51 protein-coding genes are annotated in these 45,393 nt (G+C 67.5%); 14 read left to right on the top strand and 37 right to left on the bottom strand.

All coding sequences use genetic code 11. The annotated features are described in order from the left end of the window. Window positions 1-328 precede the first annotated feature (328 nt). The 13 genes from ACFOWB_RS25755 to ACFOWB_RS25695 all read right to left on the bottom strand — a co-directional run bounded on the left by ACFOWB_RS25755 (window position 329) and on the right by ACFOWB_RS25695 (window position 11,064). Window positions 329-1,561: an acyl-CoA dehydrogenase family protein gene (locus tag ACFOWB_RS25755; RefSeq protein WP_261401829.1), complete on the bottom strand. Its 1,233-nt coding sequence runs from the start codon at window positions 1,559-1,561 to the stop codon at window positions 329-331. 25 nt (window positions 1,562-1,586) lie between these two features. Beyond that, a complete protein-coding gene (locus ACFOWB_RS25750; protein WP_378150206.1) occupies window positions 1,587-2,975 on the bottom strand; it encodes an LLM class flavin-dependent oxidoreductase in 1,389 nt (462 codons plus the stop codon). A 10-nt stretch (window positions 2,976-2,985) separates the two neighbouring features. Further along, window positions 2,986-3,639, bottom strand: coding sequence for a methionine ABC transporter permease (locus ACFOWB_RS25745; RefSeq protein ID WP_378150204.1), 654 nt, complete (start codon window positions 3,637-3,639; stop codon window positions 2,986-2,988). Continuing rightward, the gene (locus ACFOWB_RS25740) at window positions 3,620-4,729 is read right to left on the bottom strand and encodes a methionine ABC transporter ATP-binding protein (protein ID WP_261401830.1); all 1,110 of its coding nucleotides are present in this window, start codon (window positions 4,727-4,729) and stop codon (window positions 3,620-3,622) included. The genes ACFOWB_RS25745 and ACFOWB_RS25740 overlap by 20 nt, the downstream gene beginning before the upstream one ends. Further along, window positions 4,722-5,528, bottom strand: a complete 807-nt coding sequence (locus ACFOWB_RS25735; RefSeq protein WP_378150202.1) for a MetQ/NlpA family ABC transporter substrate-binding protein — start codon at window positions 5,526-5,528, stop codon at window positions 4,722-4,724. The genes ACFOWB_RS25740 and ACFOWB_RS25735 overlap by 8 nt, the downstream gene beginning before the upstream one ends. An 11-nt stretch (window positions 5,529-5,539) precedes the next feature. Beyond that, window positions 5,540-6,535: an ABC transporter substrate-binding protein gene (locus ACFOWB_RS25730; protein WP_261401831.1), complete on the bottom strand. Its 996-nt coding sequence runs from the start codon at window positions 6,533-6,535 to the stop codon at window positions 5,540-5,542. Window positions 6,536-6,544: 9 nt separating this feature from the next. Continuing rightward, the gene (locus tag ACFOWB_RS25725) at window positions 6,545-7,288 is read right to left on the bottom strand and encodes an ABC transporter ATP-binding protein (protein WP_378150199.1); all 744 of its coding nucleotides are present in this window, start codon (window positions 7,286-7,288) and stop codon (window positions 6,545-6,547) included. Next, complete coding sequence (locus ACFOWB_RS25720; protein ID WP_261401832.1) at window positions 7,285-8,160, bottom strand: ABC transporter permease subunit; 876 nt, start codon at window positions 8,158-8,160, stop codon at window positions 7,285-7,287. The genes ACFOWB_RS25725 and ACFOWB_RS25720 overlap by 4 nt, the downstream gene beginning before the upstream one ends. Next, a complete protein-coding gene (locus ACFOWB_RS25715) occupies window positions 8,157-9,236 on the bottom strand; it encodes an LLM class flavin-dependent oxidoreductase (protein ID WP_261401833.1) in 1,080 nt (359 codons plus the stop codon). Before ACFOWB_RS25715 ends, ACFOWB_RS25720 begins: the two co-directional genes overlap by 4 nt. Before the next feature lie 505 nt (window positions 9,237-9,741). Then, a complete protein-coding gene (locus tag ACFOWB_RS25710; protein ID WP_378150196.1) occupies window positions 9,742-9,996 on the bottom strand; it encodes a hypothetical protein in 255 nt (84 codons plus the stop codon). 231 nt (window positions 9,997-10,227) lie between these two features. Next, window positions 10,228-10,497 carry a hypothetical protein gene (locus ACFOWB_RS25705; protein ID WP_261401835.1) on the bottom strand — a complete coding sequence of 90 codons (270 nt, stop codon included), beginning with the start codon at window positions 10,495-10,497 and terminating at the stop codon, window positions 10,228-10,230. An 11-nt stretch (window positions 10,498-10,508) separates the two neighbouring features. Then, window positions 10,509-10,646, bottom strand: coding sequence for a hypothetical protein (locus ACFOWB_RS25700; RefSeq protein ID WP_261401836.1), 138 nt, complete (start codon window positions 10,644-10,646; stop codon window positions 10,509-10,511). A gap of 205 nt (window positions 10,647-10,851) precedes the next feature. Next, window positions 10,852-11,064 (bottom strand): cold-shock protein, encoded by a 213-nt coding sequence (locus ACFOWB_RS25695; RefSeq protein ID WP_378150193.1) that lies wholly within the window; start codon window positions 11,062-11,064, stop codon window positions 10,852-10,854. 316 nt (window positions 11,065-11,380) lie between these two features. On the opposite strand from ACFOWB_RS25695, the gene ACFOWB_RS25690 reads away from it, so the two are divergent. Next, a complete protein-coding gene (locus tag ACFOWB_RS25690; protein WP_378150191.1) occupies window positions 11,381-11,629 on the top strand; it encodes a hypothetical protein in 249 nt (82 codons plus the stop codon). A 93-nt stretch (window positions 11,630-11,722) separates the two neighbouring features. Here the strand turns inward: ACFOWB_RS25690 and ACFOWB_RS25685 are convergent, their stop codons facing one another. Continuing rightward, window positions 11,723-11,911 (bottom strand): hypothetical protein, encoded by a 189-nt coding sequence (locus ACFOWB_RS25685; protein WP_378150189.1) that lies wholly within the window; start codon window positions 11,909-11,911, stop codon window positions 11,723-11,725. 535 nt (window positions 11,912-12,446) lie between these two features. On the opposite strand from ACFOWB_RS25685, the gene ACFOWB_RS25680 reads away from it, so the two are divergent. Further along, window positions 12,447-12,866, top strand: coding sequence for a VOC family protein (locus ACFOWB_RS25680; RefSeq protein ID WP_261401838.1), 420 nt, complete (start codon window positions 12,447-12,449; stop codon window positions 12,864-12,866). Between the two features lie 72 nt (window positions 12,867-12,938). Here the strand turns inward: ACFOWB_RS25680 and ACFOWB_RS25675 are convergent, their stop codons facing one another. Continuing rightward, a complete protein-coding gene (locus ACFOWB_RS25675) occupies window positions 12,939-14,438 on the bottom strand; it encodes an HWE histidine kinase domain-containing protein (protein WP_378150211.1) in 1,500 nt (499 codons plus the stop codon). On the opposite strand from ACFOWB_RS25675, the gene ACFOWB_RS25670 reads away from it, so the two are divergent. Next, window positions 14,367-14,534: a hypothetical protein gene (locus ACFOWB_RS25670; protein WP_378150187.1), complete on the top strand. Its 168-nt coding sequence runs from the start codon at window positions 14,367-14,369 to the stop codon at window positions 14,532-14,534. The genes ACFOWB_RS25675 and ACFOWB_RS25670 overlap by 72 nt on opposite strands. Before the next feature lie 517 nt (window positions 14,535-15,051). Here ACFOWB_RS25670 and ACFOWB_RS25665 read toward each other — a convergent pair. Genes ACFOWB_RS25665 through ACFOWB_RS25655 form a run of 3 tightly spaced genes read right to left on the bottom strand, consistent with a single transcriptional unit; the run spans window position 15,052 to window position 17,352 of the window. Next, window positions 15,052-16,347 carry an MFS transporter gene (locus tag ACFOWB_RS25665; RefSeq protein WP_378150185.1) on the bottom strand — a complete coding sequence of 432 codons (1,296 nt, stop codon included), beginning with the start codon at window positions 16,345-16,347 and terminating at the stop codon, window positions 15,052-15,054. Window positions 16,348-16,360: 13 nt separating this feature from the next. After that, window positions 16,361-16,702, bottom strand: a complete 342-nt coding sequence (locus ACFOWB_RS25660; protein ID WP_378150209.1) for a helix-turn-helix domain-containing protein — start codon at window positions 16,700-16,702, stop codon at window positions 16,361-16,363. A 41-nt stretch (window positions 16,703-16,743) separates the two neighbouring features. Then, window positions 16,744-17,352, bottom strand: coding sequence for an AraC-like ligand-binding domain-containing protein (locus ACFOWB_RS25655; protein ID WP_261405789.1), 609 nt, complete (start codon window positions 17,350-17,352; stop codon window positions 16,744-16,746). 247 nt (window positions 17,353-17,599) lie between these two features. Between ACFOWB_RS25655 and msrB the strand changes: the two genes are divergently transcribed. Both msrB and msrA read left to right on the top strand, forming a co-directional pair. Beyond that, window positions 17,600-18,091: a peptide-methionine (R)-S-oxide reductase MsrB gene (msrB, locus tag ACFOWB_RS25650; protein WP_378150183.1), complete on the top strand. Its 492-nt coding sequence runs from the start codon at window positions 17,600-17,602 to the stop codon at window positions 18,089-18,091. A 279-nt stretch (window positions 18,092-18,370) separates the two neighbouring features. Continuing rightward, window positions 18,371-19,078, top strand: coding sequence for a peptide-methionine (S)-S-oxide reductase MsrA (msrA, locus tag ACFOWB_RS25645; protein WP_378150181.1), 708 nt, complete (start codon window positions 18,371-18,373; stop codon window positions 19,076-19,078). A gap of 6 nt (window positions 19,079-19,084) precedes the next feature. Here the strand turns inward: msrA and ACFOWB_RS25640 are convergent, their stop codons facing one another. The 11 genes from ACFOWB_RS25640 to ACFOWB_RS25590 all read right to left on the bottom strand — a co-directional run bounded on the left by ACFOWB_RS25640 (window position 19,085) and on the right by ACFOWB_RS25590 (window position 28,398). Continuing rightward, the gene (locus ACFOWB_RS25640) at window positions 19,085-19,732 is read right to left on the bottom strand and encodes an NAD(P)H-binding protein (protein ID WP_261401843.1); all 648 of its coding nucleotides are present in this window, start codon (window positions 19,730-19,732) and stop codon (window positions 19,085-19,087) included. 67 nt (window positions 19,733-19,799) lie between these two features. Further along, the gene (locus ACFOWB_RS25635) at window positions 19,800-20,480 is read right to left on the bottom strand and encodes a type 1 glutamine amidotransferase domain-containing protein (protein ID WP_261401844.1); all 681 of its coding nucleotides are present in this window, start codon (window positions 20,478-20,480) and stop codon (window positions 19,800-19,802) included. 103 nt (window positions 20,481-20,583) lie between these two features. Then, entirely contained in the window at window positions 20,584-21,186 is a 603-nt protein-coding gene (locus tag ACFOWB_RS25630) for a TetR/AcrR family transcriptional regulator (RefSeq protein ID WP_261401845.1), read from the bottom strand. A 189-nt stretch (window positions 21,187-21,375) separates the two neighbouring features. Then, the gene (locus tag ACFOWB_RS25625) at window positions 21,376-21,909 is read right to left on the bottom strand and encodes a molybdopterin-dependent oxidoreductase (protein WP_261401846.1); all 534 of its coding nucleotides are present in this window, start codon (window positions 21,907-21,909) and stop codon (window positions 21,376-21,378) included. 235 nt (window positions 21,910-22,144) lie between these two features. Further along, window positions 22,145-22,342, bottom strand: coding sequence for a hypothetical protein (locus ACFOWB_RS25620; RefSeq protein ID WP_261401847.1), 198 nt, complete (start codon window positions 22,340-22,342; stop codon window positions 22,145-22,147). 65 nt (window positions 22,343-22,407) lie between these two features. Beyond that, window positions 22,408-23,184 (bottom strand): COG4705 family protein, encoded by a 777-nt coding sequence (locus ACFOWB_RS25615; protein WP_261401848.1) that lies wholly within the window; start codon window positions 23,182-23,184, stop codon window positions 22,408-22,410. Window positions 23,185-23,378: 194 nt separating this feature from the next. After that, on the bottom strand, window positions 23,379-26,069 hold the full coding sequence (locus ACFOWB_RS25610) for a sugar-transfer associated ATP-grasp domain-containing protein (protein ID WP_261401849.1): 2,691 nt from the start codon (window positions 26,067-26,069) through the stop codon (window positions 23,379-23,381). Then, the gene (locus ACFOWB_RS25605; protein ID WP_378150177.1) at window positions 26,066-26,908 is read right to left on the bottom strand and encodes a 2OG-Fe(II) oxygenase family protein; all 843 of its coding nucleotides are present in this window, start codon (window positions 26,906-26,908) and stop codon (window positions 26,066-26,068) included. Before ACFOWB_RS25605 ends, ACFOWB_RS25610 begins: the two co-directional genes overlap by 4 nt. Continuing rightward, window positions 26,905-27,084 (bottom strand): hypothetical protein, encoded by a 180-nt coding sequence (locus tag ACFOWB_RS25600; protein WP_261401852.1) that lies wholly within the window; start codon window positions 27,082-27,084, stop codon window positions 26,905-26,907. The genes ACFOWB_RS25605 and ACFOWB_RS25600 overlap by 4 nt, the downstream gene beginning before the upstream one ends. A gap of 223 nt (window positions 27,085-27,307) precedes the next feature. Next, window positions 27,308-28,102, bottom strand: a complete 795-nt coding sequence (locus ACFOWB_RS25595; RefSeq protein WP_261401853.1) for a COG4705 family protein — start codon at window positions 28,100-28,102, stop codon at window positions 27,308-27,310. A 35-nt stretch (window positions 28,103-28,137) separates the two neighbouring features. After that, entirely contained in the window at window positions 28,138-28,398 is a 261-nt protein-coding gene (locus ACFOWB_RS25590; protein ID WP_261401854.1) for a hypothetical protein, read from the bottom strand. Between the two features lie 204 nt (window positions 28,399-28,602). Between ACFOWB_RS25590 and ACFOWB_RS25585 the strand changes: the two genes are divergently transcribed. After that, window positions 28,603-29,280 (top strand): response regulator, encoded by a 678-nt coding sequence (locus ACFOWB_RS25585; RefSeq protein WP_378150174.1) that lies wholly within the window; start codon window positions 28,603-28,605, stop codon window positions 29,278-29,280. After that, on the top strand, window positions 29,277-30,590 hold the full coding sequence (locus tag ACFOWB_RS25580) for an ATP-binding protein (RefSeq protein ID WP_261401855.1): 1,314 nt from the start codon (window positions 29,277-29,279) through the stop codon (window positions 30,588-30,590). The genes ACFOWB_RS25585 and ACFOWB_RS25580 overlap by 4 nt, the downstream gene beginning before the upstream one ends. A gap of 360 nt (window positions 30,591-30,950) precedes the next feature. Here the strand turns inward: ACFOWB_RS25580 and ACFOWB_RS25575 are convergent, their stop codons facing one another. After that, complete coding sequence (locus ACFOWB_RS25575) at window positions 30,951-31,907, bottom strand: GlxA family transcriptional regulator (protein ID WP_261401856.1); 957 nt, start codon at window positions 31,905-31,907, stop codon at window positions 30,951-30,953. A 122-nt stretch (window positions 31,908-32,029) separates the two neighbouring features. Between ACFOWB_RS25575 and ACFOWB_RS25570 the strand changes: the two genes are divergently transcribed. The 3 genes from ACFOWB_RS25570 to ACFOWB_RS25560 all read left to right on the top strand — a co-directional run bounded on the left by ACFOWB_RS25570 (window position 32,030) and on the right by ACFOWB_RS25560 (window position 33,802). Continuing rightward, on the top strand, window positions 32,030-32,827 hold the full coding sequence (locus tag ACFOWB_RS25570) for an SDR family NAD(P)-dependent oxidoreductase (protein ID WP_378150171.1): 798 nt from the start codon (window positions 32,030-32,032) through the stop codon (window positions 32,825-32,827). Between the two features lie 104 nt (window positions 32,828-32,931). Continuing rightward, on the top strand, window positions 32,932-33,258 hold the full coding sequence (locus tag ACFOWB_RS25565; protein WP_261401857.1) for a tautomerase: 327 nt from the start codon (window positions 32,932-32,934) through the stop codon (window positions 33,256-33,258). Between the two features lie 85 nt (window positions 33,259-33,343). Then, window positions 33,344-33,802, top strand: coding sequence for a tautomerase family protein (locus ACFOWB_RS25560; RefSeq protein WP_261401858.1), 459 nt, complete (start codon window positions 33,344-33,346; stop codon window positions 33,800-33,802). A gap of 371 nt (window positions 33,803-34,173) precedes the next feature. Here ACFOWB_RS25560 and ACFOWB_RS25555 read toward each other — a convergent pair whose 3' ends face one another. The 6 genes from ACFOWB_RS25555 to ACFOWB_RS25530 form a co-directional block, all read right to left on the bottom strand. Next, entirely contained in the window at window positions 34,174-35,154 is a 981-nt protein-coding gene (locus ACFOWB_RS25555) for a tripartite tricarboxylate transporter substrate binding protein (protein WP_261401859.1), read from the bottom strand. A 51-nt stretch (window positions 35,155-35,205) separates the two neighbouring features. Then, a complete protein-coding gene (locus tag ACFOWB_RS25550) occupies window positions 35,206-36,570 on the bottom strand; it encodes an FAD-dependent oxidoreductase (RefSeq protein ID WP_378150168.1) in 1,365 nt (454 codons plus the stop codon). 39 nt (window positions 36,571-36,609) lie between these two features. Then, a complete protein-coding gene (locus ACFOWB_RS25545) occupies window positions 36,610-37,377 on the bottom strand; it encodes a GntR family transcriptional regulator (RefSeq protein WP_378150166.1) in 768 nt (255 codons plus the stop codon). A gap of 63 nt (window positions 37,378-37,440) precedes the next feature. Then, window positions 37,441-38,568, bottom strand: coding sequence for an NAD(P)/FAD-dependent oxidoreductase (locus ACFOWB_RS25540; RefSeq protein ID WP_378150164.1), 1,128 nt, complete (start codon window positions 38,566-38,568; stop codon window positions 37,441-37,443). After that, entirely contained in the window at window positions 38,565-39,290 is a 726-nt protein-coding gene (locus tag ACFOWB_RS25535) for a methyltransferase domain-containing protein (protein WP_261401863.1), read from the bottom strand. Before ACFOWB_RS25535 ends, ACFOWB_RS25540 begins: the two co-directional genes overlap by 4 nt. Next, the gene (locus ACFOWB_RS25530) at window positions 39,287-40,357 is read right to left on the bottom strand and encodes a type III polyketide synthase (RefSeq protein WP_261401864.1); all 1,071 of its coding nucleotides are present in this window, start codon (window positions 40,355-40,357) and stop codon (window positions 39,287-39,289) included. The genes ACFOWB_RS25535 and ACFOWB_RS25530 overlap by 4 nt, the downstream gene beginning before the upstream one ends. 473 nt (window positions 40,358-40,830) lie before the next feature. Here ACFOWB_RS25530 and ACFOWB_RS25525 point away from each other — a divergent pair, with 473 nt between their 5' ends. The 3 genes from ACFOWB_RS25525 to ACFOWB_RS25515 all read left to right on the top strand — a co-directional run bounded on the left by ACFOWB_RS25525 (window position 40,831) and on the right by ACFOWB_RS25515 (window position 44,158). Beyond that, a complete protein-coding gene (locus ACFOWB_RS25525; protein WP_378150162.1) occupies window positions 40,831-41,487 on the top strand; it encodes a response regulator transcription factor in 657 nt (218 codons plus the stop codon). A gap of 5 nt (window positions 41,488-41,492) precedes the next feature. Beyond that, on the top strand, window positions 41,493-42,953 hold the full coding sequence (locus ACFOWB_RS25520) for a sensor histidine kinase (RefSeq protein ID WP_378150160.1): 1,461 nt from the start codon (window positions 41,493-41,495) through the stop codon (window positions 42,951-42,953). A gap of 269 nt (window positions 42,954-43,222) precedes the next feature. Then, window positions 43,223-44,158, top strand: a complete 936-nt coding sequence (locus tag ACFOWB_RS25515) for a collagen-like protein (protein ID WP_261401865.1) — start codon at window positions 43,223-43,225, stop codon at window positions 44,156-44,158. A gap of 187 nt (window positions 44,159-44,345) precedes the next feature. Here the strand turns inward: ACFOWB_RS25515 and ACFOWB_RS25510 are convergent, their stop codons facing one another. Beyond that, window positions 44,346-44,477 (bottom strand): hypothetical protein, encoded by a 132-nt coding sequence (locus ACFOWB_RS25510; protein WP_261401866.1) that lies wholly within the window; start codon window positions 44,475-44,477, stop codon window positions 44,346-44,348. Window positions 44,478-44,539: 62 nt separating this feature from the next. Between ACFOWB_RS25510 and ACFOWB_RS25505 the strand changes: the two genes are divergently transcribed. Continuing rightward, complete coding sequence (locus tag ACFOWB_RS25505; RefSeq protein WP_261401867.1) at window positions 44,540-44,734, top strand: hypothetical protein; 195 nt, start codon at window positions 44,540-44,542, stop codon at window positions 44,732-44,734. Window positions 44,735-45,393 lie beyond the last annotated feature (659 nt).

Below are 45,393 nucleotides of genomic sequence, written 5' to 3'. Positions count from 1 at the left end.
CTCCGTCGCCGCCGCCGATGGCCGCTGTATAGGCCCCACAAACTCCAACTGTCAACGCCTATCCGTGACGATGAAGCGACATGACGTCGATCTGTGGGAAAGAGTCGGTGAAGCCTCGGAAATCTCAGCGGAATTTTCTGTCGCCGGCCGCGCGGCCGGCGGCGCTTGAGCAGGGAAGGGCGGTCCAAGGCGCCGGATCGGCGCAAGCGCAGATCGGCGTCAGCTCGGGGTGACATGCACGAGCGCTGTCGGTGCGTCGCCGGCTTTGGCCTCAGGTCGCTGGGCTTGTCTTCGAGGCGCGCCGCGCTGACCTGGGTCCGCCAAATCTTCAGAAAAATCCGGTCAGCGGCGCTCGCTCGCCCGTAACAAGATGTTGCCCGACGCCGCGCGCCTTGTAGGACGCGGGGTTGTGGGTCGCGAGCGTTCGGGCGTTGCGCCAGTGGCGGTCGAGGTTCGCGCTCGCCTTTGTCGAGGTCGCTCCGCCGACGTCGAAGATCTTCGAGCCCGACCGGATCGCGAGTTCGTCGACCACCACCTTGGCTTTGGCGGCGGCGAGCGCGCCCTCATGCGCCGCGTCGAGATCCGGCGATCCGTCCATCCGGCTCTCGACCGCGCGTTCGAGCGCGTCGGCGGCGGCCAGCACGGCGGCTTCCGCGGCGAAGGCCGCGGAAGAAATCTCGCCGACGGCCTGCTGCAGGATCGGATCGTCGGCCGGCTTTTCGGCCGGCGCGAAGGAGAAGGAGCGCGCGCGACGCTTCACGAGCGCCGCGGCGTCGGTCGCGGCGGAGCGGATGATCCCGGTGACGATCGCGGTCAGGAACAGCTGCTGGAACGACCCGTGATAGGGCCGATCATAGCCCTGGCCCTTCGTGTCGTCGTCGAAAACGACCTCGTCGCCTCGCACGGGCGCGTCCTCGAACCGCGTCGTGCCGGTGCCGGTGAGGCGCTGCCCGAAGCCGTCCCAGTCGTCGATGAGCGTCACGCCCGCGCGCTTGGCCGGAACCACCACGGTGACGAAGCGGTCGGCGAGATCCTGGGCGCGCACCATCACGTAGTCGGCGAAGAGGCTGCCGGTCGAAAAATACTTCACGCCGTTCAGCACGTAGCCGTCGCCCTTCGGCGAGAGCTTGGTGTCGAAGCCCGTGCCGCCGACGTTGCGGTCGTTGAGTTCGGTCATCGCCAGGCCGACGATCTCGCCGCCCGATATCAGCCGGGCCCATGGCCGGTGCGCGTCGTTCGGGGCCGGCTGGCAGAAGCGCTCGGAAAAGCCGAAATGGTTGCGCAAAATCTGCGCGACGTTGGGGTCGGCTTCGCCGAGCGCGACGACGGTGGCGAACAGTTCGCGCAAGCCGACGCCTGCGCCGCCGTCCTCCTTGCGCAGGCGAAGCGCGCCGATCCGCGCGCGGCGCAGCAGCTCGACCTGCTCGAAGGGCAGGATGCGCTTGGCGTCGCGCTCCGAGGCGCCGGCCGCGATCTCCTGCAGCAGGGTCCTGAACTCGGGCGAGCCCAGTCGAGGGATCTCGGGAGTCGCGAAGCTGGCGGCCCGGGCGATGACGTTCATGGCAGGCGTCTCCTCGATCGGGGGATTATTCGGCCGCCTGCGCATGCGCGCGGGGCGAGCGGAAGCCGGATGCGGGATGGCTTGAGGGCAGCCTCGGCCCGGCGCCGCCGAGTTTCTCGCGCAGCGTTCCGGGCGCGTAGGCGCGCTTGTAGCGGCCGCGTCGCTGAAGCTCGGGCACGACGTGTTCGACCACGTCCTCGAAGCTCTCGGGCGCGACCACGTAAGCGAGGTTGAAGCCGTCGACGCCGGTTTCGGCGATCCACGCCTCCATCAGGTCCGCGACCGTGCGTCCGGAGCCTACGAACACCGGGCCGATGCCGCCGATCCCGACATGCTGCGCGACCTCACGCACGGTCCAGACGCGCGAGGGGTCGGCGCGGGTGATGTTCTCCATCGCAGTGCGTCCGGCGTCGGTCTCGACATGGCGGACCTCGTCGTCGAGCCGGAAGGTCGACAGGTCGACGCCGGTCCAGCCGGACATCAGCGTCAGCGCGCCCTCGGGACTGACGTAGCGCCGATAGTCCGCAAGCTTGGCTTCCGCGGCGGCGTCGGTCGGGCCTGTCACCACGGTCGCCATGGCGAAGATCTTGATCGCTGCGGGATCACGACCGGCCTCGGCGGCGAGCCGCCGGATATCGGCGACGCGAGGCTTCAGCGCCGTCACGCTTGGTCCCGACATGAACACGCATTCGGCGTGGCGGGCCGCGAAGGCCCGGCCGGCCGGCGATGTGCCCGCCTGGTAGATCACCGGCGTGCGCTGGAGCGAGGGCTCGGAAAGATGCACCGCGTCGAGCGAAAAGTGCCGGCCGCGATACACTGCGGGACGCACGCGATCTGGATCGGTGAAGACGCCGCGCGCGACGTCGCGCACCGCCGCGTCGTCGTCCCAGCTGCCTTCCCAGAGGCTGTAGACGACGTCCATGTATTCTTCGGCCACCGCATAGCGGTCGTCATGGGCGCGCTGCTTGTTCAGTCCCGCGGCCCTCGCGGCGCTGTCGAGATAGCCGGTGACGACGTTCCAGCCGATGCGCCCTTCGCTCAGGTGGTCGAGCGTCGACATCCGCCGCGCGAACGGGAAGGCGTTTTCGTAGGACAGGTTCGAGGTGACGCCGAAGCCGAGGTTTTTCGTCACCGCCGCCATGGCCGGAACGAGCAGCGACGGATCGTTGGCCGGCACCTGCGTCCCGTGGCGGAGCGCGGCGTCGGGCGAAGCGCCGTAGACGTCGTAGATCCCGAGCACGTCGGCTAGAAACAGCCCGTCGAACAGGCCCGCCTCCAGCGTCCTGGCGAGCTCCGTCCAGAACGGGAGGCGATTGAACTCGCCCGATCGGTCGCGCGGGTGCCGCCACAGCCCCGGCGACTGGTGCCCGACGGCGTTCATCGAAAAGGCGTTGAGCAGGATCTCGTTCGGCATGACGGCCACCTCAGCGCGCCTTCAAACGGCGCACCGCGAGGTCGCCGGCGACCTGCACGAGCGTCACGAGCGCGATCAGGATCACGATCACGGCCGCCATCACGGTGGTGTCGAAGCGCTGATAGCCGTAGCGCATCGCGACGTCGCCCAAGCCCCCCGCGCCCACGGCGCCCGCCATGGCGGATGCGCCGATCATGGTGACGACCGTGATGGTGAAGCCGCCGATGAGCCCCGGCAGCGCCTCGGGCAGCAGCACATGGGTCACGATGTGCCGGCGCCGGCAGCCCATCGCTTGCGCGGCCTCGATCAGCCCCTTGTCGACCTCGCGCAGCGAGACTTCCGCGATCCGCGCGAAGAAGGGCGTGGCCGAGATCGCGAGCGGCACGATCGCCGCCCAGACGCCGATCGTCGTGCCGGTGAGGAAGCGCGTCACCGGCAGCAGCGCGACCAGCAGCACGATGAAGGGAATGGCGCGGAAGCCGTTGATGACGGAGCCAAGCGCGCGGTGGAGTTTCGGCGCGGGCGTCAGCCCTCCGGGCTGCGACATCACCAGCAGCACTGCGAGCGGCACGCCGACGAGAAGCGCGATCAGCGCCGAGAGTCCGACCATCTGCACGGTGTCGAACAAGGCGCGCCAGAGGCGCTCAATCATTTGAGGCGACATAGCCGATCACCCTCGCGTTTTCGGGAAGGTCGGGGCCGGCGCCGGCCCTTACGGGAAGCGCGGCCAGCAGGCGGCCCTGGGTGTGGCCGCCGATGCGGTCGAGATTTGCGGAAAGCACCCGCGCGGAAAGTCCGAGCGACGCCGTGATCGCGCCGAGATCAGGATCGCGCTCGCCGCGAAACGACAGTTCGACCAGCGCCTCTCCGACGTCGCGCGGCGGCGTCGATTGAACCCGGCCGGCCAGATCGTCCGGCAGGCCGTGGGAGAGCGGGGCGAGCATCGCCTTGGTTGCGGGATGTCGCGGATCGCCGAAGACGCGCCAGACGAGGCCGGCTTCGGCGACCTCGCCCTTCTCCAGCACGAGCACCTCGTCGCAGACCTCGCGGATCACGCTCATCTCGTGGGTGATGAGCATGATGGTGATGCCGAGCCGGCGGTTGATGTCCCTGAGCAGCGCGAGGATCGACTGCGTGGTCTCTGGGTCGAGCGCGGATGTCGCTTCGTCGCACAGCAGGATTTTGGGCCGTCCGGCGAGCGCGCGCGCGATGCCGACGCGCTGTTTCTGGCCGCCCGAGAGCCGCCCTGGATAGGCGTCGCGCTTGTCCGAGAGCCCAACGAGATCGAGCATCTCGGTGACGCGCTTTTCGGTGTCTTCGCGGCTCCAGCCCGCGACCCTCAGAGGCAGCGCCACATTCTCGTAGACGGTCTTGGCCGACAGCAGGTTGAAGTGCTGGAAGATCATGCCGACGCGGCGGCGAAGCGCGATCAGCGCCTCGCCGTCGAGCGCGCCGACGTCTTCGCCGTCGACGATCACCTGTCCGGTCGTCGCGCTTTCGAGCCGGTTCACAAGACGCAGCAGGCTCGACTTGCCTGCGCCGGAGCGGCCGATGACGCCGAAGACGCGTCCCTCGGGAACCTCGACGTCGATGTTCTTCAACGCCCCGATCTCGCCGCGCGGCGAGACATAGGTCTTGGCGACGCCGCGGAACGAGATCGCAGCCTTGGCGGGCTCCGGCCGAATGTCGACGACCTCCGCGCTCCGTCTGCCCGTGGAGGCCGGGTTCCGGGCGAGCGCGAACGCCTCAGTCATCGACCCACGCCAGCGCGTAGAGTTTTGGATCGTCGGCGAACGCCTTCGAGAGCACCGCCCGGACCTTTGGGGAGGTCTGGTAGACCTTCACGAACTTGGCGATGTCCGGATCGGCCGCGCGGTCTTTTCTCACCACGAAGCGGATCGCGAACTGCTTGTCCTCAATGCCTGAGAAGATCAGCCCGCTGCGCGCGTCGAAGGCCTTGGAGGCGACGATGAAATGCGGGTAGCCGAGCGCAAGGTCGACGTCGCCGGTGACGCGCACCAGCTGCGGCCCCTCCACCTCGGTGAAGCTCAGGTTCTTCGGGTTCTCGACGATGTCGTCGAGCGAGCCGAGATAGCCCACGCCGTCTTTCAGCTTCACGAGGCCGGCCTTCTGCAGAAGCAGGAGGCCGCGTCCCTGGTTCACCGGGTCGTTGGCGATCGCCACCTTCCCGTCCTGAGGGATGTCGGCGAAGCTTTTGTGCTTCAGCGAGTAGAGACCGACATTGGCCAGCGCCCCGACGCCGACGTCGGTGAAGTCATAGCCGCGCTGCTCGATCGCCTTGTTCAGGAACGGGCGGTGCTGGAAGTAGTTGATGTCGATGTCGCCCGACTGAAGCGCGACGTTGGGCGTCGTCCAGTCGGTGAACTCGACGACCTCGACGTCGAGGCCTTGCGTCTTGGCGTCTTCCGCGGCCGCGGCGATCGAGTCGCCGTAGCCGCCCGGCACCGTGCCGATCTTGAGTTTGCCGGCCATGGCCGGGGCGGCCGTCAGCGTCGCGAGGGCGGCGACCGCGGCGAGGAGAAGCTTTCGCATATGTCGCCTCCTCAGACCTGCGCCAGCAGGTCCGTGATCGCGACGGGCTCGGGCAGCACCTTGCGCTCGACAAGCCAGTCAGCGGCCTTCTGCAGGCGCTCGACGAAGGCCTTGTCGGTGACGGGGTAGATTTCATAGGTGCGCTTCAGCGTCAGGAAGCGCTCGCGCACCGCGTCGACGTAGCGGGGCGGCGACCCTTGCGCGATCTTCTCCGACTCTTGCGGGTTGGCCGTCGCCCAGTCGGCTTCGTCCTTGAGCGCCTTGTTCACGAGGCGCACGAGGTCGGCGTTCTCGGCCGCGAACTTTTTCGAGGTCAGCCAGGTCGTGAAGTCGATCTGGAAGTCGAGATCGGTCTCCTCGAAGAACACGTTGTGGGCCTTGTATTCATGGCGCGCGATGTCGACGCCGGGGCTCCACATCGACCAGGCGTCGACCTTGCCGGAAGCGAGCGCGGGCGCGGCGTCCGGCGGGTTGAGATAGACGACGTTGACCTTGGAGCGGTCGATCCCGTGCTTCTCGAGCGCCGCGACCAGCAGGAACTCGCCGAGCCCAGAGCGGTTCACCGCCACCGACTTGCCGACGAGATCCTCGACCTTGTCGATGCCGGAGCCGTCCTTGGCGATGATCGAGGTGGTGCGCGGGCGGTAGATCAGGAACTGCGTGAAGACGAGCGGCGAGCCGGCGGCGATCGCCGCAAGCGCCGGCGTGGTCGAGCCGCCGAACGAGAAGTCGGCGCTGCCGCCGGTGACCGCCTGCAATGTCGGGGCGTGGTTCGGGAAGGGGCCGATCCACTCGACCTTCACGCCCTGGTCGTTGAGCGTCTTCTCGAGCGCGCCGCGGTCTTTGGCGATCTGGGTCAGCTGGCCCGAGGGACCGAAGGTCAGACGGACCTTGTCGGTGTTGCGGGAAAGCGCGGCGCCGGGCTTCAGGCCGAGCGCGAGAGCGCCGGCCCCGACGGTCGAGGTCGCAAGCAGCGCGCGGCGCGAGAGTTTGGGCAGGGACGACATTTTAAGGCCTCAGACGACCGGGTGGGAAGGGGAGGGGCGGGCGGCGACGCGGCGCGCGGACGATGGGACGCCCAGCTGTTCGAGAAGCTCTTCGCGGATCGCCGCGGACGCGCTCCCGCCGGTCATCCGGCGTTCGAACGCGATCGCGCCGCCGCGCATCAGCAGCACGCGGTCGGCGAGCGCGATCGCCTCGTCGACGTCGTGGGTGACGAGCAGGACGCCCGGCCGGTGGCGCGCCACGAGCTCTTTCACGAGCGCCTGCATCTTGAGCCGCGTCAGCGCGTCGAGCGCCGCGAAGGGCTCGTCGAGCAGCAGCAGCTCCGGCTCCTGCACCAGCGCGCGGGCGAGCGCCACGCGCTGCGCCTGTCCGCCGGACAGGTTGCGCGGCCAGTCGTCGAGGCGCTCGCCGAGCCCGACCTCCGCGAGAGCACCGGCGGCCCGCTCGCGCGCGCCGTTCTCCGGCTGCCCAAGCGAGACGTTGCGCCAGAGGCTGTCCCAAGGCAGCAGGCGGTGCTCCTGGAACACGACCGCGGGCCGACGGGGCGCGTCGACCGCGCCGCCGTCGATCGGATCGAGGCCGGAGAGAGCGCGAAGCAGGGTGGTCTTGCCGCAGCCGCTTTCGCCGAGCAGGGCCACGAACTCGCCGCGCTCGATCGTCAGGTCGAGGCCGGCGATCACTGTGCGCGCGCCATAGCGGCGGACAAGCCCCCGGACCGCGACCGCGGGGCGGGAGGCGACGACCGAGAGGCTCATCGGGCGCCCTCCGCGTAGTTCGGGTGCCAGCGCAGGAGGCGGCGTTCGAGCAGCCGCGCGATCGCGTCGGAGCCCGCGCCGATGGCCGCGTAGATCACGATCGTCAGCACGATGACGTCGGTGCGCAGGAACTCGCGCGCGTCCATCGCCAGGAAGCCGAGCCCCGCCTGCGCGCCGACCGTCTCGGCGACCACAAGCGCGAGCCAGGCGACCGCGAGCGCATAGCGCACGCCTGTCAGCACGGAGGGCAGCGCGCCGGGCAGGATCACGCGGGCAATGGTGGTCCAGGCCGAGAGCCCTTGCACACGGGCGAGCTCGAGAAGCTTCGGGTCGACCTGCCTGATGCCCAGAACCGTGTTGACGTAGATCGGGAACAGCACGCCGAGGGAGACGAGGAAGATCTTCTGGGTCTCGCCCACCCCGAACCAGATGATGGTGAGCGGCAGCGCAGCCAGGAACGGCACCGCGCGCACCATCTGGACGCTGCGGTCGATCGCGGCTTCGGCGACCCGCGAGAAGCCGACCGCGACCCCGAGCGCGAAGCCGAGCGCGCCGCCGATCGTAAAGCCCGTCGCGGCGCGCAACAGGCTGACGCCGAGGTCGTGAAAGAGGCTTCCTGTGGTCGCGAGTTTCCAGGCGGTCAGCGCGACCTTGCTCGGGGCGGGAAGGATCTGCGGCGCGACATAGCCCGAGCGGCAGAGCGTCTCCCACACGATGAGGAACGCGACAGGCGCGGCCCAGGAAAGCGCGGCCAGCGCCTGGCGCGAGGCCCGCTTGGACGGGCCGCCTGCGGGCGCCTTCGCCGGACGTCTGCGCGGCGCGGCGGACGACCCCGCGACCGGGACCGAGGCGCGATCTTCGGCGAGGCTCATCGCGCCGTCTCCGAATAGCGCGGCGCGGGCGCGGCCACGGCCTTGCCGAAGCGCGGAAAGATCTCTTCGGCGAAGCGCCGCATTTCCGAGCGCAGCGGCTGGAACTGCAGCATGAACAGCTCGACGCCGGCCTTGGCGAATGCGTCGACGCGCTCGGCCACCTGATCGTAGGAGCCGACGAGCCCGGCGGCCGTGCCGCCATTGGTGCCGACGAAGCTGCGCTTCGCCATCGTCTGGAACATCACGACCTTCGCGTCGGTGTTCGACTCCTGGATCGCCTTGGCGGGCTTGTCCTTTTCCTTGAGCTCAACGAGGCGGCTGAGTTCGGCCTTCGCCTCGGCTTCGGTCTCGCGCGCGATGACGAAGGCCGAGAGGCCGAAGCCCAGCGGCGGACCCTTGCGCGGACGCGCTTTCAGGTCCGAAATCAGAGCCTCGACGGTTTCGATCGGCTGGCCGTTGATGAACCAGACGTCGCTCAATCCGGCCGCAAGCGCCCGCGCCGGCTCGGACTCGCCGCCGAGGTAGATCTTGGGCCGCGCGCGGTGGCGGCTCGCCGGGCGAAGCGTGTAGGCGTCGAGCGAGAAGTTCTCGCCCTTGTGCGTGACGGTCTCGCCGCGGATGAGGCGTTCGACCACTGAAAGCCATTCGGATCCATAGGCGTAGCGCGCGTCGTGTTCGGGGAAGGGCATCCCCGCCTTCTCGAATTCGGCGTGGTTCCACGCGTTGACGAGGTTGAGGCCGAAGCGGCCGCCCGAAATCTCTTCGATCTGCAGCGCCATCTTGGCGAGCACGACCGGGTGGAACAGCCCGGGCTTGATGGCGGAGATCAGCTCGATGCGGCTGGTCAAAGCGGCGATCGCGGCGGTCGCGGTCCAGGAGTCGATCTGGTCACGCTCGGCGAAATGCGGGTTCACCGTATGCTGCGCGACGAGCGTCGCGTCATAGCCGAGCGCCTCGGCTTCGAGCACCGTATCGCGGTTGTGCGCCCAGGAAGCGTCATAGGGCTCGAGCGGATCATGGGCGGCGGCGCGGTTGCCATGGACCGGGGCCCACACGCCAAAACAAACATGCGACATCAGCAGCCTCCAGAAACCGTCGGCTAATAATCTATCAAATCGCTATAATGAATCAGGTGGCGCTGTCCAGTGCGTGGCGCGCCAAATTTCGCAGATGCGAGAAGGGCGGCCGCAAGCGCCGCCTCAAGCGCGGCGCCGACACGTGCAGAGCCAGGAAATCGGCGCAAAGCGTGGGGGAGAGGCGGATGCCAGCCAGTTCGAAACAGCCGCCGTCGACCTTAAGGTCGATCCACGCGACGCGATGAACGGCGAAGGCTTTTGACCAAGCGCGTCTTGGGCCCGGCGGAAGACGCTTCGGGCGACGCTTGGTCCGGATCGATATCGAGGAGACCGGCGTCGGCGTTGCGCCGGTCCAGGTCAAACAAGTCTTCGGCTTCGACCGGCTGCAAAAACCCTCGCGGCCGAGGATCTTTCAAGCCTTGTGAGCCGGACCATGCGAAGCACGGCCGGCTCCTGAGGCGGCGCGCGGCCGCCCCAAGGAAACGATGAAGAGCGCCCCGACCGGCTAACGCCAGCCGAGCGCCCCGCCTTTCATCGACGGCAGATCGCCAGTCGCCGTGATCTGGGCGATGGTGCCGGTCGGCGAGCGCTTCGGATCGGACAGCGCCAGATTGATCCTGTGGCCGTCGCTCGTCACGAACTCGATCGCCTGGCGGCTCTTGAATTGGGCGATGGTCGAGCTTTGGGCTTCGATTTCGCCCGACGCGGTGATCATCCCGCCGTTCTGCTGGTACAGTTCAAGCTCGAGCCTGCTGGCCACCGCCGTAGACCCAAGCGTTCCGTCTCTTCTGATCGCGCCAAGATATTTCATATCGTCTCCTGTCCGGATCGCCGGATTTCGTCGGCGATGCAGTCATCGCTCTTTGGTGAGAGGCGAGGCCTCAATTGATCCAACCCGCAAAGCAGAACATCGCCGCGACGATCACGAGGACGACCAGCGGGATCAGCCTGTCCGACACCCAGGCTGCGACGGTCGCTGCGCTCGAGCCGGTCAAAGGTCGGCCTCGGTCTTCCGGTCCGCCTCGAGGGCGGCTTCAAGATCAGCGCGGTCGACCAGATGCGACTGGACCGGGCCGCGCGAAGACAACGCCGGCGTCTGCAGCATCGTGGCGGTGCGGCGGTAAGCGAGAAACGAGACCCCGAGGATCTCGTCTTCGTCGATGACCAAGCGGTAGGTTCCGGCCGGCTGGCGCTCCTCGATCGCCGTCAGGTCGAACGAGCGCCGGAACGTCACGGTGGTCTCGGTGGTGCGGGTGGCCACGTCCTCGGCCTTCAGGACTTCTTGGCCTTGGGCGATCCGGCGGCGGTCGCGAGGACGCCGCGAGACGACGCCGTGGGAGCCGCGACCGGCTCCTTGATCTTCTTCGGCTTCTTGGCTTCCTTGTTGCCGCGTTTTTGGGCCTTCGCCATGCGCCGTGCTCCCGGGTTGGCCGGTCCCGAACGCGGGGCCGGAAGAAAAAACCCCGCCGCCTCTCGAGGCGACGGGGTCGAAGACGCCTAAGCGTCTCTTCCGATCTGGCGCGGCGACGCCGCCGGCAAGGTTCGCCAGTACATCCGTGGTCGACCTCGCTTTAGCAACGGCGCGGACGTCCTCCGGGCCCGGAGGACGTCGCGCTCAGACCTGAACTTGCAACTGGTCGGCCGACATCTTGCCGGTCTTGCGATCGGCGACGAGCTCGTACTCGACCTTCTGGCCCTCCCGGAGATCGTAGATCCCGGCGCGCTCGACGGCGCTAATGTGCACGAACGCATCCGTGGACCCGTCGTCAGGCGCGATGAAGCCAAACCCCTTCTGGGCGTTGAACCATTTAACTGTTCCCGTGGACATGGGACTTCCTCTAAAAAATAAAACTGCGCGCAGCCCTGTCTGACGACGCGGTCGTATCTCAATTGATCTGAAATAAAATCTGACGTGCGAGCCTTGCAGGCCCTGCATCTCAAATCGTAATTCTTTTGAACGACGACTTAAAATGCGCGCGACTGTGACGTTTTACAAGGACGCCGATAAATTATTTCGCATAAATAAATGAGGCTGCGCGCCAGGCGCAGCTTTCGATATTGAGATGGGACACAGCTTGGACGTCATGGTGAACCCGGTCGCCGGCCGAAGCGAATGGCGGCTGACGGATCTTCTCGGTCGATCGATGGGCGTGATCCGCGCGAAAGGCGACGCGTTCGCCGTCGAACCCGGGGGAAAGGCTCGTGAGACGATGAAGGAAATGCGTTGCGGACCGTTCGCTTCGCTCGACGACGCTCTCGCGGCGATCGAGACCCATACGCGGGGCGTATGCCGCCGTGGAGACGAGGTGGTTCAAGGGCCCGGAGCAGGTCTGGCCGAAGACGCCGGCGCGCCGGTCGACGTCTCCGAGGAGGCGTCGACCGATCCCGCATAGCCGCATGACCCGCCGCGCGTTTCGGGCCACGCGACGGGAGTGAGGAGTGAGGTGGAGCCCGCCCCGGATCGTCGAGTAGGTTTCGTTTGGGCCTTAGCTGTCGTCTTCGGCCGCCCTCAGTCTGGCCGCCACCGCCAGCGTGGTCTCCGAAGAGTTCACCACAGCCCCGCCCTCCATCACGATGACCGTGGAGCCCGTGGGCGACGTCTGGACGGCGATGACCCGATCGGGGCGAACGAAATTCGTGCCGCCGAGACTTTTGACTTCGATCAGTTTTGCCAATGGATATCCAAAATCAGCCTTAATGGACGACTTCACGCGAGACAGTCGACGGCTCAGGCTTGAAAAACCGAGGTCTGTCTTTTGAGGGAGTGGGTCGGCGTTTCCTGATCCAACCTCAAATAATTTAGCACATACTTCTATCAGAAATCTTAGCGTTTCCGCGCCGGCACAAGATAAAGCGACGATCAGCCGTTCATCGCAGTGTCTGCGACGGTCGAAAGCCACCCTTGCCTGCGGCCGCCGAAGGCCAGGCTATGCGCGGTCTCGCGCAGGCTCGGCGATCTCGAAAAGGACCGGCCGGTCTTCTCCTGCATGACCGTCTCGCTGACCATGCGATGCGCGCTGGCCCCAATCGGAGGTTGACGCCCGCGACATGGAGCGTAGCCTTCGCCCGTCTGGAAAGGCGGACCGGTTTTGGTTAGCCCGGTCGCTCCCGCAAGAATGCGCGGAGTTCTGGCTGACGCGCGACAGCGTCCAAGTCCCGAGACGAGATCCCGAGCGCATTCCGCGGCGGGGCTTCGAGAGGGATGTTGAAATGCAGCAGCAGATGTCAGTGGTCACGCTTGGCGTGGTCGATCTCGCGCGTTCGAAGCGCTTCTACGTCGAAGGCTTCGGCTGGCGGCCGGTCTTTGAGAACGACGAGATCGTGTTCTATCAGATGAACGGGTTTGTGCTGGGGACCTGGGCGGCCGACCGTCTCGCCGAGGATGCCCGTCGCGCCGCCCAACCGAGCGCTGGCTTTTCGCTCGGGCACAATGTCGCCGACCGAGACGACGTCGAGTCTGTGATGTCCCGGCTCGCAAAACATGGCGGCGTGATCCTGCGACCGGCCGACGAGCCGCCACATGGCGGCTGTCGCGGCTATTTGGCGGATCCCGACGGCCACGTTTGGGAGATCGCCTGGAACCCTGCCTTCCCGATCAGCTCGGACGGGCACGTCGCCTTCGGCCTCTGAAGCCGCCGCCCCGCTTCCGCCTCTTGCCAGTGCGGGGGAACTCGAACGCGACGAGGCGCTCTTCAGGGCATTTCAGACGACGAGTTCGCCCGCTAGATCCAGAAGCTGACCGGCGTTGAACGGCTTCGGCAGCAGTTGCACGTCCTCGAAGGATGCAGGCAGCGACTCCTTGCCATATCCGCTCATGAACGCGAATGGCACGTTGATCCGCGCCAACGACGCCGCGACGTCGTCGACCGCAAAGCCATCAAGGTTCGCGTCGAGAAGAGCGGCGTCGAACCGGTACTGCTCGATCAGGCCGAGCGCCGCGATCACGCTCGCGGCCGGACCGACCACGATCGCGCCGGCGTCTTCGAGCTGGCCGACGATATCCATTGCGAGCAGAGGCTCGTCTTCGACCACCAAGATGCGCTTGCCTGCAAGACGGTCGGCGTCCAGCGACGTCCGAGAGGCGTTCGTCGCGCGGGATCTTCCGCGGCGGGCGCCGGCCGGCGCCTCAGCCAAGGCCGGGTTGGCGGCGAGCGGAAACGCAATGTCCCAACGCACGCCGCCGGCCTCGACCGACATGGCCGCATCGCCGCCGGCGCCGCGAACGCTCATCTCGATCAGGCGACTGCCGAACCCGCGACGGATCGGCTCCTCGACCTTCGGGCCGCCGCTTTCGGTCCACCGGATCTCCAGCACCCGTCCGACTACGTTCCAGGCGATCCCAACCGCGCCATCGGTCTTCGAAAGCGCGCCATACTTCAGCGAGTTCGTGCCGAGCTCATGAAGGATCATCGCCATCTTCGGCACGGCGGTCGCGTCGAGATAGACATCGGGACCGCGCGCCGAGATCTGCGCTTCGTCGACAGGTCCAAGCTTCATCTGGTCCTGGACGACGTCTCGAAGCTGCGTGCCCTTCCACTCGTTGGCGCTCAGCTGGGAATGCACGCGCGACATGGACTGGATGCGGCCGCCAAAGCTTTGGACAAAATCATGCGGCTCGGCGCTATGGCGCAGAGTTTGCGATGCGATCGCCTGCACGGTCGCAAGCATGTTCTTCACGCGGTGGCTGAGTTCGCCGGTGAGCATCCTCTGGAGCTCTTCGGACTCTCGCAGCGCCTCGCACTTGCGGTCGAGCTCCTGTTCGCGCTCCCGCAGCGCCTCGTCGGCGATGGCGCGCTCGAGAAGGTCGGCGGCCTGACGGGCAAGGATGTCGAGCAGGCGAAGGTCGCGGTCGGACGGCTCGTGCGCGTCGCTCCAATGCGTCGAAATCATCCCGAGCAGGGCGCCGCTACGCGACAGCAGAGGCGTCGTCTGGGCGGCGCGGATGTTGGTGCGCCGGAACGCGTTGAGTTCCTCCGTTCCGACGATCTCGTCCCATTGTTCGTAGTCGGGGATGACGGCCCGCCGGCCGGACCTGAGCGCCATCGCGCAGCTGCTGAGCGCAGAAGGGCTCACCCACTGCCAGAAACGCTCCGCTTCGGGCGGCAGATTGCGGGAGCACAAAAGCTGCAGATGACCGGAGCGACCGGGGTGGTCGTTCGTCAGGCACAGGAGCTGCATCGTGCCGAACTGCGACTGCGTGATCGAGATCGCGGCGTCGACAATCTTGCCGTAGAGCTCGGCGCGGTCCTTCTAGCCGATCAACTCCACGCTAATGGAGTGCAGCAGCTCGATGTCTGACAGGGCGCCTGTGACGAAGGGCGGCGCGGAGCGAGAGCCGGCCGGATCAATATAGAGCACGTTCGTCATGACGCATTCCAACAGACGCCAACTCGGCGAGGCCTCGAGCCGCAGATTGCCACTGAAGTTCTCGGGTGCGAGAGAGTTGGTCTGTGGATCGCAGAGCGAAACGCCGATGTCGCTCCAAAGTTTCAGCCGATCTCGTCGAAGTCTGACCGCCCACGGCCTTCGCCGGTTTGCGGGGCGGGATCAGCGCCGGCAGGGTCCACCGCTACTCGGCGCTGGCGCGCATGAGGGGCTGGCAAAGAGAGAGAGAGAGAGAGAGAGAGAGAGAGAGAGAGAGAGAGAGTCGAGACGCGCCGCAAACGTCTCGATCAGCGTGGCCTGTTTCACCGTCGCGCTCTGAAGATCATCGACCCGCGCGTGCTCATGCCGCCGGGTGACAGGCGCCGAATTAGCAGCGCGGCCGAATTGGAGCCTTGACGGAGCGTCCCAGATCGAAGCTGGTCGGATAGGGCTAAGCCGTTTTCCGTACGTGATTTTTCATATGCGCTTGGAGCGACGCCAGTCTTGCGGCGCAGACCGCGACGCCGATCGCGCATCCGCCGACGATCGCGCTCAAAAGCGAAAGATGGACGGCGGCGTCCCCGAACAGCTGGTCTGTCAGAAGGCCCACAAGGGGCGGCCCCAGCCCGAACCCGATCAGCGTGTTGCAGCACAGGAAGAGCGCGCTCGCCCGCCCACGCATCGCGCGGGGCGTCATGGTCTGCACGCCCGAAAAGCCGGCGGGCGTGGCGAGGCCCAGCGCATAGGTCAATGCGAGCAAGCCAGCGATCGCGGTTGGTCCCTCGCCGAGGCAGAACAGGCAGGCGGCCGGCGCCGCGCTCGTCAGGCTCAAGGCCAGCACCATGTAGGGCGCCCGACTTCCGGCGCTGCGGCGAAAGGCGTCGAGCAAAGCGCCGCCGGTCAGGTGGCCGGCGGGCCCTGCGGCCAGCACGACCAGACCGAAGACCGCGCCGGCGCGTGCGATGTCGTAGCCGTGCCGGCGCACCAGCGCCGTGACCGTCCAGGCCGTGACCGCCTGGATCGCCATCGTGGCCGCTCCCGCCGCCGCGATATGGACGGCGTAGCGGCGCCAGTGGCGGGCGAGCCAGCCGCGCCACGCATGGGAGGGATTTTGCGCGCTCCCGGCCGCGCGCGCAGGCTCGCGCAACGCCAGCACGGCGACGATCAGCGCGAAGTTCGGGATGACGCTCACGATGAACAGCGCGCGCCAGGCTTGCGGATCGCCCGCGAAGGCGAGCGGCGCGGAGGCCAGAACCGACATCAGCGCTCCGCCGCCGAGAAATGCGGCGCTGCGGCCGAGCGTCGAGCCGGAGGTGTAGATCGAGACGACCTGGCCGATGCGTCCGTGTGGCGCGGTGGCGGCGATCAGCGAGAGCGCCGCCGGCGAGAGCGCCGCCTGGCCGAGCCCGAGCGCGACGCGGGCGGAAAACATCTCGCCGAACGTCGAGCAGAACGCGAAGGCGGCGTTCGCCGCGCTCCAGCAGGCGAGGCTGACGGCGATCACCAACGTGCGGCGGGAGCGGTCCGCGACCGATCCGAAAGCGAGCGCGGCGACCGCGAACACGAGCACGAAGGCCGAGCCCTGCAACAGCCCGATCTGGAAGTCGCTGAGGCGGAGATCAGCCTTGAGCGCGGGCGCGGCGAGGGCGATCAGATAGCGGTCGGTGAAGGCCGCAAGATGCACGAGGCCGAGCACGATCGCCACGGTCCACCCGCGGCGCGACGCCTCATACGCCCTGCTCGTCACGGGACCGGCGCCGTCAGCGCATCTGGTCCCACCAGAGCGCGATCTCCGACCGCTCCCCGGACGTTGCGCCGTCTCCGATGCGCGCGGACCGGTATTCGCCCGGCGTGACGCCAAAGGCTTCGCGGAACGTGCGAGAGGCGTCGCTTTCGCTCACGAAGCCGCAGTCGAAGGCGATCTGGCCGATGCGGCGGCCGTCGCTTGTCCGTCCCAACAGAAGGCGCATGCGGGCCAGACGACGCGTCCGGATGAAGCGCGCGACCCCGCCGAAGTCTGCGAAGGCGCGGTAAAGCGCCGAGCGCGACTGGCCGACCGCGCGCGCGACCTCGTCAGGACCGGCGGCGAGGTTAGCGTCGATGAACCGTCGCGCGCGAAGTCGGCAGGCCTGGTCGGAGGCGGTCAGCGCGCGCCCGCTTTCGCCTTCAGAGCAAGCGACAGAAGCTCGACCGCGACCTGCGCGATGCGCATGCGGTCCGACGGGGCGGGGTCGTCCGGAAATCGGAGGAACGAGGAGAGCAGCCCGCCGAGCATGGCCGACCGGCTCTCCGGGATCACCGCGCCATGAAGCCCGTCCGGCCCGCCCATTCGTTCGATCAGCGCGCGCGGGGTGGACAGCGTCAGCACCCGAGCGTCGCTCACGGTGGTCGCCATCGGCCGCGTCATGTCGATCAGGACCATTTCGCCGCGCTGGACCCGACGCGCGCCTGCGTCGGTCTCGACATCAAATTCGCCGTCGAGCACGAGCTGCGCCGTGAAATGATCGAAGCCGTTCCGCGCGACGCGCCGCGCGCATCTCACATGGCGCACGCTCTTAAGCCGGCGATCGAACAGGATCATCTCGTCGAGGCGCTGCGCCTCGACGCTGACGGCGAAACGCCCATCAAGACCGACGACGTCCGCCACCGGCCCGTAAAGGTCGTGATACGCCTCGAATCCGTTACGACCGCCGTCGTCGGCGCTCGCCGTCGAGAAGCTGACGACCGAGCGGGCCGTCGCCGCCGCACTCATCGAACGCACGCTCTCCTACTATGCCACCACAGCAAATTAGCTGACCCCGGCTTCCAAGGACAAGACTGTAAAATCACGTAGGATTCCGATGTCTGCAAACCTGCGCGGCGCGCAACCGATCGAGGACGCGCGTCGTTCGATAGGTTGGGCCTGCGACATTACGAGCGCGGGCGGACGAAATGCTCGTAACGATAAGGCGTCTCCGCACGTACCTGTTGTGAGACGCGTCAGAACGGGAGCAGGCCAAATGGTCACCAGGCGGGGTGTTCTTGTAGTCGGCGCAGCCGCCGGGGCTCTTGCGTTCGGCGTTTGGGGCCGCCGGCCGGCGGTCGCGGCGGAGGGCTCCTTCGAGATCGCGATGAGCGACGCGGAATGGCGCAAGCGCCTGACCGAAAAGCAGTTCTCGGTGCTTCGGCTTTCCGGCACGGAGCGGCCCTATTCGAGCCCGCTCAATGACGAGCGCCGCAAAGGCCGTTTCGCCTGCGCGGGATGCGAGAATCCGCTGTTCTCTTCCGAAACGAAATTCGACAGCGGCACCGGTTGGCCGAGCTTCTGGGCGCCGCTCGACAAGGCGATCGGCACGGGGCGCGACACCGCCTTCGGGATGGAACGCGAGGAGGTCCACTGCGCCCGCTGCGGCGGCCATCTGGGACATGTGTTCAACGACGGGCCGAAGCCCACCGGCCTGCGCTATTGCATGAACGGCGTCGCGATGACGTTCCGGCCGGCTGCCGCGTAACCTATGCCGCTTTTCGTGCTCGCGTAGGCCGACCGGCCCTTCGTCCACGGCTCGGAAGAAAACGGCGCGCCGGCGCGTTTCCGCGTAACGATCGACAGGGCCGCGCCGAAGACAATCATTGGGGCGACGTCGACGAGAACGGCGAGGGCGTCGTGAAGATCACTGGCTCCAGCAGTTCGTGCGTCAGAGCGGGCCGGGCGGCGGCCATGCGTTCGAGAGCGAGATCCTGGATCCGGGCCCGCGGGCCTTCGCGTTCACCTTTGGCTGAGGGAGGCTGACATGACGAGTTCACGCATCAAGGCTGCCGGCGTCGTCGCGGCGATCGCACTTTCGGCCGCGACTGGCCTTTCGGTCGCGCGATGCTCCGCCGAGGAGGCGGTGGCGATCCCCGCGCCCGCAATCGACGCGCCGGCCGGCCCGGGCCTCGAAACCGCGGTGCTGGCGGGCGGCTGCTTCTGGGGCGTGCAGGGCGTGTTCCAGCACCTCGAGGGCGTCACCGAGGCGATGTCCGGTCATGCCGGCGGCGACAAGTCGACGGCGCAATACGAGGCGGTCGGCGGCGGCGCCACGGGCCACGCCGAGGCGGTCCGCGTCACCTTCGATCCGAAGAAGGTGACCTACGGCAAGATCCTGCAGGTCTATTTCTCGGTCGCGCATGACCCGACCCAATTGAACCGGCAGGGCCCGGACCGCGGGACGCAGTACCGCTCGGCGATCTTCGCCGCGAGCGCCGAGCAGGCCAAGGTGGCCAAGGCCTATATCGCTCAGCTCAATCAGGCCCGCGTCTACGACGCCGCGATCGTCACCAGGATCGAGCTCGGAAAGTCCTTCTATCCGGCCGAGGCCTACCACCAGGACTATCTGACCCTGCATCCCAACCAGCCCTACATCGCCATCAACGACATCCCGAAGGTGAAGGCGCTGCAGACGATGTTTCCGGACCTTTACAGGACCAAGCCGACCCTGGTCGCCGCGGCGACGAACTGACGCCAGTCACAGCGCGACGATCGCGTCCGCGACCGGCGTCTCCCCCTCGGTCAGCTCCAGGATCCGTCTCGAGATCCGCGGCGCATGGACGAGCGCCGCAAGCGTCTCCGCGACGTCGTCGCGCGGGACGGAGCCGTAGGTCAGCGCGGGGCCGATGCGGATCCTGCCTGAGCCCGGATCATCGGTTAGCGTTCCGGGGCGGAGGATGATCCAGTCGAGGTCGCTCTCGGCGAGCTCCATGTCGGCCTGCTTCTTGACCGCCATATAGTGCTCGAACGTCTCCGAGAGCTGTTTGTGGCGGCCGGCTTCCGGGAAGGCCGAGACCAGCAGGAACCGCGAGACGCCCGCGAGGCGCGCGGCCTCGATCGACTTGGTGAGGCCCTCGCCGTCGATCGCGGTCGTCATGGCCGCGCCGCCTTCGCCCGCGGCCCCCGCGGAAAACACCAGCGTGTCTGAGCCGGAAACGGCGTCCGCAAGCTGCTCAGCGCTCATCGCCACGAGGTCGCCATGCGTCGCCCCGACACCGAGCGCCTTCAGCCGCTCGCCCTGCTCTTTGCGGCGGTAGAGCCCGTCGACCACGTCGCCGTGGGCCGCCAGTTTCGCTGCTAGGCGCGACCCGACATTGCCCGCGATCCCGACGATGAAGGTCTTCATGGAAGGTCCTCTCCGTTTGAGTTCACTGAGCGGCCGGCGAACGAGCGCCGGCCGCTCCCGTTGACGCTCAGGCGTTCAGGCGCGCGATCAGCGCCTTGGCGGCGGGCTCCGACGAGGCGGGATTCTGCCCCGTGACGAGCAGACCATCCTCGACCACATAGGGCGCCCAGTCGGCTCCCTTGGAGAAGTCGCCGCCGTTGCGCTTGAGCTCGTCCTCGACGAGGAACGGCACCACGTCGGTCAGCCCCACTGCGTCCTCTTCCGAATTGGCGAAGCCGGTGACGCGCTTGCCTTCGACGAGTGGCGCGCCGCTTCGGGCCTTGGCGTGACGCAGCACGCCGGGCGCGTGACAGACGAGCGCGACTGGCTTTCCGGCCGAGAGCGTGGTCTCGATCAAAGCGATCGAGTCCCTGTCCTCCGCCAGATCCCAGAGCGGGCCGTGGCCGCCCGGATAGAACACCGCGTCGAAGCCGTCATGCGAGACGGAGTCGAGACGCACGGTGGAGGCAAGCGCCGCCTTTGCGTCCGCGTCGGCTTCGAACCGCCGCGTGGCGTCGGTCTGGAAGTCCGGCTCGTTGCTTTTCGGGTCGAGCGGCGGCTGGCCGCCTTTGGGCGAGGCAAGGATGATCTCCGCGCCCGCGTCCTTGAACGCGTAGTAGGGCGCGGCGAGCTCCTCCAGCCAAAAGCCAGTCTTGCGTCCGGTTTCGCCAAGCTGGTCGTGCGAGGTCAGCACCATCAGGATCTTCATCGTCAACTCCTCTTCAGCGGTTCGACCGGCGCCTGTTTGAGTAGACCGGTCGTCTATAAAATTGGCGAAACTCGGCGCGAGTTCCGCCAGGACGTTGCTCCGATCAGCGCGCCGGGAGGTTGAGAGTTCGGCGAGTCGCGGCCATGGCGGCGTCGAAGGGAGCCGGGCTCCGCTCGATCTTCGCCATCAGACTTGCGCCGAGCCAGGTCTGATAGAGGTTCTCAGCGGTGGACGCCGGGGCGTCTTCGACCGAGAGCGACCCTTCGGCGACGCCGGCCGCGATGGCGCCGGTCAGCCGATCGACGATACCGGCGGCGCCGGCTTTGAGCGCGAGCCGCATCGCCTCGGAGAGGTCGGAGACCTCGGCCGCGAGCTTCACTGCAAGGCATTTGCCCTGGTGGTCGAAACTGCCCTGGGTTTCGCGCCAGCCGGCGAAATAGGTCATCAGGCGTTCGGCCTGCGTCTTGTCTGCCGCAGTGAGCGTCGCGTCGAGATCGGCGAGATAGTCCTCGAAGTAGTCCTTCAGGATTGCTTCGCCGAACGCGTCCTTGGAGCCGAAGTAATGATAGAACGAACCCTTCGGGACCTGCGCCGAGACGAGGATCTCGTTCAGGCCGACGGCCGAAAACCCCTTCGCCGCCATTATGGTCGTGGCGGTGTGGAGGATGTGCTGCCGGACGTCGATGGTTTCATGCCCTTGGCTCATGGAGAGCCATATAGAACGAATTAGACCGGTCGTCTAGTGGTGGGCCAGCGCGTTGTGAGCGGGCGTCGGCCTGGGCGGGGTCCGGAGGCGCCGCATGCTCTTCCGGATCCCGCCGCGTTCCGCTCTCCGCCAGGCGCCGAAGCTTCCGGATGATTGAGGTCCGGAACTCTCCTGCGGCGCTATGGACCGTCAGTCCTCGGCGCTGCCGACGATGACCGCCTTGACGTTGGACACCAGACGCCCGCCCTGCTTGTCGCCAGCGATGATCAGCCGGGCCATGCCCTCGGTTTCGCTGAGCGGTTGGCCGTTGCCGTCGGCATAGGCGATAAGAACCTGCTGGGCGCCAAAGTTGGGCAGAAGGTCGGCCACCGCGATGATCGCCTCGTAGCAGTCGGTGGCGCGGACGGCGACGTACTTTCTCAGGATGTCGTTCTTGCGGGTAGGATCGAGCTTGATGACCGCCGCGGCCAGCATGTCGTTGAGCGAGACGCCGGTGTAGGTCTGGGTGACGAGACCCGCGCTGCCCGAGAAGTAGGTCACGGTCACGCGCGAGGACGGAAGCTTCTTCAGGTCCTTGAGCTTGAAGGTCGTCGGGTTCTCGACCTCGCCGCGCAGTTTGAAGCTACTGGAGAACCCGCCGTCGCAGGACGCCGCCTGAGCGGTCCCTCCGAAGGCGAGGGCGGCGAAAGCAACGGCGGCGGCGAGCGTGCGGAAGCGGGTCATCGTCGAATCCTGGAGTGATCTGGGCGCGGTCCGGACGTCGGACGAAAGCGGGCGCCGAAGTGGAGATGATACGGCGACATTAAGATCGTTATGTTTCAAAGAATATGACGGTGCCGTCAATTGCGACCTTCGAGGCGTCGTCGGGACTGATCAGAGGATCAAGGTCGGCGACTGGTTGCCGGCTCCGTCGTCGATCGGCTCCGGGGAGCGCTGCACTCGAGGAGGATCTCGACGTTCAACTCGTGCAGCGCAGCCGCCGCTTCGTCGGGCTGACGCCGGAGGGCGAGAAGGTGCTGGCCTGGGCCGCCAGATCCTGACGGACGACAACAGCCTGAAGGACGGCCTCACGGGCTCGCGCGAGCGGCTTTCCGGCGTGCTCAAGCTCGGAGTGATCCCGGCCGCGCAACGCCAGCGACGTCGCTTCGATCTTCACCCGCCGGAAGCCCCAACCGGCAGGCGGTCGGGGCTCGACTTCTCGGACGCCCGCCGCGCGCTTGGTCAGACCGACGACCGCGCGTCGGCGTGAGGAGATCCGCCCGAACGCGTCCCAAAAAGCACGAGCGCTAGGATCAGGGCCGCCAAGACCCCCGACGACGAGAACCGGCTGAGATCCAGTCCGCCATGATCGAGCGGCTTGGTCAGCAGGTCGCCGAGGGCCGCGCCCAGCGGCCGGGTCAGCACGAACGCGGCCCAGAACAGCAATGTCACGGACATGTCGGTCGCGAGCATGAGAGCCACGATGATGGCGAGCGCCGAGATGAAGATCAGTGCGGCGCCGTCATAGCCGAGGCCCGAGCCGTCGGCGAAATAGTCGCTGAGCGCCGTGCCGAGCATGTTGGAGGCGAGGATCGCCAGCCAGTAGAAGCCCTCGGCTTTGCGATCCACGATGCGCGCGACCGAGATCGTTCCGAGCGTCCGTCGCCAGACGAAGAGCACGACGGCGAGGAAACTCGCCAGAACCGCAACGCCGCCGAGATAGCCCCAGCCGAGCGAGCGGTCTGCGAAATCGGCGATCGTCGTGCCGACGGTCGTGGTGGCGATGACGACGGCCCAGTAGAGGAATGGCCGGTAGCGCTCCGCCCTGATCTGCGCGACGCAGAGCGCAAGGAAGATCCCGAAAAGCACGAACGAACTCGCGGCGTAGCCGCAGTTCAGGCTCATGGAGAGCGCGTCGCCGGCGGTTTTTCCGAGCGTTGTGGCGGCGATCTTGATGATCCAGAAGAGCAACGTGACATGAGGCGTTTTGCTCAGGCCGTCTTCAATCGAACGATGCATGGGACGTCTCCGCAAACTGGGGCGCCGGCAGTGATGGCCGGCGCTCTTCGGTCGCCGAGGATCGTTGTCGATACTTAGATCCGACTTAGGCGGTCGCGCCACGAGCAAGACGAATAAGAATTCGACCGCTTCCGGGATCTGTCCCGGAAGCGGTCGAACATGCAAAACCTGCGCGGCGGCTCGTCGTACGTCGATCAGTCTGGGCGCGCCGACCACTTTGCGAGTTGGTCCGGCGCGCGCGCGATGATCAGCATGGCCTGCGCATGATCGTCGCCGTCGCCCGCCGGCTGCGGTTCGTGCCAGACGATGAGCTTCGGATCGACCCGATCGAGCGAAGACAGCAGCTTGGGGAAGGAATGCGCCCAGGCGCTTGAGCCGATGCGCACCGTGCTGTCCGCAGACTTGAAGTTCACCACCGCGACGGCGCGCGGCCCCATCATGCCGACGATCGCGCCGAAATAGGCGTCGAGCTCGGCCGGCGGCACATGCTGGAGCACGGCGGTGCTGTAAATCAGGTCGGGATTGCGGCGCGCCGCGAATTCGAGAGAGGCTGCGTCGATCGCCGACAGATAGGGACGCTTCTCGGCGACGAGCTCCGGTCCGAGCAAGGTCAGCCCGTCCCTGAAAAAGCGATCGACGACGTCGAGCCCGATGTACCTGCCTGGCTCGAGATGGCGGATGAAATGCTGTCCGACGCGAAGGCTGCCGCAGCCATAGTCCACGCAGACCATGTCGGACCGAAGCGCCCGATCCTCGAACCACCTGAAATAGCGGCGGCCGCGGTTCGAGAACTGGGCGGTTTCGTGCGTCACCGACGCAAAGAGAGGATCCGCCCGGTAGTGACGCAGGCCAAGCGTCTTGTGCGCGCCGCCGCGTTCGAGCCGCAGCGTCGCGCGATGGGCGTAGAAGTCGGCGTAGGTCGCGCCCGGGTTCGCCCGACGCCAGCGCGCGAAGCGCATGTCGGCCAAGGTTCCGGCGGCCCTTCCGCCGATTCCGCGTTCGAAGAAGCGATCCACCGCAAGCTTCGCCGCGACAAACGACCGGGGCCCCGGCTTGGCGTCACGTCGATCGGCGTCCGGCCGCCTTTGTTCGCGCGCCGTCTGGTCGAGCAGCTTCGCGGTCAGCGCGCCGAGATGGACATTGAGCAGGGGCCCAAGCGGGGAACGTCCGACGGGCGTCCGGGAGACGCGCTGGAAATAGGAGACGTCCGGATTGGAGTTGCCTTCCAGGATGACAGGCCCCTCAGGCGTCCAGGCGATGTCCCAACCGACGAGCACGCGAGCGGAGAACACGCGATGCGCGGCGAGCGCGGCTTCCGAAATCTCGCGCCAGCCCTCCAGAATTCGCCCGGAGAGCCGCTCGCCGGTCGCCGGATGGTCGGTGAACCAGCGCGTCGCGGTCTCCGGCGCGTCGCCGGTCATCAGGCCGAACGCGCCGGTCTCGACGTCGATCTCACAGCCCCAGTCGGCGTCCGGCGTCTTCGGCCAGCCGGGCTCGAAGCGGCGCAGCAGCCTGAGCACGCCGTGCGTCGCCTGCGGCTCTCCGCGAGAGTCGAGGCAGGTCATGACGCGGAACACCACCAGGGATTTCTCGGCCAGCGACCCGATGAGGGGATGGTTGCGGAGCTTCGGCTGTATGATCAGCCTGCGGTCGGCGGAGGAGAGCCGAAGCGTTTGAAGGACTTCGGCGAGGTTGACGATGGCGCCGTCGTCCGCGCGGTAGAGGAACCGGCCGGCCCTCTCGAAATTGAACGTGAAGCGCCCGCCGCGGCCTCTGCGATCCTTGACGAAGAGGTCACGATCGAAGTCGTCGCGGGACGCCATCCAGACGAGCGCGCCGTCCTCGACGGTCGCCATGATCGGCGCGGTCGCCACGCCGTGCTCCTCGCACACGCGGAAGAATTCGAGCTTGTCGTTCATGTCGCTCGGCCCGCCCTGGGCGGCGCGCAGCAACTGGATTCGGCGGTTCAGCCCGTTCTTGGTCTCGACGCGGGTGATGGTGGCCTCGAACAGGCCGGGCTCGGGCCGGTAAAGCTCGTGGACGTAATAGCTCTTGGCGTCGACGCCGTGCACGAAGCCCATGCGCAGGAGATCGCCCAGTTGCGCGAGGACGCCGCGGCCATAGACGTCGCGCACCGCGCCCGCGGAGCCCGGCATGAAGCGCGCGATGATCGCGAGGATGAAAAGATGCCGGATGACCGGCAGCGCCAGGATCGGCTGCGGCGCGGGATAGCGCCGGCGGGTCTCGAGGCCGAAATCGTAGAACAGCCTCCGCGCCCTGAGACCGATCTGGTCCGGGGCGAAATGGTAGGATTTCATCGGCGCGATCTGGGTGAGCAGCAGGCCGAGCACGAAGGTGGTCGTGGCTGCGAGCTCCGCCAGATCCTCCGCCTTCGCCATCCCATGGGCAGTTTCGTCGAACCCGAAGGCGTGCAGCGCGAAGTTGAGGCCGACCGCCGCGAGGGTGATCGCAAGGCCCAGGCGCATCACGATCATGACGTAGCGGCGCATGGCGTAGCGGCGGCCGGCGAGAACGATCAGAGAAGCCGCCAGGATCCAGGCGACGTTCGAGAGGCCGACCTCAAGGAGCTTCGGGACGACAGGCGCGACCAGCGGTTCGAGGTGATCTTCGACCGCGATCAGCAGGGTTCCAAGCGCGGCCCAGCCCCAAGCGGCACGCAAGCTGGCGGATCGCCGGTGCGCGACGAGTTGGATCCCTGCGAAGCTCAGTCCGAGCAGCGCCACGAAGTCGTTGCCGATCTCGAAGCCCGACTCGGGCCCGAGCGGCGCGACCCGGCCCGAGAGCGCCAAGAGCGGCAGCGCGAGTCCGAAGGCGAGCAGGAACGGCCCGAACTGGCCGGCGACAGACGTGCGGGGAGCGATCATTGCGCGAGCGCTCCGATGGAGCCGAGCCCGAACATCTGCGAGCTTTCGATCGTGGCTTGGCGGATGTCCGGGTAGGTTCCGTCCCGCGCCGCGATCCATGCGCGCGGCGGATTGGCGACGCTGGCGTTGACGAAGAACATCAGCGACGCCCGCTTGCGAAGGCCCGGCACGTTGCGCACCTGATGGACGAGAGGCTGCATCAGGCCTCCGGTCATGAGCGTCAGGATGCCTCCCGGCATGATCAGCAGCTCGTCGGGCGCGAGATTGGCCGGCTCGAACCGGCCGTCGACCTCGAACTCGAGCCCCGGCTGGCGCGACGTGACGATCGTCAGCAGATGGCCGTCCTCGTGCGCGTCCTGCAGCAGGTCGCGGGTCTCCCGGCCCGGCCGATAGTAGTTGAGCTGGAGGTAGGAGAATTCGGCCGCGTCGATGCGGTCGCCCTCCGGGTCGACGGCGTCGCGCAGGTCGTCGAGCACGCCGTTGGCGAGCGTGGCGTAGAACGGCGCGGCGCGGCAGAGGTCGCCGTGCAGAGGATTTGCGGCGCGCCATCCGGCGATGTCGGGGCGGGTCTGGTTGCGCAGGACGAGCGAATAGGTCTCGTTCAGATCGGGCCGGGAGGCGTCGCCCGAAAATTCGGCCCCGAAGGCGCGGTGGCCCTCCAGGATGTCGGGCCTCGAGAACCTGGCCTTCTCGGCCGCGGTTCGCGCGAAGAAGCCGTCCGCGTCGTCGAACGTCTCGTCGAGACAGGCCTTCATCAGCCCGCCCGTGCGGACGATGGCGTAGCCGGATCGCAGCAGGGTGCTCGACGCGCTGCGGACCGCGTTGGCGAAATCTTTCACTGGGACGACCTCGAAGACTCGAAGGGATTCTGGAGGGAGGGTTTGATCCGGGAGCCGCCGATCGACAGCGCCGAGGCGACGACCGCGCCGAAGGCGGCCGCCGCGGCGAGCGCGCTCAAGGCGACGATCAGCGCCCGTAGGACCGACTGGTTTGGATTGGTTCGAGACCCCATCATCGACGCGCCTTCACCGTTCGTTTCACGCTGCGGCGGAGACTGAGACCGGCGACTTAGGCACGAATTAGCTGGCGGGCGGAGGCGCCGGCTTTTGCGCGCGACGCCCGAAAAGCTCTGAAAAACGAACAGTTCGGAGGCCAAACTGAACAAAAGGAAGCGGCCGCCTGTGAGGGCGGCCGCTGGGTCTGAGGATGCCGGCGTCCACGCGAGGCGGTGGAGGGCGCTATCCCGCCGAGCTCCGCGCCGGCGTTCCCGACCTGACCCGGCCTTTGAAGGTAAGAAAAGCCACCAAGCCGGCGATGCAGAGCAGGAAGCCCACGCTGGTCACGATGGTCCCCCAGCCGAGGCCGCCATATTCGGTAGGCTGCGACAGCAGGTCTCCGAACGAGGCCCCGAGCGGGCGCGTCAGGATATAGGCCAGCCAGAAAGCCGCGACGCCGTTCAGCCGGAATGCGTAATAGGCGCAGGCGATCACCGACACGCTGGCCGCGAACAGCAGACCCGTCGTCAGGTAGCCGAGTTCATAATGTTCAGCGATCAGGTCGCCGACCGCCGTCCCGAGCGCGAATGTGAACAGGATCGCGCTCCAGTAGAACGCCTCGCGACGCGTCGTGAAGATTTCGTGGATCGACAGCGTCCCTTCCGACAGCCGCCAGATCGCGAATGTCGCGGCGAGCGCGAGCGTGAACACGACCGTGGTCGTGGTCAGCGCGACGCCGAACGTGTCGACGAGAGTGTCGGTCGCGAGCGTGCCCACGATGCTGATCATGACCACCGCGAGCCAATAGACCCACGGCACGTAGCGCCGGTGGGCGAACTGCAGCGCGATGGCCGCGACCAGGAACGCGCTCATCACGAGCGACGTCGCGGTCAGGCCCCACCCGAGATTGACGGCGAGGTAGTCCGCGGCGGTTTCGCCCATGGTGACCGCCATGAGCTTGATCAGCCAGAATTCGAGCGTGACCTCCGGGGCCCGGTTGAGCGCCTTGGTCTGGGTCTTGCGGGCGAGCGCCGTCATGACGTCTCCTGTCTGTCGAATGTCGCTTTGGACGGTCAGTTCTTGAGGAGCTTCAGCGCGTCGTCGAAGAAAGCGTCGGCGCGCTTGTCGTCGTCGGCGTTGCAGCGCTCGACGCCCTTCGCCTCGAGCGTCTTGACCGGCTTCATGTCGGCGTCGCCGAGCGTCGTCTTTGCGATCGCCGCGCGCAGTTCGACGAGCTTGTCCTCGCACGGGACTGCGGCCGCATAGGCGAAGGATGCGAAACAGCCGGCCGAGGCGAGGGTCGCGACGGCTGTGGCGAGCTTGATGGTCTTCATTGGGCGTCCGATCGATGGAGGCGCCGTCGACCTGCTCGATGGCGCGATGACGATCGGGATAAGCGGAGCGACTTAGGCGCGACTTAGGGGGCGCGCGAAGCCGCCCGAGCAGATGCTTCGGCTCCTAATCGAGTTATAATTCTGGTCCTGCGATGCTCTGCTGTCCCTGCCGGCGCGTCCGGTTCTCACACAGACCCCAAAGCGATGCGCGCGCTTCTGATTGAAGACGACCGGATGATCGGACCGAGCCTCAAGCAGGCGCTCGCCGACGCCGGCGTGGTGGTCGACTGGGTCGAGGACGCCGCCACGGGCCTTGCCGCTCTCGACACGTCGTCCTACGCCGTCATCCTGCTCGATCTCGGCCTTCCGGACGGCTGCGGGCTTGCGATCCTTGATCGGCTTCGAAAGCGCAACGACGACACTCCGATCGTGATTTTGACGGCGCGCGACGACCTCGAGACCCGGATCGACGGGCTCGACCGCGGCGCCGACGATTTCCTCGTGAAGCCGTTCGAGGTCGACGAACTCAAGGCGCGCATCCGCGCCGCCGTCCGCCGAAACGCCGGCCGCTCCGCTTCGTTGATGGAGTGCGGCGAGCTGACTCTCGACCTCGCGACCCGCGAGGTCGCCTATCGCGGCCAGCATCACGCCTTGTCGGCGCGGGAGTTCGCCCTCATCCAGGTGCTCGCCGAACGACCCGGCGCGGTATTGTCTCGCTCGCAGATCGAGGACCGCATTTACGGTTGGGGCGAGGAGGTGGAGAGCAACGCGGTCGACGTGCTCATCCACTACGTCCGCCGCAAGTTCGACAAGGACATCGTGCGCAACGTCCGCGGCGTCGGCTGGGTGATCCCGAAGGCGACCGCCGGCGCCCTCGCATGAAGTCGCTGCGCGCACGGCTCGCGCTCGCGCTTTTCCTCCTGCTCACCGCGGTTGGGATCGCCGCCGTGGGCGCGGCGTTCCTGGTGGTGGAGAGCGAGCCGGACGAGCTTCTGGACGATCAGCTCCGCCAGATCGCCATGAACGTCGGGGACGTCGCGAGGCCCCTGCCGCCCCCCGACCCGCCGATCGAGGCCGACGACGCGATCCTGATCGTCATTCGCGACGCGACCGGGCGGATCATCCGCCGGTCAGACGACAGCGTCGATCTTCCGGCCACCCAGAAAACCGGCTTCAGCGACGAGGTGGTGAAGGGCGAGGGCTGGCGTTCTTACGCGATCGTGACGGACGACCGGGTCATTCAGGCCGCGCAGCGCGAGCAGACGCGCGACGAGCTCGCCAACGAGGCCGCGATCCAGGCGGTCGCGCCGATCGCGATCCTGATCCCGTTGTCATGGCTGGTGCTCGGGGTGCTGGTGACCCGCCTGTTCCGCCCGCTCGAGCGTCTCACGGACGAGCTTCGCGAAGCTCAGGCCGAGCATGACAGCCCGCTGTCGACCGAGGGGCTGCCGAGCGAAATCGTGCCGCTGGTCGAGCAGGTGAACGGCTTGCTCGCCCGGCAGAACGAACTGCTCGAGCTGCGCAAGCGGTTCGTATCCGACGCGTCCCATCAGTTGCGGACGCCGCTCGCCGCGCTCCAGCTCCAAGTCGGCAATCTTGCGCGGGCTCCGGGCGCTCAGGCCGTTTCGGGCGAGATCGCCGAGATCCGTCAAGGCATCTTGCGGATGAGCCGCCTGACATCCCAGCTTCTTGACCTCGCGCGCGCCGAGGCGCCGCATGATCCGAGCGTCTCGCCTTCGACAGACCTCTCGGCGGCGCTGCGGCAAGTCATCGAGACGGCGCTGCCGCTCGCCGACGAGCGCGGGGTCGATCTCGGGGTTGTGTCCGAGATCGATGCGACCGTGGGATGCCGCGAGCAGGACCTGACCGCGGCGCTGATGAACGTGGTCGACAACGCCGTGCGCTACACCCCGTCCGGCGGCAGCGTCGACGTCTCGAGCGCGCTGGCGGGCGACCGGGTCGAGATCGCTGTTCGCGACACCGGTCCGGGCGTCGCCGAAGACGAGCTGGAGCGTGTGTTCGAACGCTTCGTGCGAGCGGGGCGGGCGACCTCCGGGGGAGCGGGCCTTGGTCTCGCCATCGTCAAGGCGGCGGCGGCGCGATCGGGCATGGAGGTGCGGCTCGAGAATGCGGCCGAGCCGCGCGGTCTCCGCGTCACCATAAGCCTGCCGCTGCCCGCGCCAGCCGCATGAAGCGGGCGCGCGGGCGGGTTCCGGCTGCTTGGGCGTGGCTCGCGGCCGCGTTCGCCGTCCCCACGGCGATCGTCGCCAAGGTCGGCGTGGCGCCCATCGGGTGCAGGAAAGCTCGATGTGACCGAGCTGCGTCCACAGCCTCTCAGACCGCCGTTCGAATCGAGTCCGGAACCAGAGAAAACCGCCGGAGACCGGCGGCCTTCTTCGTTTTGAGAGACTGGAGCAGGCGAAGGGATTCGAACCTTCGGCCCCAACCTTCGCAAGCGATGAATGGCCGTGTCGCGAGGTTGCTTCATGGTTCGCTGCATGACGTCAGGCGCAGCCCCGTCTGATCCGCGCTCATCGACGGGTCGCCCTGCTTCAACGTCCTGTCGCGTCGATGGCTTCGGCGCGCGCATTGCGCCGGATGGCCTGGGGCGGCTGGCCGAACGCGCGCACGAAGGCCCGCCGCATCCGGTTGCGGTCTGCAAAGCCTGTCCGGTCGGCAATGACGTCGATCGGATGGAGGCTGCTCTCCATCAGCTCGCGCGCGGCCTCAACCCTCAGGTTCTCGATGGCCTTGGCGGGCGACTGGCCGGTTTCGGCGTGGAACACGCGGCTGAACTGGCGCGGGCTGAGACGCGCGGCCTCCGCCAAATCCTCGACCGTGAGGGGCTTGTCGAGGTTGCGCTTGGCGTAAGTCAGCGCGCTCTGCACCCGGTCCGACTTGGGCTCCAGCTCGAGAAGCGTCGATAACTGGGACTGGCCGCCCGCGCGGCGATGGTAGAGCACGAGCTTGCGCGCGACCGACCTGGCGACCTCCCGGCCGAGATCCTCCTCGATGAGCGCGAGCGCGAGATCGACGCCCGCGGTCATGCCGGCGGAAGTCCAGACCGGGCCGTCATTGATGAAGATCCTGTCTTCGTCGACGACGCTTTTCGGGAACCGTCTCTGAAGGTCCCGGGCGTGCATCCAGTGCGTCGTAGCGCGCCGGCCGTCGAGCAGCCCTGCTTCGCCCAGCACAAAGGCCCCAGTGCAGATCGCGGCGACGCGGCGGCTTCGGCCGGCGGCGGCGCGCACGAAAGCGATGAGGCCTTCGGTCGAGGGACTGACGAGCGTGCCGCCGCCAATCAGCAGCGTGTCGAAGGCCTCCTCCCCAAAGGGTTCGGTGTCGAGCTTCGCGCCGACGGAGGTGCGGACTCCTCCCCCGCGCTCCGAAACGAAACGCAGGTCATAGGCCGCCTCGTCGCCGACGAGATTGGCGATCTCGAAGGCCGTCACGGCCGCGAGGCCCATGAGCGAGTGGTCCGGATAGACAACGAAACCGATGCGCCTCATCACGCCCTCGACTATGTCTTAAAACGACGCACATATGACATTTGAGACGGAATAGATCAACGGTAGCGTCTGTGCATGGAACGGCGGCCGCGCCGCCAAGAGGCATTCAGAGAGCCAAGAAAATGAACACCCAGACCACAAAGGGCGTCGCCGTCGTCACCGGCGCCTCCACAGGCATCGGCGCCGTCTATGCGGAGCGGCTCGCGAGACGGGGCTACGACCTTCTGATCGTCGCGCGGAACGAGGAGCGGCTGCGCGCGCTCGCCGCGCGGCTGACCGCAGAGACGGGGCGGGCCGTCGAGGCCTTCAGGGCGGACCTCGGCGACAAGGCCGATCTCGCCCGCCTCGAGGCTCGGCTGAAGGAGGACGCGAGCGTCGCCATGCTGGTCAACAACGCAGGCGTCGGCTCGGTCGCCTCGATCGAGACCGCGGACGTCGACGAGATGGAGGCCATGATCTTCCTCAACGTCACGGCGCTCACGAGGCTGACCTACGCGGTCGTCCCGGGCTTCACTGCGCGCGGCTCGGGGACGATCATCAACATCTCGTCGGTGGTCGGGGTCGCGGTCGAGGTCTTGAACGGCGTCTACGGCGCCTCGAAGTCCTACGTGCTGAGCTTCGGCCACTCGCTGCAGAAGGATCTTGCCGGCAAGGGCGTCCGCATCCAGACGGTCCTTCCCGGCGCGACCGCGACGGAGTTCTGGGACGTGGCCGGCTATGCGGCGCAGAAGACCTCGCCGATCACGATGTCGGCGGCCGATCTCGTCGACGCGGCTTTGGCCGGCCTGGACAAGGGCGAGCGCGTCACCATCCCCGGGCTTCAGGACGACGACGACTGGTCGCGCTGGGAGGATGGCCGCCTCGCGCTCGCGCCCAAGTTCAACAACGCAAAGCCCTCGCCGCGCTACGGGCTGAGCTGAGCCCCTCGGCGCGATCGCGAACCGGAGCGCTCCCGATGCCATATCTGCAGCTCGACGTGGCCGGCCCGCATCCTTGGGCTGACAAAAGGCGTCTCGCGAGACGCATGAGCGAGACCTACGCCGCCATGATGTCCGTCGACGTCCGGCGCATCAGCGTGGCGATCCGGGAACTGGGGGAAGGCGGGGTCTGGCGTGTGGTCGAGGCCGGGACGGATCCTGTCCCGGTCTCGGTCATGATGCTGGACGTGCGCCGCGGTCGGCCGCCGGAGCTGAGGATGGAGGTCGCGAAGGCGCTCTGCGCCCACTGCGTCAAGATCCTCGGCCTCGAGGAGGATCGGCTGAACGTCGAGTTCACCCAGCACTCCGGGGACGAGATGTATCATCCGGCGCTGGGCGGCTACAGCCCGGAATGGGAGCCGGGCGAGAGCTAGAAGACAACGGCGCGCCGGAGCTCCCGGCGGCCGCCTCGCATGAAAACAGCGGCGCAAATCCATGCGCCCACAAGGGAGGAACGTCATGCCGACTTACGTCTGCTCCGTGCGCCCCAACTTGCTCGATGAGGCCAAGAAGGCCGAGATCGCGCGCGCCATCACCCGCAACCATCACGAGGCGACGGGCGCGCCCGCCTATTTCGTGCAGGTGGTCATCGAGGAGAAGGCCGGCGCGCAGCGCTACCTGGGCGGCGAGCCCGCGTCGGAACAGATCTGGATCAGGGCCGACATCCGCTCCGGCCGGACGGTCGAACAACGCAGCGGGCTGATGCTCGCGATCATGCGGGATGTCGCCCGGATCGCCGGCGTCGAGGAGGAGAAAATCTGGGTCTATCTCTGCAATCTCGAGCCGACCGACATGGTGGAATACGGCCATGTCCTGCCCCTGCCGGGCAAGGAGCAAGAGTGGTTCGAAGCCCTGCCGGCCTCGCTCCGGGACTATATCGCGGCGCTCGGGACGAAGAGGGATGGTTTCGTCCTGTAGGCGATGGCGGCAGTCGGGATGGAGACGACAATTCCGACCGCCGGGCAGCGGCCCCGATAACGCCGTCCTCAAGCAAAGCCGCCACTCGCGTCGGCGATGCAGAGCGAGCGAGTTTTGCGCGCCTCTCTATCCAAGCGCGTGTGGCGAAGGTTTGTTTTCGGACAAGCCGATCGCATCCGCTTCTGGCGCTCCGCCGAACGGTTGCGGGTGTATGATCATGTAGGGGCCGCCTCTAAGAGGAGGCTTTACGCCGACCCGACTTTCCCGCTTACCCAAGAAGCCATGGAGCGCCGGTCGTCTCATCGGCCCTAAAGCGCCGATCCTGCCGGGACGGAGTTGATACATCCAACACCGTCCCAGCAAGCTGATGCTCATTCGATCTGGATCCGGCTTTCCTTGGCGACCGGCTCCCAGCGGGCGTAGTCGGCCTCCAGCAGCTTCTCGAAGTCCGCTCCGGTCCTGCACGTCACCACCGCGCCGTCCTTGGTGAAGAGGTCGGAGACCTTGGGCTGGCGCATGGCTTCGCCCGAGACCTTCGCGATGCGCTCGACGATCGGCTGCGGGGTGCCGGCCCGCACCATGATCCCGAACCACGCCCCGACGTCGAAGTCCGGATAGCCGGACTCCGCCATCGTGGGCACGTTGGGCAGGATCGAGGAGCGCTGCTTCGAACTGACCGCGAGCGGCCGCAGCTTGCCCGCGCGGATGTTGGCGATGCAGGCCACGATGTTGTCGAACATCATGTCGACCCGACCTGTCGTGAGGTCGAGCTGCGCCGGACCGCTCCCGCGATAGGGCACGTGGACGATGTCGATCCCGGCGGTGAGCTTTAGGAACTCGCTCGCCATCTGGTGCGTGGTGCCGGGGCCGGAGGAGGCGAAGCTGATGCCGCCGGGCTTTGCCTTCGCGAGCGCGACAAGCTCCTGCACGGAGTTCGCCTTCACGTCCGGGTGCACCACCAGCACCAGCGGCATGGTGGTGAGCTCGATCACGGGGATGAAGTCCTTCCGCGGATCGAAGGTCAGCTTCTTCATGGTGACCGCGGTGATGGTGTGGGCGGCTGTCGCCATCAGCAGCGTGTAGCCGTCGGCTGGCGCGACCGCGACCGAGCCGGTGCCGATCGCGCCGCCGGCGCCGGGCTTGTTCTCGACCACGATCGGCTGGCCGAGCATGTCGCCCATTGGCGCGCCGAGCGCGCGCGACAGGATGTCGGAAGCGCTCCCCGGAGGGAACGGCACGGTGATCTGGACGGGCTTCGTCGGCCAGTCCGACCGGACGGCATGCGCCCTGGTGATGAAGGCCGGCGCCGCAAGCGCGCCGGCCCCAAGCGCAAGAAACTCCCTACGCCTCATGTCAGTCCTCCCAATGTGCGGCTTCTTGTTTTTGAGTCTTGAGTTCGATCGTCAGGCTGTTCGGCGCTGGCGCGTCTCCGTGGTCTCGCCGAGGAACGCGTTGTCGGCGACGAGCCGCTTCTGCAGGTCCGCGACGTCGAGATGGGCGACCGGCGCGTTGCCGCGCGCGGCGAGCGCAGCCGCCGTTCCGGCCGCCTGGCCGGTCACGATGCAGGGCGCCATGTTGCGCGTCGCGCCATGGGCGAAGTGGGTGGCCGAGAGGCAGCGGCCCGCGACGATCAGGTTGTCGATCCCCTGCGGCAGCAGCGAGCGGTAGGGCACGTCGAACGCGCCGTCGCCGCCCACATCCACGAAATAGGCCTGGCCGGTGTCGGGGTGGTGGATGTCCACGGGGAAGCAGATCTGCCCGACCGTGTCGTCGAACTTCCGGCCCTCGAGCACGTCTTCCTTGGTGATCTCGTAGCGCCCGAGGATGTTGCGGCTCTCGCGCACGCCCGCGACCACCTGCGGCGCGAAATAGCCGCGCTCGAAGCCTGGCACGTGCTTCACGAGGAAATTGCCGGCCTTCACGCATTGCCGGGTCAGGTCCTGGAAGGCGCGCGACATGGCGAGCGGGTCCGTGCCGTCGACGCCGAACACCGCGGAGGTGTTCACGTTGATGCGGTCCGGCCAGACGGTGTTGAAGAACACCTTGTGGTCGCGGTTCGGGAAGATCTTCTCTTCCGCGATGACGTCGTTCCAGGCGCTGAACGTGCCGTTGAAGTAGACCGGGATCGGCTCGCTCTCGCCGGGCTTGTCGGCCATCGCCGGGCCGACTTCGCCGAGCGTCTTGGCGATGAGGCGCGTGTCGACGCGGTGGAAGTGCATCAGCATCGAGACCGGCTGCATCTTGCCGGTGCCTTCCTCGCCCTTTCGCGTCGGCGCGCCGGCGAGCGCGGCGATGTCGGCGTCGCCGCTCGTGTCGATGTAGGAGTTCGCGACCACGCGGCGGAGCCCGCCCTTCATGGCGACGGTGAGAGCGTCGATGGCGTCGCCGTCCCGCTCCACGCCCACGACGCTCGCGCCGTAGATCACCTGGCAGCCGGCCTCGGCGAGCATCTCGCTTGCAAGGATGCGGAACCAGTCGCCGTCAACCGGCGTCACGGCGCTGACGAAGCCGTCATAGGGGATGTGGCCGACCGCGGCGCCGATCGCCTTCAGGCGGTCGACCATCTCCTGCGCGAGGCCGAACACGGTCTGGCGACGATCGCGGGTCAGGAAGCTGTGGAGGCAGAGGCCTGTGGTGGCGTTGCCGCCGACGAAGGGCCGCGGCTCCAGCACCACGGCCTTGGCGCCGGCGCGCGCTGCGGCGATGCCGGCCGCGACGCCGGTCACGCCGCCGCCCACCACCACCACGTCGAAAGTCATCTCGTCCATGTCACGCGTCTCCCATGCGAATTTTTGTCGTTGGCGCGCTCAGCGGGCGGCAATGTCGGCGTCGAGGCTGTCGAGATTGGCGAGCTGCCGGGCGGCCTCGCCGTCGTCGCCCGCCGGATCGATCTGCAGCACCGCGTCGGTGATGCGGCGGCCGGCGCGGGCGATGTGGGCGCGCATCAGCGCCTCGGCCCGGTCGCCGTCGCGCGCGTCGAGCAGGTCGATGAGGCGGCCGTGCTCGTCGATCGACGCCGCGCGATGGCCGGGCGCGAACAGCGACAGCCGGCGATAGGTCGCGACCAGCGGATCGAGCGCCATCAGGCTGTTCTCGGCCCGCACGCTCCCCGCCACCGCGGCGATCGCGGAATGGAACTCGCCGTTCAGCGCGACGAGCGAGGCGATGTCGTCGCGCCCATTGGCCTCGAGCGTCCTCGTGTGGATTTTTCGGAGCGCTGTGATCTCGTCGGGCGCGATCCGCAGGCAGGCGGCGCGGATCATCGCGCCCTCGATGGCCGCGCGCAGGAAATAGACCTCCGCCACGTCCTGGGGCTTGGGCCGGAACACCCGCAGGCCCCGCGGCGTGCTCTCGACAAGCCCGCTCGCCACCAGCCGCTTCACGGCCTCGCGCACGGGCGTGCGGCTGATCGCGAGCTCTCCGGCGAGCTTGACCTCGGAGATGACGTCGCCGCCGCGCAGGCGCCCCGAGACGATCATCTCGCGGATGGTCTCATAGGCCTGCTCGTAACGGGTCGGAACGGGTTCGGCGCGGCTTGTAATGTCCTGCATGGAGATCTGCATACAAGTCTGCATGCGACTTTTCAAGCCGCGCGTTTCGACGTGGGCGATGGCAGGGCGTAACGCTTGCGAGAGGGACTAGCCGCGAGCAGCCGAAACCGGCGCAGCCGAAGAAGGCGAGGGGGCCTTCAGCCGCGTGGCGCCCGCGAGCCAGCGCACGACCGCCGGGGCGACGAGCTGCGCGAGGCGCTGGACCGGCGCGTGGACGATCATCCGGGAGAGGGCGGTCGCGAGCCGGATCTGAGATCCGACGTCACGGGCGAGCTCCGCCTGGAACGCCGCCGCCGGTTTCCCTGCCAGCATCGCGCGGGCCGCGAGCGCCGCGCCGTGCAGCGCGAAGGTGACGCCCTCGCCGGCGAAGGACGGGATCACCGCGGCCTGGTCGCCGATGAGCCATGGGCCCTCGGTCGTGCGCCGGACGAGCCCATAGGGAATGCGCGAAATGGCGAGCGGGCGCTCGAACAGCGGCGTCGCGTCCGCGAGCAGCGCCTCGAAACGCGCCGAGCATGCGCGGACGCGATCGAACGCCCCGGCCCAGCCGCCGCCCGAGGCCGCTAGAGCTGCTTGCGAGATCACGAAGCAGAGGTTGGCCCTGTCGTCTTCGATCGGTTCGAGTCCGCCATAGCCGCGCGGGAAAAGTCCGATCTCGACCCGGCCTGAAAGCGCCCCGCGGGCGTCGGCCCCGAGCCTGAAATGCATCTTGAAGCCGACGAGATCGCCTTGCGGGCCGCTCGGCCGCGGATGGCCGCGGAGGTCGTGCTTGCCGGTCGCGAGCGCGACCTCGCGCGCCGTGACCGCCCCTGCCGGCAGGCTGACGCGCCAGCGCTCGCCGTCGCGGGCGAGGCCGCGCGCGGAAGCGCCTCGCAGGACGCGGGCCCCGTTGGTCTCCGCCCGCCGCAGCATTGCCTCGTCGAGCGCGCGGCGCGACAGGCTCATGGCCCGGTAGGGCAGCGGCCGTTCGCTGCGCCATGACCCACGCGAGATCCCGACGCCGCGGATCGGAACCGCGCCGAGCGCGGCGAGATCGATCCCGAGCCGGTCGAGCACGGCGACAGCCTCGGGGCTCAGGAACTCGCCGCAGACCTTGTCGCGCGGCGCCGCCTCGCGCTCGATGAGCGCGACGTCGCGACCGGCCGCGGCGAGTTCCGCGGCGAGCGCCGCGCCCGCCGGGCCGCCGCCGATGATCGCTACGTCGTGGCGGCTCACGGCTTCACCCGGGACACGCAGAGCCGATAGGGCGCCTTGCGCTCGATCTCGGCCGCGCCTTCGGGCAGGCCGGCGTCGCCGAGCGCGCGCCGCCAGTCCTGCGCGGTGAAGGATCGGGCGAACGACACCGGCCCGTCATGCTGCACGAAGCGATGCATGCGCAGCGCCCAGGAGGCTGCCCGGAAACCGTGGAAGGCGAGACGGTCGCGGCGGAGGTCGTTGACGAACCAGCCCACGCGAGCGACCCGCTCCATCCAGCCGAGAAAGCGTATCAGTTCGGCGTCGTCGAGGTGATGGGTGAAGAGCGCGCTGACCACCACGTCGACCGCGCCGTCGGCTTCGAAGTCGAAGAGGTCGATCGTGCGATAGTCGATCGGCGCGCCCGCCGGCGTCGCCTCGCGCGCGGCGCGCGCCGCCCACGGGTTGCGGTCGATGCCCGTCAGCCTCACGGCGACGCCCGAGCCCCTGGCCCAGGCGGCGATCTCCCGCAGGGCGTCGCCATAGCCGGAACCGACGTCGAGGATCGCGAGCGGACGGTTTCTCGGAAACCGGTCCTCCCGCTGAAGCCGTTTCAAGAAGTCGAGCGTCGGCCGATAGCCGAGCGACAGCCGGTTCACGCGGGCGAGGTCTTTGAGACACCCGCGAAACGTCGCGTAGTCCGTGGCGTCGTCGTCCATCAACTCGCGTTCGTGGGAGCGCGCGGCGGCGCTGAAGGCGCTCATCCCGCGACCCTGAACATCATGGTCTCGGCCACGAGCCCCGGCCCGAAGGCGAGCGCGCAGCCGGTCTGGCCGGGTTCGGCCTCGCGCATGATCTCGGCGAGCACGAACAGCACCGTGGCGGAGGACATGTTGCCGTTGCCTCGGAGCACGCGCCGGGAGGCCGCGAGCGCGTCCTCCTTCAGCGACAGCCCCGTCTCCACCGCGTCGAGCACCGAGCGTCCGCCCGGATGGACGGCCCAGAGGTCGACCTCCTCGATCCGCCGGCCTGCGAGGATCGCCTCGGCGCCCGCGCGGAGCGTGCGGCCGAGTTCGCTCGGCACCTGGCCGGACAGGAACATGTCAAAGCCGAGGTCCCGGATGTTCCAGCGGATCTCCTCCGCGGTCCCCGGCGCCATCGCGGCGTGGAAGCTGTCGAGCGAAACGCCGGTCGGTTCGGCGCTCACGAGCGCGGCGGCGCAGCCGTCGCCGAAGACGAGGAACGACAGAAGCTGCTCGATGCTGGGCGTCTCGTTGAGATGCAGCGTGCAGAGCTCGAGGCACACGACCGCCACTCGCGCCTCGGGCTCGGAACGCACGATGTGTCGGGCGAGCTTCAGCCCGTTGATCGCCGCGTAGCAGCCCATGAAGCCCACCGTGGTGCGCTCGATCGAGGGATTGAGCCCGAACCGCGCGATCAGGTCGAAGTCGACGCCGGGAGCGGAAAATCCGGTGCAGGAGACGACGATGAGATGGGTGAGGCTCGTCGCCTCTTCGCCGAGGCCGAGCCGCCCGAAGGCCTCGGCTGCAAGCGAGGGCGCGTCAGCCTCGTAGCGGCGCATGCGGGCCGCGGTCGAGGGGAAGCGGCCGAGCTCGTAGAAGCCGTCGAGGTCCAGCACGCCGTCGCCGTCGTCGCGTTTCGGGCGGAGCGACGACCAGCGATGGTCGATCTGGCCGCGCTCGGCCATGCGGTGGAACACGCGGCCGACCCGTGGGTCGGAGATCTGTCGTTCGGCGAAGTCGACGAAGGCGTCGTGGACGTCGTTCCGTGGCGTCGCGGTGGCGACGCGGTTGAGATACGCGATGGTCAAGCGGTTTGCCTCTCGAGCGCCTGTCCCCGCAGGCTGACGCTCTCCGTGGAATGGCCGGAGACTGTGATCGTTCCCCCGAAGAAGAGACGCGCCGGAGACGGCCGCATTCCGCCACGGTGCGAGGAACATGGCGCCGGGCGAGGATACGCGGGCGCAGCTCCGCCGGGCGGCGAGTCTGTCGGCTGAACGCGATTGAAAGATGACCGCATGTCGATGCTCGACGCCACGGGAGGCCACGAGAGCGGCGTCGGCGAGGGGCGGGAAGCCGCGCCGATCTCGTGGCCTTGACGCGGAGCGGGCGGCGCCGCGTCAACCGATGCGCTGAGACTAGCCCCCGCCGCCCCTTGCGCGCCTGACGGCGCCTGTCAGCCTGCCGTCAGCTTGCGCTTGCTAGTGTTCGGGTCTTCCGCCGCTTGCGGCTTCAGACGACGTTGCTCTGGCCAGCAGCGCCGCCGGCGCGAAAAGGCCCGTGCATGCGTGTTCTTGTCGTCGAGGATGAGCGGTCGATCGCCGAAGACGTGGCGCGCGCTCTCGAAATGGCGGGCTATGTCTGCGAGGTCGCAGGCGACGGCGAAGCCGGCTGGTTCAAGGCCGGGACAGAGAATTACTGCTGCGTTGTCCTCGATCTCGGCCTGCCGAAGCTCGACGGTCTCAGCGTGCTCCGGCGCCTCCGCGCCGAAGGCGTGACCACGCCCGTGCTCATCCTCACCGCGCGCGGCGCCTGGATGGAGCGCGTCGAGGGCATCGACGCCGGCGCCGACGATTATTTGCCCAAACCGTTCCAGATCGAGGAGCTGATCGCCCGGGTCGGCGCGCTCGTCCGCCGCGCCGCGGGGCACGCGACCTCGGTGATCGAGGCGGGCGGCCTGCGGATCGACACACGGCGGCTCTCGGTCGTGCGCGAGGGCCGGCCGGTCGACCTGTCGTCGCTCGAGTTCCGGACGATCAATTACCTCGCCCATCACAAAGGCTGCGTGGTCTCGCAATCCGAGCTCGTCGAGCATGTCTACGGGTCCGAGCGGGAGCCGGACAGCAATGCGGTCGAGGTGCTGATCGCCCGCATCCGCAAGAAGATCGGCTCCGACGCCATCGCGACCCGTCGCGGCCAAGGCTATGTGCTGGAGGCCTGACGGAAATGGCCGGACAGACAAAAACGCTTCGCTGTCGCATGCTGCTCGTCGCGGCCGTCTGCATCGTCGGCGTGCTCGCCGTCGCAGGCGCCGCGCTCGCGGTGGTCTTCGATCGTCACATGCTCGAGACGCTCGGCCGCGACCTCGACGTTCGCTGGTCCGACCTTGCGCGCGACATCACGGTCGCGCCCGACGGCGAGCTTAAGATCTCCCAGCCCGAGCGCGACTCCCGCTACGGCCGGTTCGACAGCGGCGCCTATTGGCAGGTGTCGGAGGGCGGTCATCCCGTGCTGCGCTCGCCCTCGCTCGGCGACGGCCAGGTCGACCTCGCCCGCCACGCGCCGATGCACGACGGCTCGCCCTGGTACGAGGTCGAGACGCCCGGCGGCCGGGAGCTCTATGTCGCCGAGCGCGAGATCACGGTCGGGCCGCCGGGCTCGGCACGAACTCTCTCGCTCGCGGTCGCGCTCGACCACGACCAGATCGTCGCGGCGCGGGCCGCCTTCCTATGGGACATGTTCTACGTCCTCGCCTTGATCGCGCTGGTGCTTGTCGCAGCAGCCGGCCTCCAGCTTCATGTGATCCTGTCGCCGCTGGCGCGGCTGCGCGCCGAGCTGAACGCTGTCCGCGAGGGCGAGTCCGCGCGCCTCAATCTGGCGGTGCCGGCCGAGGTCGAGCCCCTGACCATCGATCTCAATCGTCTGCTCGATGGGCAGGAAGAACTGGTCAAGAAGGCTCGCGAGCGCGCAGGGTCGCTCGCCCACGGATTGAAGACGCCGATCGCGGTGTTTTCCGCCGAATGCCGGCGTCTCGAAAGCGAAGGGCAAGGCGAGTCGGCGAAGCGCCTGCGCGAGCAGATCACATCGATCCAGACCCATGTCGAACGCGAGCTCGCCCGCGCGCGCACCCACGGCGCGACGGCCGCGCTCGGCGCCTATGTGGACGCCTCGAAGACGGCCGAGCGGCTCGTGCGGGTCATGACCCGTCTGCCACGCGGCGAAGAGCTTGAATGGCGCTACGTCCCGCCGGACAGGCTGATGCTGCAGATGGATCCGGACGACTTCGGCGAGATCCTGGGCAACCTGCTCGACAACGCTCGCAAATGGGCGAAGGGCGCTGTGTCTCTCCGAATCGAGGTCTCCGACACCTCCGCCCGCATCGTGGTGGAGGACGATGGTCCGGGCTTCGGTTCGGACGCCGCGCCCCCGAGCCTCACCGCAGGCGACCGCGAAAGCTCTGCAGGCCTCGGGCTCGTCATCGTGCAGGACATTCTGGCGGCCTACGGCTCGGCGCTCTGGATCGACCGCGCCGCGCCGAACGGCGTGGTGTCGTTCACGCTCGCGCGGCGCTCCGTGACCGCGGCGGCGCAGGCCGCGAGCGGGCGACGGCCCCCGGCGAGCACGAGACTGATCGTCGATTGGCGCGTGCAACAGGCCGGAGAGGGGAGCCGTCAGGTTCATCCATAAGCGAGTTTGGAGGTCTCATTGCCCGGCGTCGACAGGCGCGCGCTTCGCCCAGACCGAGATCCTGAGGAGCATACTCGACAACCTCGAGACCTGCGATGCCGAGATGAAGGCTGTGCGAGCGCAGCCGCATCTCTCATTGCAACTAAAGTTCGATGGGTGGCGGCGCCGTCGCTGGTAGATAAATACTTGTAGATCTACGTGTTTCTACTGACTTTCAAAATAATCGTCTGAGTCATCCTCGCTGTCGTACGAACAGTGGGGAATTGAAGATGCGCGGTCTGCAGATAGGCATGCTCGCAGCGGCGAGCTTGGCGTTTGTTGGACAGGCGCACGCGGCGATCGACGTCGTCTCGGCAGAGATCGCGAACGGTCGGCTCGTTGTGACGGGCAAGACCTCCGCGGGCGCCAGGGTCACGCTTGATGATCAATACAATCAAAAGGCCGACGGCAAAGGAAAATTCGAGTTTTCGGTCGTCTACCTGCCCGCTGACTGCATCGTGACGCTAACGCAAGGAAGCCAAACCGCCAGGGCGGTGGTGGCCAACTGTGGGCCTCGCGGCATCAACCCGCGCGACAACTGGCTTAGCTCGAAAACCTATACTGAAAATGACGTCGTATACTTCGACGGCTCGTCTTGGATCGCAGTCGAAAACAAAAAGACCAACAAAGGCGAAAAGCCGGGCGCCAAATCGGAGTTTTGGTCGCTGTTCGCTCGCGAGGGCGCAAAGGGAACCAAGGGCGACACGGGACCTGCGGGCGAAACTGGTCCGACGGGAGCCGCCGGCCCGACTGGCCCTCAGGGTGCTGAGGGACCTGCCGGTCCCGCAGGCGCGGACGGCGCAACGGGCCCCCAGGGCGCTGCAGGCGCGGACGGGGCCCAAGGGCCGGCTGGGCCCGTTGGTCCAACCGGGCCGACCGGTCCGGCTGGACCTGTGTTTTCGAGAGCGCTCAGCTGCTATTCGACGGCCTTCACCACGCGGACCGTCAGTGCGAGCGGGGGCGCTCTCGACGTTTATTCGCCCGTCTGCGCCTCGGGCTACACCATCGTGGGCGGCGGCTGCAGGGGCTCGAGTTTCCTGATCACCTATGCGCTGACCGACATCAGCGGTGACGGTACCGCGTTTGTCTGTTCGGCAAGAAACGGCTCGGCCTCGGATCAAACGGTCAATGCACGAGCACGCTGCTGTTTGGCGCCAGGGAACTAGCAGCGAGGCGCTTCCGGCGCCGGAGCCGCCACGTTGAGGTCGACGCGCCGTCTGCGGCGCTAAGATCGGCGTGATCGCCGAGCGCGCGTCTCGGACGGAGAAAAGCCCGGCGCTTCAGGGGAACGCGCCGGGCTTTTTCTGGAACATCCCGGCGGGGACAAAGCCCCCGCGCTTCAACCGGCGCCATTCATGATCTGGCCCGCTCCTCCGCCTCGAGCGCCGCCATTTCCAGAAGGTGCGCTAGCGTGCTCTCCCTCGCGCGCTTCGCCTGAGCCTGAAAGGCACGGATCGCTTCCGCGATCTCGCGAAACTCGCCCACGCTGAAATCGCCGTGTTCTATTTTTGCTTTAACAGAATAAATTCCTATCTACCAGGGAGGCCATGCTGGACGCTGACGAGAAACTGTTCGAAGATGAGAGCTTAGATTGGACTGAAGCCGTCGTCGGCGAGCTGATCATAAGGGCCCGCGGGGATGAACGAGCCGCGATCCGCGCGCTGTTGATCGCGCTCGCGGAGGTCCGCGCCGCCGTCTCGCTCGGCTATCTGCGTGGCGTCCAGCCCGAACGGCCCCGGTAAGCCGGCCGCGGGCCCCAGGCGCTACGACCGGATCGAGGACCAGGAAGAGATCAAGGCGATCTCTCTCGAGGCTCGAGACAAGCTGTCGGAACTTCAGGCGCGTGTGTCGTTCTCCGCGTCCCGCGGCCCCTCTTGATCATGAAACACACTACGGCACGCCAAAGCGACAGCACGATTTCATATCGGCAGTTGGGAGCAGACAAGTAACCCGCGTGCAACCACGGCCCTTTGGAACTCATTGAAACCGGACGCTCCAGTCTCTCAAACGAAGAAAGCCGCCGGAGACCGGCGGCTTTCTTCGTTTGAGAGACTGGAGCGGGCGAAGGGATTCGAACCCTCGACCCCAACCTTGGCAAACGAGAAATTGCCGTGTCGCTGCCTTGCTAAGGGGAAGCTCAGAATGAGCTTCCCGACGCCGCAGTTCAACGAGCGCTTCGGCTTGCGTTGTTGAACCCTAGTGAACTGGAGCAGAGCGGACTGAATTCTCCGCGAGGTTCGTGACGGTAACCGCGCTGCAACCGCGATTTAGCTGGCGGACCCGCGAGCGGGTGTGCAGGTGGCAATACTGGAGTGGCTCATTAAACTTCGCCTCATGACCCGAATGTATGGACCGGCTGCTGTTCGCAACTGAGGCGTGCTGGTGCGGAAGTCGCTGATAT

This window comes from Chenggangzhangella methanolivorans, assembly GCF_042648545.1.
Lineage (GTDB): Bacteria > Pseudomonadota > Alphaproteobacteria > Rhizobiales > Methylopilaceae > Methylopila > Methylopila methanolivorans.
The sequence above is the reverse complement of the archived record's forward strand: the minus strand, read 5'-3'. Positions and strand labels throughout refer to the sequence as shown.

Excerpts from the sequence above, each read along its gene's own strand:
- ACFOWB_RS25585 (WP_378150174.1), top strand. The coding sequence starts at position 28,603 with ATGCGCGCGCTTCTGATTGAAGACGACCGGATGATCGGACCGAGCCTC.
- ACFOWB_RS25600 (WP_261401852.1), bottom strand. The coding sequence starts at position 27,084 with ATGATGGGGTCTCGAACCAATCCAAACCAGTCGGTCCTACGGGCGCTG.
- ACFOWB_RS25720 (WP_261401832.1), bottom strand. The coding sequence starts at position 8,160 with ATGAGCCTCGCCGAAGATCGCGCCTCGGTCCCGGTCGCGGGGTCGTCC.
- ACFOWB_RS25550 (WP_378150168.1), bottom strand. The coding sequence starts at position 36,570 with ATGGACGAGATGACTTTCGACGTGGTGGTGGTGGGCGGCGGCGTGACC.
- ACFOWB_RS25525 (WP_378150162.1), top strand. The coding sequence starts at position 40,831 with ATGCGTGTTCTTGTCGTCGAGGATGAGCGGTCGATCGCCGAAGACGTG.
- ACFOWB_RS25655 (WP_261405789.1), bottom strand. The coding sequence starts at position 17,352 with ATGAGTGCGGCGGCGACGGCCCGCTCGGTCGTCAGCTTCTCGACGGCG.
- ACFOWB_RS25595 (WP_261401853.1), bottom strand. The coding sequence starts at position 28,102 with ATGACGGCGCTCGCCCGCAAGACCCAGACCAAGGCGCTCAACCGGGCC.
- ACFOWB_RS25730 (WP_261401831.1), bottom strand. The coding sequence starts at position 6,535 with ATGTCGTCCCTGCCCAAACTCTCGCGCCGCGCGCTGCTTGCGACCTCG.
- ACFOWB_RS25610 (WP_261401849.1), bottom strand. The coding sequence starts at position 26,069 with ATGATCGCTCCCCGCACGTCTGTCGCCGGCCAGTTCGGGCCGTTCCTG.
- ACFOWB_RS25590 (WP_261401854.1), bottom strand. The coding sequence starts at position 28,398 with ATGAAGACCATCAAGCTCGCCACAGCCGTCGCGACCCTCGCCTCGGCC.
- ACFOWB_RS25695 (WP_378150193.1), bottom strand. The coding sequence starts at position 11,064 with ATGTCCACGGGAACAGTTAAATGGTTCAACGCCCAGAAGGGGTTTGGC.
- ACFOWB_RS25515 (WP_261401865.1), top strand. The coding sequence starts at position 43,223 with ATGCGCGGTCTGCAGATAGGCATGCTCGCAGCGGCGAGCTTGGCGTTT.
- ACFOWB_RS25545 (WP_378150166.1), bottom strand. The coding sequence starts at position 37,377 with ATGCAGACTTGTATGCAGATCTCCATGCAGGACATTACAAGCCGCGCC.
- ACFOWB_RS25750 (WP_378150206.1), bottom strand. The coding sequence starts at position 2,975 with ATGCCGAACGAGATCCTGCTCAACGCCTTTTCGATGAACGCCGTCGGG.
- ACFOWB_RS25580 (WP_261401855.1), top strand. The coding sequence starts at position 29,277 with ATGAAGTCGCTGCGCGCACGGCTCGCGCTCGCGCTTTTCCTCCTGCTC.
- ACFOWB_RS25670 (WP_378150187.1), top strand. The coding sequence starts at position 14,367 with ATGACCGGAGCGACCGGGGTGGTCGTTCGTCAGGCACAGGAGCTGCAT.
- ACFOWB_RS25520 (WP_378150160.1), top strand. The coding sequence starts at position 41,493 with ATGGCCGGACAGACAAAAACGCTTCGCTGTCGCATGCTGCTCGTCGCG.
- ACFOWB_RS25575 (WP_261401856.1), bottom strand. The coding sequence starts at position 31,907 with ATGAGGCGCATCGGTTTCGTTGTCTATCCGGACCACTCGCTCATGGGC.
- ACFOWB_RS25755 (WP_261401829.1), bottom strand. The coding sequence starts at position 1,561 with ATGAACGTCATCGCCCGGGCCGCCAGCTTCGCGACTCCCGAGATCCCT.
- ACFOWB_RS25535 (WP_261401863.1), bottom strand. The coding sequence starts at position 39,290 with ATGAGCGCCTTCAGCGCCGCCGCGCGCTCCCACGAACGCGAGTTGATG.
- ACFOWB_RS25690 (WP_378150191.1), top strand. The coding sequence starts at position 11,381 with ATGGGCGTGATCCGCGCGAAAGGCGACGCGTTCGCCGTCGAACCCGGG.
- ACFOWB_RS25570 (WP_378150171.1), top strand. The coding sequence starts at position 32,030 with ATGAACACCCAGACCACAAAGGGCGTCGCCGTCGTCACCGGCGCCTCC.
- ACFOWB_RS25745 (WP_378150204.1), bottom strand. The coding sequence starts at position 3,639 with ATGTCGCCTCAAATGATTGAGCGCCTCTGGCGCGCCTTGTTCGACACC.
- msrB (WP_378150183.1), top strand. The coding sequence starts at position 17,600 with ATGGTCACCAGGCGGGGTGTTCTTGTAGTCGGCGCAGCCGCCGGGGCT.
- msrA (WP_378150181.1), top strand. The coding sequence starts at position 18,371 with ATGACGAGTTCACGCATCAAGGCTGCCGGCGTCGTCGCGGCGATCGCA.
- ACFOWB_RS25640 (WP_261401843.1), bottom strand. The coding sequence starts at position 19,732 with ATGAAGACCTTCATCGTCGGGATCGCGGGCAATGTCGGGTCGCGCCTA.
- ACFOWB_RS25680 (WP_261401838.1), top strand. The coding sequence starts at position 12,447 with ATGCAGCAGCAGATGTCAGTGGTCACGCTTGGCGTGGTCGATCTCGCG.
- ACFOWB_RS25630 (WP_261401845.1), bottom strand. The coding sequence starts at position 21,186 with ATGAGCCAAGGGCATGAAACCATCGACGTCCGGCAGCACATCCTCCAC.
- ACFOWB_RS25740 (WP_261401830.1), bottom strand. The coding sequence starts at position 4,729 with ATGACTGAGGCGTTCGCGCTCGCCCGGAACCCGGCCTCCACGGGCAGA.
- ACFOWB_RS25615 (WP_261401848.1), bottom strand. The coding sequence starts at position 23,184 with ATGCATCGTTCGATTGAAGACGGCCTGAGCAAAACGCCTCATGTCACG.
- ACFOWB_RS25555 (WP_261401859.1), bottom strand. The coding sequence starts at position 35,154 with ATGAGGCGTAGGGAGTTTCTTGCGCTTGGGGCCGGCGCGCTTGCGGCG.
- ACFOWB_RS25635 (WP_261401844.1), bottom strand. The coding sequence starts at position 20,480 with ATGAAGATCCTGATGGTGCTGACCTCGCACGACCAGCTTGGCGAAACC.
- ACFOWB_RS25565 (WP_261401857.1), top strand. The coding sequence starts at position 32,932 with ATGAGCGAGACCTACGCCGCCATGATGTCCGTCGACGTCCGGCGCATC.
- ACFOWB_RS25735 (WP_378150202.1), bottom strand. The coding sequence starts at position 5,528 with ATGCGAAAGCTTCTCCTCGCCGCGGTCGCCGCCCTCGCGACGCTGACG.
- ACFOWB_RS25700 (WP_261401836.1), bottom strand. The coding sequence starts at position 10,646 with ATGGCGAAGGCCCAAAAACGCGGCAACAAGGAAGCCAAGAAGCCGAAG.
- ACFOWB_RS25560 (WP_261401858.1), top strand. The coding sequence starts at position 33,344 with ATGCCGACTTACGTCTGCTCCGTGCGCCCCAACTTGCTCGATGAGGCC.
- ACFOWB_RS25625 (WP_261401846.1), bottom strand. The coding sequence starts at position 21,909 with ATGACCCGCTTCCGCACGCTCGCCGCCGCCGTTGCTTTCGCCGCCCTC.
- ACFOWB_RS25715 (WP_261401833.1), bottom strand. The coding sequence starts at position 9,236 with ATGTCGCATGTTTGTTTTGGCGTGTGGGCCCCGGTCCATGGCAACCGC.
- ACFOWB_RS25505 (WP_261401867.1), top strand. The coding sequence starts at position 44,540 with ATGCTGGACGCTGACGAGAAACTGTTCGAAGATGAGAGCTTAGATTGG.
- ACFOWB_RS25725 (WP_378150199.1), bottom strand. The coding sequence starts at position 7,288 with ATGAGCCTCTCGGTCGTCGCCTCCCGCCCCGCGGTCGCGGTCCGGGGG.